This is a genomic window from Arthrobacter sp. 01T425 (assembly GCF_056398725.1).
The window spans coordinates 1-56,358 of record NZ_JBFTPY010000020.1; the positions used below are offsets into that span (position 1 = coordinate 1).

The 56,358-nt window shown below is 68.1% G+C and carries 52 protein-coding genes and 1 rRNA gene (1 of these 53 only partly in view); 15 read left to right on the forward strand and 38 right to left on the reverse strand.

All coding sequences use genetic code 11. From position 1 onward, the window contains the following. Positions 1-27 precede the first annotated feature (27 nt). The 4 genes from AC1DNG_RS18390 to AC1DNG_RS18405 form a co-directional block, all read right to left on the reverse strand. Positions 28-1,554: ribosomal RNA gene (locus AC1DNG_RS18390) — 16S ribosomal RNA — on the reverse strand. A gap of 361 nt (positions 1,555-1,915) precedes the next feature. Further along, complete coding sequence (gene tyrS, locus AC1DNG_RS18395) at positions 1,916-3,229, reverse strand: tyrosine--tRNA ligase (RefSeq protein WP_476887949.1); 1,314 nt, start codon at positions 3,227-3,229, stop codon at positions 1,916-1,918. Between the two features lie 60 nt (positions 3,230-3,289). Then, positions 3,290-5,518, reverse strand: coding sequence for a HelD family protein (locus AC1DNG_RS18400; protein WP_476849486.1), 2,229 nt, complete (start codon positions 5,516-5,518; stop codon positions 3,290-3,292). Positions 5,519-5,665: 147 nt separating this feature from the next. Further along, a complete protein-coding gene (locus AC1DNG_RS18405) occupies positions 5,666-6,187 on the reverse strand; it encodes an adenine phosphoribosyltransferase (RefSeq protein ID WP_243181808.1) in 522 nt (173 codons plus the stop codon). Between the two features lie 187 nt (positions 6,188-6,374). Here AC1DNG_RS18405 and AC1DNG_RS18410 point away from each other — a divergent pair, with 187 nt between their 5' ends. Then, entirely contained in the window at positions 6,375-7,001 is a 627-nt protein-coding gene (locus AC1DNG_RS18410) for a GNAT family N-acetyltransferase (RefSeq protein ID WP_476887950.1), read from the forward strand. Here the strand turns inward: AC1DNG_RS18410 and AC1DNG_RS18415 are convergent. Beyond that, positions 6,998-7,660, reverse strand: a complete 663-nt coding sequence (locus AC1DNG_RS18415) for a hypothetical protein (RefSeq protein WP_476887951.1) — start codon at positions 7,658-7,660, stop codon at positions 6,998-7,000. The two genes, AC1DNG_RS18410 and AC1DNG_RS18415, sit on opposite strands and share 4 nt — an antisense overlap. Positions 7,661-7,733: 73 nt before the next feature. After that, positions 7,734-8,435: a DNA-3-methyladenine glycosylase gene (locus AC1DNG_RS18420; RefSeq protein WP_476887952.1), complete on the reverse strand. Its 702-nt coding sequence runs from the start codon at positions 8,433-8,435 to the stop codon at positions 7,734-7,736. 90 nt (positions 8,436-8,525) lie between these two features. Between AC1DNG_RS18420 and AC1DNG_RS18425 the strand changes: the two genes are divergently transcribed. Together AC1DNG_RS18425 and AC1DNG_RS18430 are read left to right on the forward strand one after the other, a co-directional pair. Beyond that, entirely contained in the window at positions 8,526-10,073 is a 1,548-nt protein-coding gene (locus AC1DNG_RS18425) for an AlkA N-terminal domain-containing protein (RefSeq protein WP_476887953.1), read from the forward strand. Then, the gene (locus AC1DNG_RS18430) at positions 10,070-10,588 is read left to right on the forward strand and encodes a methylated-DNA--[protein]-cysteine S-methyltransferase (protein WP_223917255.1); all 519 of its coding nucleotides are present in this window, start codon (positions 10,070-10,072) and stop codon (positions 10,586-10,588) included. Before AC1DNG_RS18425 ends, AC1DNG_RS18430 begins: the two co-directional genes overlap by 4 nt. Before the next feature lie 91 nt (positions 10,589-10,679). Here AC1DNG_RS18430 and AC1DNG_RS18435 read toward each other — a convergent pair whose 3' ends face one another. The 10 genes from AC1DNG_RS18435 to argC form a co-directional block, all read right to left on the reverse strand. Further along, a complete protein-coding gene (locus tag AC1DNG_RS18435; RefSeq protein WP_476887954.1) occupies positions 10,680-11,417 on the reverse strand; it encodes a maleylpyruvate isomerase family mycothiol-dependent enzyme in 738 nt (245 codons plus the stop codon). 57 nt (positions 11,418-11,474) lie between these two features. Beyond that, positions 11,475-12,011, reverse strand: a complete 537-nt coding sequence (locus AC1DNG_RS18440; protein WP_476887955.1) for a pyridoxine/pyridoxamine 5'-phosphate oxidase — start codon at positions 12,009-12,011, stop codon at positions 11,475-11,477. A gap of 193 nt (positions 12,012-12,204) precedes the next feature. Further along, positions 12,205-13,632 carry an argininosuccinate lyase gene (argH, locus tag AC1DNG_RS18445; RefSeq protein ID WP_476887956.1) on the reverse strand — a complete coding sequence of 476 codons (1,428 nt, stop codon included), beginning with the start codon at positions 13,630-13,632 and terminating at the stop codon, positions 12,205-12,207. A gap of 5 nt (positions 13,633-13,637) precedes the next feature. Further along, a complete protein-coding gene (locus AC1DNG_RS18450; protein WP_028277269.1) occupies positions 13,638-14,843 on the reverse strand; it encodes an argininosuccinate synthase in 1,206 nt (401 codons plus the stop codon). 107 nt (positions 14,844-14,950) lie between these two features. Beyond that, positions 14,951-15,481: an arginine repressor gene (locus tag AC1DNG_RS18455; protein WP_079551248.1), complete on the reverse strand. Its 531-nt coding sequence runs from the start codon at positions 15,479-15,481 to the stop codon at positions 14,951-14,953. After that, positions 15,481-16,524 carry an ornithine carbamoyltransferase gene (gene argF, locus AC1DNG_RS18460; protein ID WP_476872817.1) on the reverse strand — a complete coding sequence of 348 codons (1,044 nt, stop codon included), beginning with the start codon at positions 16,522-16,524 and terminating at the stop codon, positions 15,481-15,483. Before argF ends, AC1DNG_RS18455 begins: the two co-directional genes overlap by 1 nt. Beyond that, entirely contained in the window at positions 16,521-17,816 is a 1,296-nt protein-coding gene (locus tag AC1DNG_RS18465; RefSeq protein ID WP_476887981.1) for an acetylornithine transaminase, read from the reverse strand. Before AC1DNG_RS18465 ends, argF begins: the two co-directional genes overlap by 4 nt. 92 nt (positions 17,817-17,908) lie before the next feature. Then, complete coding sequence (gene argB, locus AC1DNG_RS18470; protein WP_223917243.1) at positions 17,909-18,841, reverse strand: acetylglutamate kinase; 933 nt, start codon at positions 18,839-18,841, stop codon at positions 17,909-17,911. A gap of 72 nt (positions 18,842-18,913) precedes the next feature. Further along, positions 18,914-20,080 (reverse strand): bifunctional glutamate N-acetyltransferase/amino-acid acetyltransferase ArgJ, encoded by a 1,167-nt coding sequence (gene argJ, locus AC1DNG_RS18475; RefSeq protein ID WP_476887957.1) that lies wholly within the window; start codon positions 20,078-20,080, stop codon positions 18,914-18,916. Beyond that, positions 20,077-21,120, reverse strand: coding sequence for an N-acetyl-gamma-glutamyl-phosphate reductase (gene argC / locus AC1DNG_RS18480; protein ID WP_476887958.1), 1,044 nt, complete (start codon positions 21,118-21,120; stop codon positions 20,077-20,079). Before argC ends, argJ begins: the two co-directional genes overlap by 4 nt. Before the next feature lie 186 nt (positions 21,121-21,306). Here argC and AC1DNG_RS18485 point away from each other — a divergent pair, with 186 nt between their 5' ends. The 4 genes from AC1DNG_RS18485 to AC1DNG_RS18500 all read left to right on the forward strand — a co-directional run bounded on the left by AC1DNG_RS18485 (position 21,307) and on the right by AC1DNG_RS18500 (position 29,060). Beyond that, entirely contained in the window at positions 21,307-22,410 is a 1,104-nt protein-coding gene (locus AC1DNG_RS18485) for a fatty acid desaturase family protein (RefSeq protein ID WP_028277262.1), read from the forward strand. 164 nt (positions 22,411-22,574) lie between these two features. After that, positions 22,575-23,540 carry a quinone oxidoreductase family protein gene (locus AC1DNG_RS18490; protein ID WP_476849474.1) on the forward strand — a complete coding sequence of 322 codons (966 nt, stop codon included), beginning with the start codon at positions 22,575-22,577 and terminating at the stop codon, positions 23,538-23,540. 113 nt (positions 23,541-23,653) lie between these two features. Continuing rightward, positions 23,654-27,586, forward strand: coding sequence for a Pls/PosA family non-ribosomal peptide synthetase (locus tag AC1DNG_RS18495; protein WP_476887982.1), 3,933 nt, complete (start codon positions 23,654-23,656; stop codon positions 27,584-27,586). Between the two features lie 49 nt (positions 27,587-27,635). After that, entirely contained in the window at positions 27,636-29,060 is a 1,425-nt protein-coding gene (locus AC1DNG_RS18500; RefSeq protein ID WP_476872004.1) for a M1 family metallopeptidase, read from the forward strand. Between the two features lie 19 nt (positions 29,061-29,079). On the opposite strand, the gene AC1DNG_RS18505 is transcribed toward AC1DNG_RS18500, so the two are convergent. From AC1DNG_RS18505 to pheS, 3 genes are read right to left on the reverse strand one after another with little or no spacing between them, the layout of a single operon-like run. Further along, positions 29,080-29,826, reverse strand: coding sequence for a 4'-phosphopantetheinyl transferase family protein (locus AC1DNG_RS18505; protein ID WP_476887959.1), 747 nt, complete (start codon positions 29,824-29,826; stop codon positions 29,080-29,082). 45 nt (positions 29,827-29,871) lie between these two features. Continuing rightward, entirely contained in the window at positions 29,872-32,415 is a 2,544-nt protein-coding gene (gene pheT, locus AC1DNG_RS18510) for a phenylalanine--tRNA ligase subunit beta (RefSeq protein WP_476856413.1), read from the reverse strand. 2 nt (positions 32,416-32,417) lie between these two features. After that, positions 32,418-33,479, reverse strand: coding sequence for a phenylalanine--tRNA ligase subunit alpha (gene pheS, locus AC1DNG_RS18515; protein ID WP_476887960.1), 1,062 nt, complete (start codon positions 33,477-33,479; stop codon positions 32,418-32,420). Between the two features lie 253 nt (positions 33,480-33,732). Between pheS and AC1DNG_RS18520 the strand changes: the two genes are divergently transcribed. Continuing rightward, entirely contained in the window at positions 33,733-34,200 is a 468-nt protein-coding gene (locus AC1DNG_RS18520) for a hypothetical protein (protein ID WP_476887961.1), read from the forward strand. Position 34,201: 1 nt separating this feature from the next. Further along, positions 34,202-34,840: an SIMPL domain-containing protein gene (locus AC1DNG_RS18525; protein WP_476887962.1), complete on the forward strand. Its 639-nt coding sequence runs from the start codon at positions 34,202-34,204 to the stop codon at positions 34,838-34,840. Positions 34,841-34,922: 82 nt separating this feature from the next. Here the strand turns inward: AC1DNG_RS18525 and pcp are convergent, their stop codons facing one another. Continuing rightward, the gene (gene pcp / locus AC1DNG_RS18530; protein ID WP_476887963.1) at positions 34,923-35,564 is read right to left on the reverse strand and encodes a pyroglutamyl-peptidase I; all 642 of its coding nucleotides are present in this window, start codon (positions 35,562-35,564) and stop codon (positions 34,923-34,925) included. Positions 35,565-35,673: 109 nt separating this feature from the next. Continuing rightward, the gene (gene map / locus AC1DNG_RS18535; protein ID WP_476887964.1) at positions 35,674-36,456 is read right to left on the reverse strand and encodes a type I methionyl aminopeptidase; all 783 of its coding nucleotides are present in this window, start codon (positions 36,454-36,456) and stop codon (positions 35,674-35,676) included. Positions 36,457-36,519: 63 nt separating this feature from the next. Between map and AC1DNG_RS18540 the strand changes: the two genes are divergently transcribed. Both AC1DNG_RS18540 and AC1DNG_RS18545 read left to right on the forward strand, forming a co-directional pair. Beyond that, complete coding sequence (locus AC1DNG_RS18540; RefSeq protein WP_476859029.1) at positions 36,520-36,822, forward strand: helix-turn-helix domain-containing protein; 303 nt, start codon at positions 36,520-36,522, stop codon at positions 36,820-36,822. 104 nt (positions 36,823-36,926) lie between these two features. Next, the gene (locus tag AC1DNG_RS18545; RefSeq protein ID WP_476887965.1) at positions 36,927-38,054 is read left to right on the forward strand and encodes an Rv2578c family radical SAM protein; all 1,128 of its coding nucleotides are present in this window, start codon (positions 36,927-36,929) and stop codon (positions 38,052-38,054) included. Between the two features lie 91 nt (positions 38,055-38,145). On the opposite strand, the gene AC1DNG_RS18550 is transcribed toward AC1DNG_RS18545, so the two are convergent. From AC1DNG_RS18550 to AC1DNG_RS18565, 4 genes are all read right to left on the reverse strand, one after another. Beyond that, on the reverse strand, positions 38,146-39,519 hold the full coding sequence (locus AC1DNG_RS18550) for an NAD(P)(+) transhydrogenase (Re/Si-specific) subunit beta (protein ID WP_223917215.1): 1,374 nt from the start codon (positions 39,517-39,519) through the stop codon (positions 38,146-38,148). Next, positions 39,516-39,899 (reverse strand): NAD(P) transhydrogenase subunit alpha part 2, encoded by a 384-nt coding sequence (locus AC1DNG_RS18555; RefSeq protein WP_230008096.1) that lies wholly within the window; start codon positions 39,897-39,899, stop codon positions 39,516-39,518. Before AC1DNG_RS18555 ends, AC1DNG_RS18550 begins: the two co-directional genes overlap by 4 nt. After that, positions 39,899-41,041 carry a Re/Si-specific NAD(P)(+) transhydrogenase subunit alpha gene (locus tag AC1DNG_RS18560; protein ID WP_476859031.1) on the reverse strand — a complete coding sequence of 381 codons (1,143 nt, stop codon included), beginning with the start codon at positions 41,039-41,041 and terminating at the stop codon, positions 39,899-39,901. The genes AC1DNG_RS18555 and AC1DNG_RS18560 overlap by 1 nt, the downstream gene beginning before the upstream one ends. A gap of 88 nt (positions 41,042-41,129) precedes the next feature. Continuing rightward, positions 41,130-41,594, reverse strand: coding sequence for a (deoxy)nucleoside triphosphate pyrophosphohydrolase (locus tag AC1DNG_RS18565; protein ID WP_476887966.1), 465 nt, complete (start codon positions 41,592-41,594; stop codon positions 41,130-41,132). A gap of 194 nt (positions 41,595-41,788) precedes the next feature. On the opposite strand from AC1DNG_RS18565, the gene AC1DNG_RS18570 reads away from it, so the two are divergent. After that, positions 41,789-42,997: an MFS transporter gene (locus AC1DNG_RS18570; RefSeq protein WP_476849463.1), complete on the forward strand. Its 1,209-nt coding sequence runs from the start codon at positions 41,789-41,791 to the stop codon at positions 42,995-42,997. 235 nt (positions 42,998-43,232) lie between these two features. On the opposite strand, the gene AC1DNG_RS18575 is transcribed toward AC1DNG_RS18570, so the two are convergent. After that, positions 43,233-44,153, reverse strand: a complete 921-nt coding sequence (locus tag AC1DNG_RS18575) for a cation diffusion facilitator family transporter (protein WP_079551287.1) — start codon at positions 44,151-44,153, stop codon at positions 43,233-43,235. 230 nt (positions 44,154-44,383) lie between these two features. Here AC1DNG_RS18575 and AC1DNG_RS18580 point away from each other — a divergent pair, with 230 nt between their 5' ends. Continuing rightward, positions 44,384-44,653 carry a GlsB/YeaQ/YmgE family stress response membrane protein gene (locus AC1DNG_RS18580; RefSeq protein WP_230010760.1) on the forward strand — a complete coding sequence of 90 codons (270 nt, stop codon included), beginning with the start codon at positions 44,384-44,386 and terminating at the stop codon, positions 44,651-44,653. Positions 44,654-44,802: 149 nt separating this feature from the next. Here the strand turns inward: AC1DNG_RS18580 and AC1DNG_RS18585 are convergent, their stop codons facing one another. The 4 genes from AC1DNG_RS18585 to infC form a co-directional block, all read right to left on the reverse strand. Further along, the gene (locus AC1DNG_RS18585; RefSeq protein WP_223917207.1) at positions 44,803-45,699 is read right to left on the reverse strand and encodes a TrmH family RNA methyltransferase; all 897 of its coding nucleotides are present in this window, start codon (positions 45,697-45,699) and stop codon (positions 44,803-44,805) included. A gap of 65 nt (positions 45,700-45,764) precedes the next feature. Then, complete coding sequence (gene rplT, locus AC1DNG_RS18590) at positions 45,765-46,235, reverse strand: 50S ribosomal protein L20 (protein ID WP_028277244.1); 471 nt, start codon at positions 46,233-46,235, stop codon at positions 45,765-45,767. A 122-nt stretch (positions 46,236-46,357) separates the two neighbouring features. Beyond that, positions 46,358-46,552, reverse strand: a complete 195-nt coding sequence (rpmI, locus tag AC1DNG_RS18595; RefSeq protein WP_003798720.1) for a 50S ribosomal protein L35 — start codon at positions 46,550-46,552, stop codon at positions 46,358-46,360. A 115-nt stretch (positions 46,553-46,667) separates the two neighbouring features. After that, positions 46,668-47,783: a translation initiation factor IF-3 gene (infC, locus tag AC1DNG_RS18600; RefSeq protein ID WP_476887967.1), complete on the reverse strand. Its 1,116-nt coding sequence runs from the start codon at positions 47,781-47,783 to the stop codon at positions 46,668-46,670. Between the two features lie 437 nt (positions 47,784-48,220). Between infC and AC1DNG_RS18605 the strand changes: the two genes are divergently transcribed. Continuing rightward, positions 48,221-48,607 carry a DUF1844 domain-containing protein gene (locus AC1DNG_RS18605; protein ID WP_476887968.1) on the forward strand — a complete coding sequence of 129 codons (387 nt, stop codon included), beginning with the start codon at positions 48,221-48,223 and terminating at the stop codon, positions 48,605-48,607. Positions 48,608-48,763: 156 nt separating this feature from the next. On the opposite strand, the gene AC1DNG_RS18610 is transcribed toward AC1DNG_RS18605, so the two are convergent. The 8 genes from AC1DNG_RS18610 to AC1DNG_RS18645 all read right to left on the reverse strand — a co-directional run bounded on the left by AC1DNG_RS18610 (position 48,764) and on the right by AC1DNG_RS18645 (position 55,078). After that, positions 48,764-50,077, reverse strand: a complete 1,314-nt coding sequence (locus AC1DNG_RS18610; RefSeq protein WP_476887969.1) for an MFS transporter — start codon at positions 50,075-50,077, stop codon at positions 48,764-48,766. Positions 50,078-50,139: 62 nt separating this feature from the next. After that, positions 50,140-51,033 (reverse strand): SseB family protein, encoded by an 894-nt coding sequence (locus tag AC1DNG_RS18615; RefSeq protein ID WP_476887983.1) that lies wholly within the window; start codon positions 51,031-51,033, stop codon positions 50,140-50,142. 62 nt (positions 51,034-51,095) lie between these two features. Further along, entirely contained in the window at positions 51,096-51,842 is a 747-nt protein-coding gene (priA, locus tag AC1DNG_RS18620; protein ID WP_079551296.1) for a bifunctional 1-(5-phosphoribosyl)-5-((5-phosphoribosylamino)methylideneamino)imidazole-4-carboxamide isomerase/phosphoribosylanthranilate isomerase PriA, read from the reverse strand. Positions 51,843-51,883: 41 nt separating this feature from the next. Beyond that, positions 51,884-52,042 carry a hypothetical protein gene (locus AC1DNG_RS18625; RefSeq protein WP_164468561.1) on the reverse strand — a complete coding sequence of 53 codons (159 nt, stop codon included), beginning with the start codon at positions 52,040-52,042 and terminating at the stop codon, positions 51,884-51,886. Then, positions 52,043-52,792, reverse strand: a complete 750-nt coding sequence (gene hisH / locus AC1DNG_RS18630) for an imidazole glycerol phosphate synthase subunit HisH (RefSeq protein ID WP_476887970.1) — start codon at positions 52,790-52,792, stop codon at positions 52,043-52,045. It abuts the gene before it with no gap. Further along, positions 52,789-53,415, reverse strand: coding sequence for an imidazoleglycerol-phosphate dehydratase HisB (gene hisB, locus AC1DNG_RS18635; protein WP_476849457.1), 627 nt, complete (start codon positions 53,413-53,415; stop codon positions 52,789-52,791). Before hisB ends, hisH begins: the two co-directional genes overlap by 4 nt. Before the next feature lie 71 nt (positions 53,416-53,486). Next, a complete protein-coding gene (locus AC1DNG_RS18640) occupies positions 53,487-54,605 on the reverse strand; it encodes a histidinol-phosphate transaminase (protein ID WP_476887971.1) in 1,119 nt (372 codons plus the stop codon). A 68-nt stretch (positions 54,606-54,673) separates the two neighbouring features. Continuing rightward, positions 54,674-55,078: a LysM peptidoglycan-binding domain-containing protein gene (locus tag AC1DNG_RS18645; RefSeq protein ID WP_374208258.1), complete on the reverse strand. Its 405-nt coding sequence runs from the start codon at positions 55,076-55,078 to the stop codon at positions 54,674-54,676. A gap of 532 nt (positions 55,079-55,610) precedes the next feature. Between AC1DNG_RS18645 and lexA the strand changes: the two genes are divergently transcribed. Then, positions 55,611-56,358: the 5' portion of a transcriptional repressor LexA gene (gene lexA, locus AC1DNG_RS18650; protein WP_230008558.1), read on the forward strand. Its footprint extends 2 nt past the window's final position; only the first 748 of its 750 coding nucleotides appear in the window; it begins with the start codon at positions 55,611-55,613; its stop codon straddles the right edge of the window (only 1 of its three bases is visible, at position 56,358).

Genomic DNA, 56,358 nt, shown 5'->3' on the forward strand with positions numbered 1-56,358 from the left:
GGCAGGGTGGTTGTAGGTGCTCCTTAGAAAGGAGGTGATCCAGCCGCACCTTCCGGTACGGCTACCTTGTTACGACTTAGTCCCAATCGCCAGTCCCACCTTCGACAGCTCCCTCCCACAAGGGGTTAGGCCACCGGCTTCGGGTGTTACCAACTTTCGTGACTTGACGGGCGGTGTGTACAAGGCCCGGGAACGTATTCACCGCAGCGTTGCTGATCTGCGATTACTAGCGACTCCGACTTCATGGGGTCGAGTTGCAGACCCCAATCCGAACTGAGACCGGCTTTTTGGGATTAGCTCCACCTCACAGTATCGCAACCCTTTGTACCGGCCATTGTAGCATGCGTGAAGCCCAAGACATAAGGGGCATGATGATTTGACGTCGTCCCCACCTTCCTCCGAGTTGACCCCGGCAGTCTCCCATGAGTCCCCGCCATTACGCGCTGGCAACATGGAACGAGGGTTGCGCTCGTTGCGGGACTTAACCCAACATCTCACGACACGAGCTGACGACAACCATGCACCACCTGTGAACCGGCCCCAAAGGGGAAGGACTGTTTCCAGCCCGGTCCGGCCCATGTCAAGCCTTGGTAAGGTTCTTCGCGTTGCATCGAATTAATCCGCATGCTCCGCCGCTTGTGCGGGCCCCCGTCAATTCCTTTGAGTTTTAGCCTTGCGGCCGTACTCCCCAGGCGGGGCACTTAATGCGTTAGCTACGGCGCGGAAAACGTGGAATGTCCCCCACACCTAGTGCCCAACGTTTACGGCATGGACTACCAGGGTATCTAATCCTGTTCGCTCCCCATGCTTTCGCTCCTCAGCGTCAGTTAATGCCCAGAGACCTGCCTTCGCCATCGGTGTTCCTCCTGATATCTGCGCATTTCACCGCTACACCAGGAATTCCAGTCTCCCCTACATCACTCTAGTCTGCCCGTACCCACCGCAGATCCGGAGTTGAGCCCCGGACTTTCACGGCAGACGCGACAAACCGCCTACGAGCTCTTTACGCCCAATAATTCCGGATAACGCTTGCGCCCTACGTATTACCGCGGCTGCTGGCACGTAGTTAGCCGGCGCTTCTTCTGCAGGTACCGTCACTTTCGCTTCTTCCCTACTGAAAGAGGTTTACAACCCGAAGGCCGTCATCCCTCACGCGGCGTCGCTGCATCAGGCTTGCGCCCATTGTGCAATATTCCCCACTGCTGCCTCCCGTAGGAGTCTGGGCCGTGTCTCAGTCCCAGTGTGGCCGGTCACCCTCTCAGGCCGGCTACCCGTCGTCGCCTTGGTGAGCCATTACCTCACCAACAAGCTGATAGGCCGCGAGTCCATCCAAAACCACAATAAAGCTTTCCACCCCCCACCATGCGATGAGGAGTCATATCCGGTATTAGACCCAGTTTCCCAGGCTTATCCCAGAGTTAAGGGCAGGTTACTCACGTGTTACTCACCCGTTCGCCACTAATCCCCGGTGCAAGCACCGGATCATCGTTCGACTTGCATGTGTTAAGCACGCCGCCAGCGTTCATCCTGAGCCAGGATCAAACTCTCCGTTGAAGTAAAACAGACACAACATGCGCCCCCGGGAAAACGGGATCCATGAATTCATTATTCCGTTTTTTCTTCGCTGCGATGTTTACAGCTTATTTCATTCATTTCCACTTTGCAAATTCGCGATTTTCATCGGAATTTCGCTTTGCGGAGCGAATCCGCCCAGCAGAATTGAAGCAATTTTCATTATGTGCGCCTGACGCATGAAGAATTGCTTCTCATTTGTGGGGGTTTGTCACCACTCAACGGCGGCAACTCAGAAAACAATACACGCTCCTTCCCGGCCGTGCAAATCGGCCGGGAAGGAGCGTGCAGGTGCGTTTTCGGTACCAGTCAGGATCCGGTACCAGTCAGGATCCCGTGCTGGTCAGGGCGCGGCGACTTCCACCGTTGCCAGGTTCTTCTTGCCCCGGCGCAGAAGCAGGTAGCGCCCGTGCAGCAACTCGCTGGCCGCAATAACGGCGTCGGGGTCAGATACCTTCGCATTGTTGACGTAGGCGCCGCCCTCCCCCACAGTGCGGCGTGCGGCGGACTTGCTCTCAGACAGACCGGAGGCGACCAGCAGCTCGATGATGCCCAGGGCGTCGGCGTCAACCGTGGCGGAGGGCAGCTCGGAGGTCGCCGCCTTCAGTGTCGCTTCGTCCAGTACGGAGAGGTCGCCGTTGCCGAACACCGCGGCGGAAGCCGCAATGACCTTCTCGGTGGCGTCCACGCCATGGACGAGCGAAGTCACCTCGTAGGCCAGCTTTCGCTGGCCCTCGCGGGCGAAGGGCCGTTCGGCGATCGCGAGCTCCAGTTCCTCAATCTCGGCGCGGCTCAGGAAGGTGAACACTTTGAGTCGGTCCGCGACGTCGGCGTCCGCCGTGTTGAGCCAGAACTGGTAGAACGCGTACGGGCTGCACATGGTTGGATCCAGCCAGATCGCGTTGCCCTCGCTCTTGCCGAACTTGGTGCCGTCAGAGTTGGTGATGAGCGGCGTTCCCAGGGCGTGGACGTGCTTGCCCTCAACCTTGCGGATGAGCTCGGTGCCACTGGTGAGGTTGCCCCACTGATCCGAGCCGCCGGTCTGCAGCATGCAACCGTAGTCGCGGAACAACTGAAGGTAGTCCATGCCCTGCAGGATCTGGTAGCTGAACTCCGTGTAGCTGATGCCTTCGTCGGAACTGAGGCGGGAGGCAACGGCGTCCTTGCGGAGCATGGTGCCGACACGGTAGTGCTTGCCGATCTCGCGCAGGAAGTCGATGGCGCTCAGGGGCGCCGTCCAGTCAAGGTTGTTGACCATCCGGGCCGCGTTGTCGCCCTCGAAGCTCAGGAACCGACGGACCTGGGCCTGAAGGTAGCCCACCCACTCGGACACGGTGTCCTTGGTGTTCAGGGTGCGTTCCGCCGTCGGACGCGGATCACCGATCAAGCCCGTGGAGCCGCCCACGAGTCCGAGCGGCTTGTGGCCGGCCAGCTGGATCCGGCGCATGAGCAGCAGCTGGACCAGGTTGCCCAGGTGCAGGCTCGGCGCGGTCGGATCGAAGCCGCAGTAATACGTCACGGGGTCGCCGGCGAGGAGCTTTTCGAGCTCCGCCTCATCCGTGGAGACGTGGACAAGGCCGCGCCATTTCAGCTCCTGCCAGATATTGGCAAAGCTGGGATCGTTCTGCTGGGCATCGAGAATATTTAGCTGGGACACGGAATCTAAGTTAGCAGGATCAACCGGGCCGCAGCGCAGGTGACGCCTGCCGGCCCGGGCCTACTCCTCGATGCCTGCCGGGACTCCGGCGGCGGCGATGAGCCGCAGGCGCTGGGTGGGCCGGGTCATGGCCACGTACAGGTCACCCACCCGGCCGTGCTCGTGGTTGAGCATGTCGGTCGGTTCCAGGACCACGACGCCGTCGAATTCCAGCCCCTTCGCCTCGCGGGGACTGATCACCACGATGTCTTGCGCGTAACTCCCGGCGCCCGTCCCGACCCGGTGGCCGTACACGGCCCGCAGTGCCGCGCTGGCCTCGGGGAGAAGGCCGCCGTCGGCGATGACTGCCAGCAGGCCGCCCTCGATGGCGTCCAGTTCCTCCGGAAGCACCTCGACGAGCTTGTTGACGATCTGGCCCTGGCCGACTTTGTCGATGACCGGGGACCAGCGCCCTTCCCGCACGGCCTTGGGCGCCGAAACCACCAGTCCGGCCGCGGTCGCCATGCGGGCTGCGGCCTCGGCGATCTGGGACGGGGTGCGGTAGTTGACGGTCAGCTCCTCGAGCTGCCAGCGGTCGCCGAACATGGGGCCCAGGGCGCTGTGCCAGGAGTTGGCGCCGGCAACAGAACTGGTCTGCGCGATGTCGCCCACGATCGTGAAGGACTTCAGCGGGCAGCGGCGGACCAGCAGCCGCCACTGCATGGGTGACAGCTCCTGCGCTTCGTCCACGACAATGTGCCCGAAGGCCCAGGAACGGTCCGTGGTGGCACGCTCTGCCGCGGTCAGCCGCGTCTCACGCTCCTGGTTCTGGTCCACCAGGTCTTCGGCCGTGACAAGGACGTCCACACCGGCGGTTTCCATGTTGACCAGGGTCTGCTTGGCGTTGGCCAGGTCGCGGGCCCGGTCTTGTTCCTGCTGCGCCAGGCCGCGCCCGGCGGCGGCATCAAGCTCGCCGAGCAATTCGGCAGCCTCGTCCAGCAGCGGAACGTCGGACTCGGTCCAGGGCGAATCGGCCGGGCGGAGCAGCAGCGCGCGTTCTTCCGGGCTGAGGTTCGGGGTACATGCCTCGAGGATGGCCGGCTTGCTGAGCAGCTCCCCCACGAGTTTCTCCGGGGTCATCGGCATCCAGCACAGGTTCAGGGCGATCCGGACATCCCGGGCCGAGCGGACATCCTCCGCCAGGTACGAGCGGTCGGCGTTGTTGCCGATGTTGCCTGCCTCCACCAGCTCCGTCATCTGCTCGGTCAATTCGCGGAGCAGGATCTTGACGAAGGAGACGCGGGCCTCGTTGTGCGGTTTGCCCGTGGCGCGCGCCCTCTCCTTGGCGCGGCGGACCTGCCTGGGTGTGAGGACCAGTTTGCGGCCGTCCACCTCAAGGGTCCGGTTTCCGGCCGGAATGCGCTGCCGGTTGGCCACGGCGTTGGCGACCACCTCGGCCATGTCGAGCCGGCCCTTGATGGCGGCGACGGCGGAGTCCGGCTCGGCCACGGCGGTGATGCCGGGCATCAGCCGGCCCAGGCTCGCCATGACGACGCCGGTCTCGCCGAGCGAGGGCAGCACGCGTTCGATGTACTTCATGAAGGACGACGTCGGCCCCACCAGCAGGACGCCGGCGCTCTTGAGCCGGTCCCGGTGCGTGTAGAGCAGGTACGCGGCGCGGTGCAGGGCGACAGCGGTCTTGCCCGTGCCCGGGCCACCCTGGACCACGAGGGCGCCGGAGATGGAGGAACGGATGATCCGGTCCTGCTCGGACTGGATGGTGCCGACGATGTCTGACATCCGGCCCGTCCGCTTGGAGTTCAGGGCAGCCAGCAGGGCACCCTCGCCCTGGAGCGAATCGTTGTCGGCGAGCATGCCGGCGTCGAGCACGTCATCCTCGATTGCCTTGACCTCGCGGCCCTGCAGGATCAGGTGGCGGCGGCGGCGGACGCCCTGCCGGTCGAATGCCGTGGCCTGGTAGAAATGGCCGGCCTCGGGCGCACGCCAGTCCACCATGAGCCGCTGCAGGTCCTCGGTGGTCAGGCCGATGCGGCCGATGTACTGGGCCTCCCCGGAGTCCAGGTCCAGGCGGCCGAACACAAGCCGGTCATCGACGGCGTCGAGCTGGGCGAGGCGGTCCTCGTAGAGGGCGGCGAAGGCATCACGTTCGGAAACGTTCTGCATGGTGCCCACGGCACCGGCCCGGCGCACCTGGGCCAGCTGGGTGCGCTTCTCCGCCCGCAACTCATCGAGCCGGGCGTAAAGTCCGGCCACATAGTCGCGTTCATGGGCCAAATCAGCGTCGTGCATCGAACGTTCCCCTATCGAAAAAGACAGACCCACCATTCTACAGCCATTTCGGCGGCACGGCTGTTGCATGTCGCCGAACAATGCCAAGGCAGTCTTCGTCAGGGAATTCTACCGACACGTCCCGGATGGTCCAGCCCGGCAGGCCCGCTAGATCCGCAACAGGGACCGGACGTTGTGGCCGGTCAGGGCCGTGCGGCCGCCAAGATCGTCGAGTTCCATGACCACACCGATGCCGGCCACGTGGATCCCGCACCGCTCGAACAGCCGCGCCGCGGCGCCGAGCGTGCCGCCCGTGGCGAGCACGTCGTCGAGGATCAGCACCCGGCTCCCCGGCGCCAGGTCCGTGGTGTGCAGCTCAAGGGTGGCGGTGCCGTACTCCAGGGCGTAGTCCTCGGAGAACACCTCGCGCGGAAGCTTGCCGGCCTTGCGGACCGTGATGACCCCGGTCCCGGTGGCGTAGGCGGCGGCCGCCGCGAGCAGGAAGCCGCGGGCCTCCACTCCGGCGACGGCGTCGAACTGGCCCTGGAAAGGTCCCACCAGGGCATCGACGACGGCCCCGAAGGCGGCGCCGTCGGCGAACACCGGGGTCAGGTCCTTGAAGCTGACCCCTGGTTTGGGATAGTCCGGGATGGTGGCGCACAGGCTCTTGATCAGCTCATCCACCGGCATTGCAGTCGTCGTCTGGTTCGGGTCGCTTTGATTCACCCATCCACCTTACTGGCTGGTAGCGGGAAGCCTCCCGGGCCCCGGCCTCCCGGCCCGCCAGCTCCGCGGCAACCCGCCGGCCATCGAATGTTCACGCTGTCGGTGCCGGATTCGCCGCTCCTGTCCATCCCGCCGGTGATTGAATGCTCGAATGCGACACGAAATCGTCCTCTCCGGCCATGGGATTCGGCTGGTTCCGCTGGCCCCGCACCATGCGGCAGGCCTCTTCGATTTTGTGGACGCCGGCATGTGGGCAGGCATGGCGGCGCCGATGCCGGGGACTGCCCGCGAGCTGGCGGAGCTGTTCCGGTCACGGCTGGAGGATCCCGCCACCATCCCGTTCGCCGTGACGGACGGGCGCACAGGGGCCCTGCTGGGCACGACGTCCCTCCGCGACTACGTTCCGGACCAGCAACGCCTGGAAATCGGCGGAACATTCTACGGGCGGCAGTTCTGGGGCAGCCACGTCAATCCGGCGAGCAAGCACATGCTCCTCGCCTACGCCTATGAGGTACTGGAAGTGGACCGGGTGGCTTTCCGCTGCGACGCCCGCAACACCCGGAGCGCGACGGCGATCGAACGGCTCGGCGCACAATTCGAGGGGGTCCTCCGCGGCCACCGCGCGGCGCCGGGCGGGGGACGCGCGGACACCGCCGTCTTCTCGATCCTCTCGCAGGAGTGGCCGCACGTGCGCGAGGACCTGCGGCGCCGGCTCGCCCCCTTCGCCGTCGGCGCCGGCTACTCGCTGGGCAGCTTCGCAGCAACCTGGAACCCCTAATCCCCTGCCGCCGGAGGCAAGGCGTCCGGATGAACGGGAGGCACGGAGTCTGGAGGCACTGCATCTGGAGGCCCGGCATCTGGAGGCACGGAGTCCGGTTCCGGCGGGCGCAGGAGTTCGTTGGCAAGCCCGTAGGAGACGATGTCCAGCGCTTTTCGGAGCGCGCGTTCGGCGTCGAACCGACCGGCTGCCACGCGGCTCAGCCGGGCGTAGTCCCCGGCCCATCCGGACCGGCGGAACCTGTCGGCGTCACCGTGAAGGAGCCGTCCATAGAGGACGTCCTCGAACAAGTCATGGTCGGCCAGGGCGATTTCGGCCATCAGCGCCTCGCGGTCACGGATCATCCCGTTGGTGAACATCCCGGCCGCTTCCGCTGCGCCTTGGGCTAGCCGGGAGTCCGCCGAGTAGTTGCACAGGCGCAGCGCCCGCACCACGAGTTTGAGCGAAACGTGTTCTTCGGGAACGATGAATTTGCGCAGCAGGGCCGCGCGGAAGAGCTCAATCCAGTGCCGGCGCTCTGCTTCGACGGAGTCCGCCGCGACCTGCCCGCAGTCGGGGGTGAACAGTTCCACCATGCGGAAGTACTCGGTGGCCAGCTCCGCGAAGATCTGGAGCCGCTCCAGCTCACTGCCCGGTTTTCCGCGCTTTCCCTCGCCCATACTGCTCCATCATCCCCCACCACACGTGCCGGCATCAGGGCGCGGGAACGGGGCGCACACAGTGCCCGCTACCTCACGCGCCGCGGGCGCTTGGCGCCTTTGCCGGCTTTGCTGCCTTGTAGCGGGAGACGGTCGGGTCGCCGCTGAGCCAGAACCGCCAGGGGTACTCGTGGCTGCCGCCGTCGCCGGAGACGCCGACGCGCGGACCGGAGCTGATGCCCGCGGCGACCCCCTCCGGCGGGTACGCGGCCGGTTCCAGCCGGAACGGCGGCGCGAGGGCATCCCGCCCGCTGTCCGCCGTCGTCAGTCCCAGCGCGGTGGCCAGCCGGGCAGGCCCGCTCGCGAGGTCGACATCCGATTTCGACGTCGGCCGCCTGGCCCTCGCCAGCTCATGTCCCGCGACCACTTCGCCGGCCCGCAGCAGGAGCGCCGATGCCACGCCCTCGGGCCCGCACACGATATTGGCGCAATGGTGCATCCCGTACGTGAAATACACGTAGAGGTGGCCGGCCGGGCCGAACATCGGGGCGTTGCGGGCCGTTTGGCCGCGAAAGGTGTGGGACCCGGGGTCAGGGTGGTGCGAATCATGCGGGCCCAGGTATGCCTCCACTTCGGTAATCCGAACCGAGACGGATCCGCCGGGCCCGTCGTGCGTCAGCACCGCGCCGAGGATCAGCGGCGCCACGTGCCGGGCATCGGCCGAGAGCAGCTCGCGGACGGACTCGGCCGCGCCGGACTCCGTGCCGGACTCGGCAGGAAGCGGGCTGGAAGTCATGCTCAGACTTTAACAAACACCCCCGAAGGAGAGGACGGCCGTGTCCGAATTCCGCTAGCAGCTGCTCCGCGAAGCTGGCAGGATGGGGTGATGGACTTCTGGCAGCGCTACCGGGCAATCGATGCCCGGGACACCCGATTCGACGGGCAGTTCTACACAGCTGTCCGGACCACCGGCATCTATTGCCGGCCCTCGTGCCCCGCGCGGACGCCCAAGGCGGACAATGTCACGTTCTATGAAACGTCCGCCGCGGCGCACGACGCCGGCTACCGTGCGTGCAAACGCTGCCTGCCCGAGGCCGTGCCGGGTACGCCGGCCTGGAACGTGCGCTCCGATATCGCCGGCCGGGCCATGCGGCTCATCAATGACGGCGTGATCAACCGCGACGGCGTCGAGGGGCTCGCGGCCCGGCTCGGATACTCCTCGCGCCAGCTCAACCGGATCCTCAGCCACGAACTCGGCGCCGGCCCATTGTCCCTGGCACGGGCGAGCCGCGCCCAGACCGCCCGCACCCTGCTGGTCTCCACCGCCATGAAAGTCTCGGACATCGCCTTCGCCGCCGGATTCAGCAGCGTGCGCCAGTTCAACGAGACCATCGGCGAGGTCTTTGCGATGACGCCTTCCGCGCTCCGGGCCACAGCCAGGCATCACCGCTCCCCCGCGGCGACCACAGCGCTCACACTCAACCTTCCGTACCGCGAACCGTTCGACCCGGGCGTCTTTGATTTTTTGGCAGTCCGCGCCATCCCCGGGATCGAGGAAGGTACCTCCACTTCCTACGCCCGGACCCTGCGGCTGACGCACGGCGATGCCCGCTTCCGCGTGGATTACGACGCCGGCGCGCCCGGGCGTCCGCTCGTGCTGACCATCGGCGCCGTCGACCTCCGGGATCTGGCCGCCCTGCTGAGCAGGGTCCGCCGGCTGCTGGACCTGGACGCCGATCCGGTCGCCATCGATGCCGCCCTCGAGGCCGACTCCCGGCTGGCCGCCGTGGTGGCGCGCACGCCGGGCATGCGGATGCCCGGCGCCGTTGATCCGCAGGAGCTGCTGATCCGGGCGATGATCGGCCAACAGATCACCGTGGCCGCCGCGCGGACCGCCCTGGTCCAGCTTTCCGCGGTCGGAAGCGCGAGCCTGGTGCCCGACGACGGCCTCCACCGGCTTTTCCCGACGGCCGAGCAGATCGCCGGGACCGGCTTCGAACTGCTCCGAGGCCCGCAGCGGCGGATCGATGCTGTCCGGGGCGCCGCGGCGGCGATGGCCTCGGGCGACCTCGACTTCGGCTACGGCGATGACGTGCAGGGGCTGGAGGCCAAACTCCTGCCCCTGGCCGGCGTCGGGCCGTGGACCGTGGGATACGTCGCGATGCGGGTCATCGGCGCGCCGGATGTGTTCCTGGCCAACGACGCCGCGGTCCGCAACGGCATCCGTTCACTCGCCGAGACCCCCGACGGCGCCACACTTACCCCGGATTTCCGTGAGGTCAGCCCCTGGCGCTCCTACGCCACCATGCACCTGTGGCGCGCAGCAGCGGCTGCCCAGGCCGCGGCGCGCAAGCCGTTCCCGCCGCCGAGGCAGGCTCCAACGCAGAACCACAAGCAGACTCCGAAGCAGACTCCGAAGGAAGCGAAACCATGAAAGCCCAGCTGTTGACCATGTCCACCCCGGACGGTCCGTTCACCATCATTGCCCGGGACGGGGCTGTCTTGTCGTCGGGCTGGACCGCCGTTCCCGGCGAGCTGACCGGCCAGATCCACGCTGACCTGCTTCCGGCCGAATTCGAGACCGTCACCGGGCTCGGCGGGATCTCCGAAGCCGTGGAGGCGTTCTATGCCGGCGATCCGGAGCCGGCCATGGGGGTGCCGGTGCTGCAGAAGTCCGGTCCGTTCCGCAGTCATGCCTGGGACGTGCTGCGCACGGTCGCGCCGGGGCGCCCGGTGACCTACACGGAGTACGCGGAGCTGTCCGGCAACGCCAAGGCCGTCCGGGCGGCGGCCAGTGCCTGTGCCTTCAACGCGGCGGCACTGTTTGTTCCCTGCCACCGCGTCATCCGCACCGACGGGACCCTGGGCGGCTTCCGCTGGGGGCTGGCCGTCAAGGGCAGCCTGTTGGACCGGGAGCGCGAAGCAGCCCTCGCGACGGCACGGCCCTAGGCCTTATTCCATAGGCCTGCCGGACCCGGGCGTGCTCAATTGTTGACGGGCGCACCGTGTGCGAGGGACGGCCTGCCGGACCCGGGCGGGCTCAGTTGTTGACCGGAACGCCGGCAGGCCAGGGCAGCAGCTTCGGAAGGTCGACGCCGTCGGCCGCGGCGGTCGCGCGCAGGCTGCCGAGGGTGGGGTTGCGGCCGGCGAGCCACGCGGCGATGTCCGTGAGCATGCCGTTGATCACGGTCGATGTTCCGCCGCTCCCGATGGCTACCGCCGGCAGGCCGAGTGGCTGCAGCACGAAGCGCTGGCCCTCGGGTACCCGCGCGGAGAGGAAATCGAAAAGGTGCCCGCAGAACGGGCGACTCCAGGTTTCCGGTCCGTGGCCGGTGCCGAGGTCGGCGGCATGGATGACGAGTTCGCGCCACAGTGCCAGGCCGCCGTCGAACACGACTCCTCCGCGGTAGGTGATGGGCTCACGCCAGCCGGCCGCGTCGAGGGAGTCGAAGGCGCGCAGGGCCCGGTCCAACGCCGCGTCGAGGTCGGCCCGGTGCTGCGCGAGGCTGTGGCCGGCCGCCATCTCGATGGCGCGGTTGCGCCCCTCGAAGCCGCAGTCATAGAGTTCGACGCCCTCGCCGCGGGCGGCATATTCGAGCTGCCGGCCCATCGCGTTGGCAATCCCGCAGATGTGGGCCAGCACGTGCCCGCGGCTCCAGCCGGGCAGTTCCGACGGCGCTTTGATGTCCTGTTCCGTAAGTTTCGCGGCGATTCCGGCCACGACTCCGGCGGCGCGGTGCAGTTCTGCCCGAAGGTTCTCTGGTGTGATTGAGGTCATGGCGCCCATCCTAAACCGAGCCACCCGATTAAGTCGGATTAACTGAGCGATGCCCGGTCAGCGGGGCGCGTAGCGGTGCCGGATGTGCCGGCGGTCGTGCCGGGCCTGCCAGAATTCGATTTCGCGCGGCCGGAGGGCGTAGAGCTGCCAGTCTGTGTTTTCATTGTTTGCATTTTCGCTGCCGTCGGCGCCGGGCCGGGCCCGCCAGTCGGCGGCCGAGGCTTCCGCGGACAGCTCCACGACGTCCCCGGCCACGCGGACCTGGCGGCCCTGCTGTTGCCAGAAGAAGTTCAGCGCCGCATGCGGGTTGGCCGTGAGTTCCTTGCCCTTGCGGGATTCCCTGGAGGTTGCGAAGTGCCAGCCGTCGGCGTCGATGTACTTCAGGATCAGCATCCGCGACGACGGCCGGCCGTGCTCATCGGCGGTGGCCAGGCTGCACGCGTTGGGCTGGGGCACCCCGGCCGCCAGGGCCTCGTCCAGCCACAGCCGGAACAGCTCCGCGGGGTCCGCGGGCGCCGCCGCAGGGTCGAAGTCCGGGAGCACTTCCGGGAAGTCGGGCAGGGCACGCAGCAGTTGGCGGAACGATTCGCTCATGTCGCAATGCTAGCGGGGAGTTTTCGGCGGCAAACGCACAACGCTCCCTCACTTTTGGCAAGAAATCCGCCGACGCTCCTGCAGGCAACGCAGGAGCGTCGGCCGAGACGCTGCCGGAACTCCCCACCGGCACCCTAGCCTCGCAAGCTCGGCCAGGGAACCCTGCCCGCGTGGCCCCTCTCGCGTGTGCTAACTAGCCCGCGTACTCGCGCGCACCGGCGAGCTCGCCCTCGAGGGCCAGCAGCTGGCGTTCGACGGCGGCCGGGGCGGTGCCGCCCTGCGAGTTCCGGCTGTTGAGCGAACCCTCGGTGGACAGGACCGTGCGGACCTCCGGCGTCAGGTGTTCCGAGATGGCGGCGTATTCCTCGTCCGTGAGGTCCCAGAGCTCGACGCCGCGGCTTTCGGCCTCCTTGACCGCGGCGCCGGAGAGCTCGTGCGCCTCGCGGAACGGCACACCCTGGCGGACCAGCCATTCGGCGATGTCCGTCGCCAGCGCGAAACCCTGGGGAGCCAGCGCTTCCATCCGTTCGGTGTTGAACTTCAGCGTCGCGATCATCCCGGAGACTGCCGGGAGCAGGACCTCCAGGGTGTCGGCGGCGTCGAAGACCGGTTCCTTGTCCTCCTGCAGGTCGCGGTTGTACGCGAGCGGCAGGCCCTTCAGGGTGGCCAGCAGCCCGGTCAGGTTGCCGATCAGCCGGCCGGCCTTGCCGCGGGCGAGTTCGGCCACGTCCGGGTTCTTCTTCTGCGGCATGATCGAGGAGCCTGTGGAGTAGGAATCGTGCAGGGTGACGAAGGAGAATTCCTTCGTGGCCCACAGGATCACTTCCTCCGAGACACGGGACAGGTCCACGCCGATCATGGCCGTGATCCAGGCGAACTCGGCGAAGACGTCGCGGGAGGCGGTGCCGTCGATCGAGTTGTGCGTCGCCGAGAAGAAGCCCAGGTCCGCGGCGACGGCCTCGGGGTCCAAGCCGAGCGAGGAGCCCGCCAGGGCACCGGAGCCGTAGGGCGAAACCCCGGCGCGCTTATCCCAGTCGGCCAGCCGCTGCACATCGCGCAGCAGCGCCCAGGCGTGGGCCAGCAGGTGGTGGCTGAGCAGGACCGGCTGGGCGTGCTGCAGGTGGGTGCGGCCGGGCATGGCCACGCCCTGGTGCGCCTTGGCCTGGTCCACGAGAGCGTCAATCGTGGCGAGCACGCCGCGGGCGATGATCCGGGCGTGGTCGCGCAGGAACATCCGTCCCAGGGTGGCCACCTGGTCGTTGCGGGACCGGCCAGCGCGGAGCTTGCCGCCAAGCTGGGTACCGGCGCGCTCGATCAGGCCACGCTCGAGCGAACCGTGCACGTCCTCATCGGACTCGGCCGGCAGGTAGGCTCCGGAGGCGACGTCCTCATCCAGCTGCGTCAGGGCGGCCAGCATGCCGTCCAGTTCGGCGTCGTCCAGCAGCCCGGCCTTGTGCAGCACGCGGGCGTGCGCCTTGGACCCGGCGATGTCGTAGCGGGCCAGCCGCCAGTCGAAGTGCGTGGACTTGCTCAGCGCGGCGAGGGCGTCCGCTGGGCCGCCGGCGAACCGGCCGCCCCACAGCGCTCCCGTATTCGTAGCCTCAGACTTTTGCTCAGCCACAGGGGCTACTCTCCTGCGACGCGGATGTCGCGGCCGGAGGCAACCTTGGCGGACATGCCCCACAGCTCGATGAAGCCGCGCGCCATCGACTGGTCGAACGTGTCGCCGGTGTCGTACGTGGCAAGGTCGAAGTCGTAGAGCGAGGTCTCGGAGCGGCGTCCGTTGACGATCGCCTGGCCGCCGTGCAGCACCATGCGGATGTCGCCGGAGACGTATTTCTGGGTGTCCTCGATGAAGGCGTCGAGGGAGCGCTTGAGCGGCGAGAACCACTGGCCGTCGTAGACCAGCTCGGCCCAGCGCTGGCCGACGGTCGCCTTGAAGCGGGCCTGCTCGCGCTCGATCGTGATGTCTTCGAGGTGCTTGTGCGCGGTGATGAGCGCCATGGCGCCCGGTGCCTCGTAGATCTCGCGGGACTTGATGCCCACGAGGCGGTCCTCGACGACGTCGATCCGGCCCACGCCCTGGGCACCGGCGCGGCGGTTGAGTTCCTTGATGGCCTGCAGCGGGGTGACCTTGACGCCGTCGATCGCGACCGGCACGCCGGCTTCGAAGGAGATGGTGACCTCATCCGGTGCCGGCGGGAATTCCGGGGTGGCGGTGTAGTCGTAGATGTCCTTGGTGGGGGCGTTCCAGATGTCCTCGAGGTAGCCGGTTTCGACGGCGCGGCCCCAGACGTTCTGGTCGATCGAGTACGGGTTCTTCTTGGTGGTCTCGATCGGCAGTCCCTTTTCCTCGGCGAAGGCGATGGCCTTGTCGCGGGTCAGGGCGAGATCACGGACCGGGGCGATGCACTTCAGGTCCGGGCCCAGGGTCTGGATGCCGACTTCGAAGCGGACCTGGTCGTTGCCCTTGCCGGTGCAGCCGTGGGCGACGGTGGTGGCGCCGAATTCGCGGGCGGCCTTGACCAGGTGCTTGACGATCACCGGACGGGAGATGGCGGAGACCAGCGGGTAGTGGCCCTGGTAGAGGGCGTTGGCCTTCAGCGTGGGCACGCAGTACTCGTTGGCGAACTCGTCGCTGGCGTCGGCGACGTAGGCCTCGACGGCGCCGCAGCCCAGCGCGCGCTGGCGGATGGTCTCCAGCGATTCGCCGCCCTGTCCGACGTCGACCGCCACGGCGATGACCTCGGCGCCGGTGGCTTCACCGATCCAGCCGATGGCTACGGAAGTATCCAGGCCACCGGAGTAGGCCAGAACAATACGCTCAGTCACGGAAATGCTCCTTAGTTGTTTGGTGATGCATTAAGTCTGGGAAAAGCTCTGTTGCAAGCCTGTCACACACCCGGGTGCCCGGTCCTGTGAAGGGCTCATGGTGTTGCTTATTGGCCGGCTTCCTCGGCGAACTGCAGGAAGCGTGCGGCGATGTCCGCGCCGCCCAGGGGGTCCCGGGTGACAAGAAGGACGGTGTCGTCCCCAGCGATGGTGCCCAGAATCGAGGGCATTACGGAGTGGTCGATGGCGAGGGCCAGGAAGTTCGCGGCGCCCGGCGGGGTCCGAAGCACCACGAGGTTGGCGGAGGCCTCGGCGGTGACGAGCAGTTCCCCGCACAACCGGGTCAGCCGGGCGTCGAGGATTTCCTGCGTGACGCCGCTCTTGGCCGCCCGTTCGCCGCCCTCCCCCGGGACGGCGTAGACCAGCACGCCGTCCTTGCCGCGGACCCGGACGGCGCCGAGTTCCACGAGGTCTCGTGACAGCGTGGCCTGGGTGACCTGGACGCCGTCGTCCGCGAGTAGCGCCGCGAGCTCGGCCTGGGAACGGACAGATTCGCCCGTGAGAATCGCCGTGATCCGCGCCTGCCGGGCTGTCTTGGTGGCCGGGCTGGCCCCAGGAGAGGCTGGCTGGACGGACATCAGGCCGGTCCGCCCACCGGTGCCGGCCCATCGAGTGGCGCGAGCCCACCGACTGGCGCCAGACCGTCAACCACTGCCAGACCGGAGCGGTGCATGAGCCAGGCCATGAGCGCCTTCTGCGCGTGCAGCCGGTTTTCGGCCTCGTCCCAGACCACCGACTGCGGGCCGTCAATGACGTCCGCGGCGATCTCGTAGCCCCGGTAGGCCGGGAGGCAGTGCAGCACGACGGCGTCCGGCGCCGCGAGCTTCATCGCGTCGGCATCCACGGAATAGGCACGGAACAGCTTCATCCGCGCTTCCTTCTCCGCCTCCTGGCCCATGGACACCCACGTGTCGGTCGCGACGACGTCGGCGCCCAGGAGCGCTTCGGCGGGGTCAACCGTCACCAGCACCGAGCCGCCGGTCTCCGCGGCACGGTCCTCGGCGGCGGCGATGATCTCCGGCGACGGCAGGTAGCCCTCCGGTCCGGCGATACGGACGTTCATGCCCGCCGTCACGCCGGCCAGCAGGTAGGAGTTGGCCATGTTGTTGGCCGAGTCGCCCAGGTAGGCCATGGTCAGGCCCTGGAGCGAGCCTTTGTGTTCCTTGACGGTCAGCAGATCGGCTAGGAGCTGGCATGGGTGGTAGTCATCGCACAGGGCGTTGATGACCGGAACGCGGGAGTTCTCGGCCATGGCGACGAGCCCGGCGTGCGCGCCGGTGCGCCACACAATGGTGGAGACCATGCGTTCGAGCACCTTGGCAGTGTCTTCGACCGATTCTTTGTGCCCGATCTGCGCCTCGCCGGGGTTGATGATGAGCGCGTTGCCGCCCATGTCCGCGATGCCGGTGGCGAAGGAGACCCTGGTCCGGGTGGAGGTCTTGTCGAAGATGACGGCCACCGTCCGGCGGCCGTTGCCGTCTGCGGCGAAGGGCTGCACGCTGTAGGGCGCGGCCTTCATCCGGACGGCGAGCTCGAGGACCTCGGCCTGCTCGGCCGGGCTGAGGTCCGTGTCCTTGAGGAAATGGCGGGTGGGCACTGAGGCGGTCACAGCGGCGGTCACTTGGCGTCCTTTGCAGCGTTGGTCTTGGCGGTCTCGAGCAATGCGGGCAGGGCGGCCAGGAAAAGGTCTGCCTGCTCGGTGGTCAGGATCAGCGGCGGCGCCAGCCGGATGGTGCGCGGGCCCGGGCTGTTGACGATGAACCCGGCGTCGAGGCCGGCGGCCACGACGCCCGGGGCGACGTCGGCGTCAAGGTCGAAGCCGATCAGCAGCCCCTCGCCGCGGACCTCGGTCACGCCGGCGATTCCGGCGAGGCCGGCGCGCAGATGCTCCCCCAGGTTCCGGACGTGGGCCAGGATGTCCTGGTTTTCCAGGACGTGCAGGGTGGCGAGGGCGGCGGCGGTGGCCACCGGGTTGCCGCCGAAGGTCGTCCCGTGCTGGCCGGCGGTCAGCAGAGCAGACGTTTCCGGGCCGAACGTGACGAGCGCGCCGACCGGGAAGCCGCCGCCCAGGCCCTTGGCGAGGGTCACGGCGTCGGGCACGATCCCGGCGTCCTCGCTGGCCAGCCACTTGCCGGTGCGGCCGATGCCGGTCTGGACCTCGTCGAGGATCAGCAGGGCGCCGGCCGCGCTCGTGGCCTCGCGGGCCGCCTTGAGGTAGCCGGCAGGCAGCGGCCGGACGCCGGCCTCTCCTTGGATCGGTTCGAGGAAGACGGCGGCAGTGGTCTCATCAATGGCGGCGCGGAGCGCCTCGATGTCACCGAACGGGACATGCACGACGCCGCCGGGCAGCGGCGCGAATGGCGCCCGGTAGGCCTCCTTGGAGGTCAGCGCGAGGGCGCCCATGGTGCGCCCGTGGAAGGCGCCTTCGAGCGCGATGATCTTGGTGCGCGGCTTCGCTGTTTTTTCCGCGACAGTATTCTCCGCGGCCGCGGACTGGCTGGCGCCACTGTTACGGCGCGCCAGCTTGAAGGCCGCCTCGACGGCTTCGGTGCCGGAGTTGGCGAAGAACACCTTGGAGCCGGCCGGGGCCTTGGACAGTTCCAGCAGCTTCTCGGCCAGGGCGATCTGGGTGGGGCTCGTGAAGAAGTTCGAGACATGGCCCAGGGTGGCCAGCTGGCTGGAGATCACCGAGGTCACGAACGGGTGGGCGTGGCCGAGGGCGTTCACCGCGATGCCGCCGAGCAGGTCCAGGTATTCCTTGCCGTCGGCGTCCCACACGAGGCAGCCGGCGCCGCGGACCAGGACCCGCTGCGGGGTGCCGAAGACGCCCAGCAGGGAGGAGGAGTAGCGGGACAGCCACTCGGCTCCGCTGCGGCTGGAAACGATTGTGGTTGCGGCGGTCTCCGCAGCGATGGGGGCCCCGCCCGCTCCGCGGTGCCCGACCACACCCGGCCCCCCACCGCTGCTGCGGCCTTCAGCGGAATGGCTCAGTTCAGTGCTGCTCACTATGCGTTCACTTCCTCGTCGGGGACGACCTGGGTGCCGATGCCGGCGGTCGTAAAGGTTTCCAAGAGCATCGAGTGCGGCAGGCGGCCGTCCACGATGTGGGCGCGCTCGACGCCGTCGTCAATGGCTTTCAGGCACGCCGCCATCTTCGGGATCATGCCGGACTCAAGGCGCGGCAGCATCTCGCGCAGCTCCGACGCCGTCAGCGACGAAATGAGCGATGACCTGTCCGGCCAGTTGGCGTAGAGGCCTTCGACATCGGTCAGGATGACCAGCTTGGAGGCGCCCAGGGCCGACGCGACCGCGGCCGCCGCCGTGTCCGCGTTCACATTAAGTACCTGACCGGTGGTGGATCCGTCGTCGTGGATTTCCGGGGCGACGGTGGAGATCACAGGAATCCGGCCGGCCGCGAGGATGTCCACAATGCCTTCCGGGTTCACGCCGACCACCTCGCCCACCAGGCCCAGGTCCACCTCTTCGCCGTCCACCACGGTGCCGGTGCGGACGGCGCGGAGCAGGCCGCCGTCTTCGCCGGACATCCCGACGGCGTACGGGCCGTGGGAGTTGATCAGGCCCACGAGTTCGCGTCCCACCTGGCCGGTGAGGACCATCCGGACCACGTCCATGGCCTCGGGCGTGGTGACACGCAGCCCGCCCTTGAATTCGGATTCGATCCCGAGCCGGCTGAGCATGGCGTTGATCTGCGGGCCGCCGCCATGCACCACCACGGGGTGGATGCCGACGTGGTGCAGGAACACGACGTCCTCGGCGAAGGCGCGGCGGAGCTCGTCGTTGACCATGGCATTGCCGCCGTACTTGATCACCATGGTGCTGCCGGCAAAGCGCTGGATCCAGGGCAGCGCCTCGATCAGCGTGGCGGCTTTGTCCCGGGCGTCGGACTGGGAGGTGGTCTCGCGTGTCTGGGTGTTCAAGCTGTTCGTCCTCTGTTCATCCCTGCTGTTCATCCCTACTGTTCATCCCTGCTGTTCATCCCTCCGGGGACGTCAGCTGGAGTAGGCGCTGTTTTCGTGGACGTAGTCGTGGGTGAGGTCGTTGGTGAGGATCGTGGCCTCGGCTGTACCGGCCTGCAGGTCGATTTCGACCAGGACCTCGCGCGGTTCGAGGTCCACGAGGTTCCGGTCATCGCCGATGCTGCCGTTGCGGCAGATCTCCACACCGTTCATGGACACGTTCAGCTGGTCCGGTTCGAAGGCCGCGTCGGTGGTGCCGACGGCGGACAGCACGCGGCCCCAGTTGGGGTCCTTGCCGAAGATCGCGGTCTTGAACAGGTTGGAGCGGGCGACGGCGCGGCTGACGATTTCGGCGTCCCGCTCGCTCGCGGCGTTGAACGTCCGGATCGCGATGTCGTGGCTGGCGCCCTCGGCGTCGCCGATCAGTTTCCGGGCCAGCTCGGCGCAGACCTGGGTCAGGCCGGCGCCGAAGTCGGCGGCGGACGGCGCGGCACCGGAGGCGCCGGAGGCGAGCAGCACCACGGTGTCGTTGGTGGACATGCAGCCGTCCGAGTCCGCCCGGTCAAAGGTGAGCCGCGTGGCGTTGCGGAGTTCGGCGTCGAGCACGTCCGGCGGGACGTCGGCGTCCGTGGTGAGGACCACCAGCATGGTGGCCAGGCCCGGGGCCAGCATGCCGGCGCCCTTGGCCATGCCGCCGATGGTGAACTGCGTGCCCTCCGCGGCCGTGCCGGTGAAGACGGACTGCTTGGACACCGAATCCGTGGTCATGATCGCGGTGGCCGCCGCGGAGCCGCCGTCCGCGGCCAGGGCTGCGGTGGCGGAACCGATCCCGGCCAGGATTTTCTCCATGGGGAGCTGCTCGCCAATCAGTCCGGTGGAGCAGACCACGACGTCGGTGGCGGAGACGCCGAGGGCTTCGGCGGTCTTCTCCGCGGTGGTGTGCGTGTTCTGGAACCCCTGGGGCCCGGTGCAGGCGTTGGCCCCGCCGGAGTTGAGGATCACGGCATCCACGCGGCCGTCCTTGACCACTTCGCGGGACCAGTGCACGGGGGCCGCGGCGACGCGGTTGGACGTGAAGACCGCCGCGGCGGCCTTGGACGGGCCGTCGTTGACCACGAGGGCCACATCCGGCTTGCCGGAAGCCTTGAGCCCGGCCGTCACGCCGGCGGCGCGGAATCCCTGCGGTGCGGTGATGCTCACGGTGCGACTCCCTGGAGGTTGAGGCCGGCGGTTTCCGCCAGGCCGAGGGCTAGGTTCATGGACTGCACGGCCCCGCCGGCGGTCCCCTTGGTGAGGTTGTCGATGGCGCAGCACACGATCACGCGGCCGGTGTGCTCATCGAAGGCGAGCTGCATGACCGTGTGGTTCGATCCCTGGACCGATTTCGTGGAGGGCCAATGCCCCTCGGGGAGCAGGTGCACGAACGGTTCGTCGTCGTAGGCTTCGGCCCAGGCGGCACGCAGGTCTGCGGCAGTGACTCTGCGGCCTGGCTGCTGCCGCACCCTGGCGGTCGCCGTGGTGAGGATGCCGCGGCTCATCGGCGCCAGCGTGGGCGTGAAGGAGACAGTGACCGGGGCCCCCAGCGCCTTGGAGAGTCCCTGTTCGATCTCGGGGGTGTGCCGGTGTCCCCCGCCGACCCCGTAGGGGCTCATGGAGCCCATGACTTCGGCGCCGATCAGGTTGACCTTGGCAGCTTTGCCGGCCCCTGAGGTGCCGGAGGCGGAGACGATCACGACGTCCTCGCCCTCCAGCAGCTGGTTGCTGAAGCCGGGAGTGAGGGCCAGCAGGGCCGAGGTCGGGTAGCAGCCGGGGACGGCGATCCGGGTGGCGCCGCGGAGGGCATCGCGCTGGCCGGGCAGTTCCGGGAGGCCGTAGGGCCAGGTTCCGGCGTGGGCCGACCCGTAGAACTTCTCCCAGGCCGCCGGGTCCTCGAGGCGGTGGTCCGCGCCGGCGTCGATGACCAGGGTCCCGGCGGGCAGCTGCGCCGCGATCTCCGCGGATGCCCCGTGCGGAAGCGCCAGGAAAACGACGTCGTGCCCGGCCAGGTTATCCACGGTGGTGTCTTCGAGAATCCGGTCCGCGAGGCCATGGAGATGCGGCTGCAATTCCCCTAGTCTGGAACCGGCGTTGCTGTGGGCCGTGATGGCGCCGATGGTGACGTCGGGATGACCGGCGAGGAGCCGCAGGACCTCGCCGCCGGCATAGCCGCTGGCCCCGGAAACGGCAACAGAAATAGTCATAAGCACGACTATACAGCAAGAGTATGCATAGATGCCGATATTTATGCATCGATGGGCGTGTGTCCAAGGCTCCCGAACGGCGCCGCGGAAACCCGGGGGCGTATGCTTGGTAAAGGGTGATCCAGACCGTGCAGCTGCGAATGTCAGCTGCAGCGTTGCCCGTAACCGTGACGAGGCAAGCGCCCTATGACCGCCACTTCCACCCTTCCCGCCGAAACGCCGGCGCGGCCGCCATCGCGGGTCCGGCAGCCCAACGCCGTGGTCCTGAGCTATTCGGAACTCCTCAAGAGCGTGAAGACGGCCGGCCTCCTCGAACGGCGCGTTGGGTTCTACATCACGGTGTTCGCCAGCCTGGTGCTCCTGATGGCCGCCACCTGGTTCGGGTTCGCGCTGATCGGTGACAGCTGGTTCCAGCTCCTGATCGCGGCCGCCCTGGGCATCATCTGCACGCAGTTGAGTTTCCTGGCCCACGAGGCCGGGCACCGGCAGATCTTCGCGTCCCGCCGCGCCAACGACTGGGCAGCACGCCTGCTCGCCACCTCCGTGGCCGGGATCAGCTACTCCTGGTGGGAGCAGAAGCACGGCGCGCACCACAACCACCCGAACGTCATCTCCAAGGACCCGGACATCGCGCCCGGCCCCATCGCCTTCCACCCCGAAGCCGTAGCCGACCGCCAGGGACGCCTCGCGTTCCTGACCCGCAAGCAGGGCTGGTTCTTCTTCCCGCTCCTGTTCCTGGTGGGCCTGGGACTGCAGATCGATTCCGTGAAATTCATCGTCCGCCGGGCCAAGGTCACGCACCGCTGGGTCGAAATCCCGATCCTCGCGGTCCGGCTCAGCCTCCTGCCGGTCCTCGCGTTCACCTTCCTGCCGCTGGGCATGGCGTTCGCCTTCATCGGCGTCCAGCTGGCCGTGTTCGGCTTCTACATGGGCGCGTCCTTCGCGCCGAACCACAAGGGCATGCCGGTGCTGCCGGCGGACAGCCGGGTGGACTTCTTCAGCCGCCAGGTCCTGACGTCCCGGAACATCTCGGGCGGCCGCTTCATGGACATCCTGCTCGGCGGCCTCAACCGCCAGGCCGAACACCACCTCTTCCCGGACATGGCCCGCCCGCAGCTGCACCAGGCCGCCAAGATCGTCCGCGAGTACTGCGCCAAGCACCAGGTCCCGTACACGGAAACCACGCTGATGCAGTCGTACGCCATCATTGTCCGCTACCTCAACGACGTCGGACTCGCCGCCGGCCGCCACTTCGAATGCCCGATGGCAACGGTAACCCGCCGCTACTAAAGGACGGACCGCCGGCGGCCGCGCAGGACCTGCCACCTCCTGGCAACGTCGGCCCAAACATCACGTGACGGCTGGTTACGGAAGGCCCCTTCATGGTTACCCCCGGTGTCCCTAGGATGGACCCAGGGACCGGGACAGAATTCCCCGCCCGGAAAAGGAGCCACATGATGCACGCAATCGTCGCCCGCCAGGCCGGCGGCCCCGAGGTCCTCGAACTCGACAAGACAGCCCGGCCCGTTCCCGGGCCCGGCCAGCTGCTGGTCAAGGTCGCGGCCGCGGGCGTGAACTTCATTGACACCTACAAGCGCAGCGGCGTCTACAAGGTCAGCTACCCCTTCACGCCCGGCTCCGAGGCCGCGGGCACCGTGGAGGAGGTCGGCGACGCCGTCACCGGGTTTGCTCCCGGTGACCGGGTGGCCACGGCCGAGGGCGCTGACTGCTACGCCGGCTACGCACTCGTCGATGAGGACAAGGCCCTCCCGGTTCCCGACGGCCTGGATGATTTCACCGCCGCGGCGCTGCCGTTGCAGGGCGTGACGGCCCACTACCTGATCAACTCCACCTTCAAGGTCGAGTCCGGCCACACCGTGCTGCTCCACGCCGGCGCCGGCGGTGTGGGGCTCCTGATGATCCAGTTGCTCAAGGCCAGGGGCGCCAACGTCATCACCACCGTTTCGACTGACGCGAAAGAGCAGCTGGCCCGCGAAGCCGGCGCCGACCACGTGCTGCGCTACGACGGTTTGGCCGACCGGGTCCGGGATCTGACCAACGGCACGGGCGCGGATGTGGTGTACGACGGCGTCGGAAAAGACACTTTCGACGCCTCCCTGGCGTCCCTGCGCATCCGGGGCATGCTGGTCCTCTTCGGCGCAGCGTCCGGCCCGGTCCCGCCGTTCGACCCGCAGCGGCTCAACGCCGGCGGCTCGCTGTACCTCACGCGGCCCACCATGGGCCACTACCTGCGCGACGCCCGGGAACGCCGCTGGCGCTCCGACGAAGTCTTTGCCGCCGCTGCCGACGGCAGCCTCAAGGTCAGGATCGGCGCACGCTATCCTCTCGGCGAGGCAGCCCGTGCCCACGAGGACCTTGAACAGCGCCGCACCACCGGCAAAGTCATCCTCGTCCCCTAAGCTGCACGGTCCCCCAAGCCGTACGGCAACACCATCCGTTCATCTCCTGCAGGGACAATGCGCCAGTGACCGAGCAACGACTGACCCCCAGTGAAGCCCCCGACGCCGGTGCGGTGCAGAGTCTTCCCGCTCCCCGTCCCACCGTCCACGAGCCCCAGCTGCCGGGCGCCCTCTCCGCCCCGCCGGAGCGCACGCTGATAGACATCGTCCGGGATACTGCGGCCCGGTACCCGGACGCTTCGGCGCTCGACGACGGCCACCGTTCGCTCAGTTACGCCCAGCTCATGGACGAGGTCCGGGCCACCGCCCGGAAACTGCACCTCGCCGGGCTGGGTGCCGGCGACAAGATCGGCGTCCGGATCCCGTCGGGCACCAACGAACTCTACGTCTCGATCCTGGCGGTGCTGCTGGTCGGTGCGGCCTATGTCCCCGTAGACGCCGACGATCCCGACGAACGGGCCAAACTGGTCTTCGGGGAGGCGAGGGTGGCCGGCATCCTCCGCGCCGGCGGGAAGATTGTCACGGACAGCAACCGCCCCCGCCCGTTCCCCGACGCGAGGCCGCCGGGCCCCGACGACGACGCGTGGGTCATTTTCACCTCCGGCTCCACCGGCACCCCCAAGGGCGTCGCGGTCCGGCACCGCTCGGCCGCCGCGTTCGTGGACGCCGAGGCCCGCATCTTCCTGCAGGCCGATCCGGTGGGCCCGCAGGACCGGGTGCTGGCCGGCCTGTCCGTTGCCTTCGATGCCTCCTGCGAGGAAATGTGGCTCGCGTGGCGCCACGGCGCCTGCCTGGTTCCGGCACCCCGGGCGCTGGTACGGACCGGGATGGACCTCGGCCCCTGGCTCATCAGCCACGGCATCACCGTGGTCTCCACTGTCCCCACACTGGCCGCTCTCTGGCCCGTGGAGTCGCTGGAAAGTGTCCGGCTGCTGATCTTCGGCGGGGAGGCGTGCCCGCCCGACCTTGCCGAACGGCTCGCCGTCGAAGGACGCGAAGTATGGAACACCTACGGGCCCACCGAGGCTACCGTGGTCGCGTGCGCCGCGCAGCTCGGCGCGCCCGGCCCCATCCGGATCGGCCTGCCGCTGGACGGCTGGGACCTCGCCGTCGTCGACGCCGATTCGCTGCCCGTCGCCGAAGGCGCGGTGGGCGAACTGATCATCGGCGGCGTCGGGCTGGCCCGGTACCTTGACCCGGTCAAGGACGCGGAAAAATATGCCCCCATGCCGTCCCTGGGCTGGCCGCGCGCCTACCGCTCCGGCGACCTCGTCAGGTACGAAGCAGAAGGCCTCATTTTCCAGGGCCGCGCCGATGAGCAGGTCAAGCTCGGCGGCCGCCGGATCGAGCTCGGCGAAATCGACGCCGCCCTGCAGTCCCTGCCGGATATCGCCGGCGCCGCCGCCGCCGTGCAGACCACCGCGGCCGGCAACCAGATCCTGGTCGGCTACCTTGCCGCCGTCGCGGGCCGGGACATCGACCTCGCGGCCGCCCGTGAACTGCTGGGCGAACGCCTGCCCGCGCCCCTCATTCCGCTGCTGACGCTCGTCGATTCGCTGCCGACCAAGACCAGCGGCAAAGTGGACCGCCACGCCCTGCCCTGGCCGCTCAGTGGAACCGGAGCGGCGGAGGCCGAAGGTGCCCCGCTGAACCTGCCGGAGGACGCGCAGTGGATCGTGGAGCAGTGGAGCGCCGTGCTGGGAAGCGCGGTCACCAGCCTCGATGCCGACTTCTTCGCCTACGGCGGCGGCTCGCTGGCCGCCGCGCAGCTCGTGTCCGCCCTCCGCGTCCGCTATCCCACCATCACGGTGGCCGATATCTACGCGACACCCCGGGTGGGCGCCCTGGTGGACGAGGCCCGGCAGTCGCTGCCGGAGGGTGGTGCCGTCGCCGCCCAGGAGCGCACCGTCCGGCCCACCGCGCGGAAGTCACAGGCCTTCCAGACGCTCCTGGGCGTTCCCTTGCACATCCTGGTCGGCATGCGCTGGCTGACCTACCTGATGGCAGCCAACAACCTGCTGGCCGCCGTCGCCGGATTCAGCGCCGCGCCAACGATCTCATGGTGGTGGGTGGGAGCTTCCTGGCTGGTCTTCGTCAGTCCCGCCGGGCGGATGCTGCTCTCCGTCGCCGCCGCCCGCATCCTGCTGCGCAACGTGGTGCCTGGCACCTATCCCCGGTCCGGGCGGGTGCACCTCCGGCTCTGGCTCGCGGAACAGATCCAGGACCTGGCCGGCGCCATCAGCCTCGCCAGCGCGCCCTGGGTGCCCTACTACGCGAAAGCGCTCGGGGCGAAGATCGGCGAGAACGTCCAGCTGCACTCGCTGCCGCCCGTCACCGGGATGCTGACCCTCGGCACAGGGTCCAATATCGAGCCCGAAGTCGATCTGTCCGGCTGGTGGATCGACGGCGACCGTGTCCACATCGGCGCCATCCGGATTGGCCCCGGCGCAAGCGTGGGGGCCCGCAGCACGCTGATGCCGGGAGCCACGGTGGGTGCCGGGGCGCAGGTGGAGCCGGGTTCCGCTGTGATCGGCAAGGTCAAGGCGGGACAGCTCGTGGCCGGGTCGCCGGCCGAGCGCCGTGGCAAGGCCCGGCACTCGTGGCCGGACTCCCCGGACGAGCACCGGCTGATGGGCCGGTTGTGGTTCGCCGGTTTCGCCGCCGCCTCCGCCATGCTGGCGCTCATCCCCTACGTCTCCGCCGCCGTCGCGGGCTTGGTGATCTTCGCGTTCATCCAGGGCAGCTCCTCACTGCCCGCGGCCCTGCCCGGCATAGCGCTCTCGATCCCGCTGGCGGCGCTGGCATGGTTCCTGACCAACCTGCTGCTGATCCTGGCCACGACGAGGCTCCTCAGCGTCGGCCTCGCTGAAGGCTACTACCGGGTCCGGAGCCGGATCGGGTGGCAGGTCTGGGCGACCGAGCGGGTACTGGATCTGGCCCGGGATCTGCTGTTCCCGATCTACGCCAGCCTCTTTACGCCGGTCTGGCTGCGGCTTCTCGGTGCGAAGGTCGGCCGCAACGTGGAGGCCTCGACAGTGCTGCTGATCCCGCGCATGACCACCGTGGGCGAGGGCGCGTTCCTGGCCGACGACACGATGGTGGCGTCCTACGAACTCGACGGCGGCTGGATGCACATAGCCCCGGCCAAGATCGGCAAGCGGTCTTTCCTGGGCAACTCGGGCATGACGGCGGCCGGGCGCAGCGTGCCCAAGAACTCCCTCGTGGCGGTCTTGTCCGCGACGCCGGCCAAGGCGAAGTCCGGCACCTCGTGGCTCGGCAGCCCGCCGGTGCGGCTGCGGCGCACCGCCATCGCCTCGGACGACACACGGACCTACCAGCCGCCCCGGAAGCTGAAGGTCGCGCGCGCCCTGTGGGAGCTGTGCCGGTTCGTCCCGGTCATGCTGACGGTCGTCATCGCCGTCGGTGTCATGCTCGCGTTCGACGCGATGGCGGCCCTGTTCAACTACGGAGTCGCCGCTCTCCTGAGCGGGGTGGTGATCCTGCTCGCCGGGGCCACGGCCGCGGGCAGCGCCGTCGTGGCCAAGTGGCTGCTGGTGGGCCGCATCCGCCCCGGCGAGCACCCGCTGTGGAGCTCCTTCATTTGGCGGAACGAGGTAGTGGACACGTTCATTGAGATGGTCAGCGCCCCGTGGTTCGCGCGCGCCGCCACGGGGACACCGGCTCTCGTGTGGTGGCTGCGGGCACTCGGCGCGAAAATCGGTGCCGGGACCTGGTGCGAAAGCTACTGGCTGCCGGAGGCGGACCTCGTCACCCTCGGCAGGAATTCGACCGTCAACCGCGGGTGCGTGGTCCAGACCCATCTGTTCCATGACCGTGTCATGAGCATCGACACTGTTACGCTCGATGACGGAGCCACCATGGGCCCGCACGGCGTCATCCTGCCGCAGGCCAGGATCGGCAGCGGCGGCACGGTGGGGCCGGCGTCCCTCGTCATGCGGGGCGAAACCGTCCCTGCCGGGACGTACTGGATGGGCAATCCGGTCAGCCCCTGGGACGGGCCGGCACCGCCCGCAGGGCCCCGTTAGGCCCGGCGCCTGCGCACGTCAACCAGCACCACAACCGAAGGTCCGTCCATTGAGCACCAGCGCACCAAGCAGCAGCGGCGCCGCCGCCCGCGGGGACATCAGCGGGGAAATCAGCCGCGAAATCAGCCGGGCCACGAGCCCGGAGGCCGGCGCCCCGGACCCCTATATGCCCGGCCACGGGACCAATGCCTACCGCGTCACCCGGTATGAACTCGATCTGGACTACCGGGTCAGCAGCAACCGCCTTGCCGGGCACGCCGTCCTGCACGCCATCACGCAGCTCCCGACGTCGGCGATCGTCCTGGACCTGGCCGGCTTGCGGGCCACGAAGATCCAGCTCAACGGGCGCAGGGTACGCCGGTTCACGCAGCGGGCCGAGCAGCTCGTTGTCTACCCCGACAACCCGCTGCTCGCCACCGAGGCCTTCACGCTGGACATCCGCTATGAGGGGTACCCCGCGCCGCGCCGCGGCGTGTGGGGCGAAGTGGGCTGGGAGGAGCTCTCCGATGGGGTGCTGGTCGCCGGGCAGCCCAACGGGGCAGCCTCCTGGTTTCCGTGCAATGACCACCCGCGGGACAAAGCGAGTTACCTCATCACCGTGACCACCGACGCGAACTACCGGGCCGTGTGCAACGGGGTGCTGCTCTCCCGCACCAGCAGGGCCAGCCGCGAGACCTGGGTCTTTGAGCAGGCCGAACCCATGGCCACCTACCTGGCCACGGTCCAGATCGGCCGCTACGGGCTCCTGACGCTCAATGCCGACCGGCCCTCAGGGCACGTTCCGCAGTATGTGGCCGTGCCGGCGTCGCTGCAGGCGGGCGCCCGGGCCGCCCTGGCCCGCCAGCCCGACATGATGCGGACCTTCACGAACTGCTTTGGGCCATACCCGTTCCCGGAGTACACGGTGGTGGTCACCGACGACGTCCTGGAAATCCCGCTGGAAGCGCAGACACTGTCCATCCTGGGGCCCAACCATCTGCGGCAGGACTGGGAATCACAGCGGATGATCGCCCACGAACTCGCCCACCAGTGGTTCGGGAACTCCCTGACTACTGCGACCTGGAAGGACATCTGGCTGCACGAGGGCTTTGCCTGCTACGCGGAATGGATCTGGTCTGAAGAGGCCGGCATCATGTCGGCGGCTGCCCGCGCGCGCGCCGCCTGGCGCAAGCTCGCCGCTGCCCCGCAGGACCTGATGGTGGGCGACCCCGGCCCCGAACTGATGTTTGACGACCGGGTCTACAAACGCGGCGCCCTGGCCCTGCACGCCCTGCGGGTACGCTGCGGCGACCTGGCGTTCTTCGCTCTGCTGCACGACTGGACGGACCGCTTCCGGCACGGCACCGTGACCACCGCCGACTTCATCGTCGCGGCCGCCCACACGACGGGCCTGGACGCAGAGGCCCTGTTGCACCCCTGGCTGTTCGCCGACGCCCTGCCGCCGCTCCCGCAGGCAACGCCGCCCAAGATCTGATCAGGGGCCGGAGCCCTGACTAGGGAAGGACCGCCAGGGCGACGGCTGCCACGAGGTCAGCGGGCAGGCCCGTCTCTGCCGGCGGCAGGTCCCGGAGCCCTGCGCGGCCGTTCACTGTTGGCGCCAGCACATCGAGGGTGTCCGGGGCCGTCTGCAGCCCGGTGCCCAGCATTTTGAGCCAGGCCTCCTTGCGCGCCCACAGGCGCGCCCTGCCCTGCAGCAGCGCGATGCCGCCCAGCCCGGCGAGGTGCCGTTGTTCCGCCGGGGTCAAGACGACGTCGTCGAACCCGTCGAAGTCCGCCCGGGCAGGATTCTCGACGTCGATGCCCAGGTGCTCGCCCGGGTCCGGGTCCACGACCCCGGCCAGAAGCGTCCAGCCGGCCGCACGGGACAGGCTCAGCAGCAGCGGCGCCGCCTGGCCCCGGAGCAGGTAGCCGGGCCGGCCGTGTGAGATGTCCGCGCCGGTGCCGCACCGAGGGCAGCTGTACCACGCGGTGAGGTCCGACGCCGGAACGCCGAGCAGGCCGGCGGCGAACCGGCGCTGCGCGAGCCGCCCGTGCAGGAAGTCCTCCCGGGTCCGCCGGGTCATGGCCCGGGCCCGGACGAGTTCGGCCCCGTCCAGCAGGGAGCGGGAGTCGCGTTCCAGCTCCGGTTCCGGGTAAAGGGCTGGTGCCGCGTCCACTGTCGCCCCCAGGTCCCTGGGAACACGGGGGTCGCCCGGAACGCGAAAGGGCGGGCAGGCACCCACAACAAGGTGTGATGCCATGACCCGCCCCTTTCAGAAACGTCTGCGCTGTGACCAGCGCAGTCCTCAGCGCTGCACCGCTCCGAATCGTTCGTGGGCGGCGGCCACGGCACCTTCACGGGCCTCCGAGGCCTCGTCCGCCGTCAGGGTGCGGTCGTCGGCGCGGAAGCGCAGGCTGAACGCCAGCGACTTCTTGCCTTCCTCGATGCCCTTGCCCGCGTAGACATCGAACAACGCGACGTCCTCGAGCAGTTCGCCGGCGCCTTCACGCAGCGCAGCCAGCACCTCCCCGGCCGGGACGTCCTGCGCCACCACCAGGGCCACGTCCTGCGTGGCCACCGGGTACGTCGAGATGTGCCGGGCCACGATCACGTCGGCGGCTGCCTCGAAGAGGGCGTCGGCGTTCAGTTCCAGTGCCACGGAACGGGCCGGCATGTCGTGCGCCGCCAGCAGCTTCGGGTGCAGCTCGCCGGCGTAGCCCACCACTTCGCCGGTGCGCAGTTCAAGCTGCGCCGCCCGGCCCGGGTGGAAGGCCTGATGCCGGCCCTGCGTGACCAGGAGCTCGACGCCGATCACGTCGCCGGCGATCCGGGCGATGTCCACCGCATCCGCCCAGTCCCAGGCCCGCGGGGCGTGGCCCGGGGCAGCGGGAGAGTCGTGCCCCGTGAGCACGGCGGCGAGGTGCAGCGGCTGGTCCGGGACGCCGTCGTACAGGGCATCGAGCACGTCGTCGCCGGGCTTGACGCCGAGCGGCGGAATCGCGGAGGTGCCAAGCTTCTCGCCCGGCAGGAACACGAGCCCGGCCTCGAAAAGGGCGAGGTCGCGGAAGCCGCGGGAGTGGTTGCGCTTGGCAACCTCGATCAGGCCCGGCAGGACGGAGGTCCGCAGGAAGCCGTGCTCCTCGCTGATCGGGTTGGCCAGCTTGAGGGCCTTGCGCTCCGCACCTTCGGCGGGGACGCCAAAGGTGTCATTGGCGGCCTTCGAGACGAACGGATACGCCAGCACCTCGGTGAGTCCGGCGTCGGCGAGGGCCTGGATCAGGCGGCGGCGCTGCTGCTGGACGCGGGTCAGGCCACGGCCCGGGGGCGCCACAGGCAGGGTCGCCGGGATCTTGTCGTAGCCAACCAGCCGGGCGATTTCCTCGGTGAGGTCGTCCTTGGTCTCGAGGTCCTGGCGCCAGCTCGGGGCGGTCACCGTGTAGCCGTTGCCGGTCTTGGCAACGACGGCGCCGAGGTCCTCGAGCGAGGTCAGGATCTGTTCCTCGGTGAAGTCGATCCCGATCCGGGCTGCCGCGTACTCTGCCGGCAGTTCGATGGTGACGGCGTCCGGCGCGGTCCCGACGTCGGTCCCGGCCTCGTCGGCCGTTCCGCCGGCGAGTTCGACCAGCAAGTCCACCACACGCTGGGCGGCCACGTCGGCCACCTGCCAGTCCACGCCGCGTTCGAAGCGCTTGGACGCCTCGGAGGGCAGCTTGTGCCGGCGGCGGGCACGGGCGATCGAGACCTCGTCGAAGTGCGCGGCCTCGACCAGGACGTTCGTGGTGGTGTCCGAGACTTCGGTGTGGGCACCGCCCATGACACCGGCGATTCCGATGGGCCCGGATTCGTCCGTGATCAGCAGATCCTCGACGTCGAGCGTGCGCTCCTTGTCGTCCAGGGTGGTGATCTTCTCCCCCGCAGTGGCCCGCCGGACCACGATGTCGCCGGCCAGCTTGTCCAGGTCATAGCAGTGGTTCGGCTGCCCGAGCTCGAGCATGACGTAGTTGGAGATGTCCACCGGCAGGGAGATGGACCGGATGCCGGCGAGCCGGAGACGGGAGGTCATCCACGGCGGGGTGGGCCGGGTGGCATCGACACCGCGCACGGTGCGTGCCACGAAACGGTCGCAGCCGGGCTTGCCGTAGATGGGGGCGTCGTCGTTGAGCTTGACGCCGTAGCCGCCGGAGAGCGACTGCGGAACCTGGACCTTGGAGACCGGGTCCGTGAACACGGTGCCGGTGGCGTGCGCGTATTCACGGGCCGCACCGCGGATGGAGAAGCAGTAGCTGCGGTCAGGGGTGACGTTGATTTCGGCGGCCTGGTCGTAGAGGCCGAGCAGTTCCATCGCGTCGGTGCCCAGTTCCGGGTCGAGGCCGATCCGGGACAGCACCAGGATGCCGTCGTGGTCCTCCCCGATGCCGAGTTCGCGGACGGAGGCGATCATGCCGGCAGAGAGGTGCCCGTAGGTCTTGCGCGCGGAGATCCGGAAGTCGCCCGGCAGCACGGCGCCTGGGAGGGTGACCACCACCTTGTCGCCTTCCACGAAGTTGTGGGCGCCGCAGATGATGCCCTGCACGCCGGAGGGATCGATGCCGGCGCCGGTGAGGGTCTGCTCACTGCCCTCGGGGACGACCCGGACCTGGCACCAGTTGATGGTCTTGCCGTTGGACTGGGGTTCCTTGACGATGCTGAGCACCTGGCCCACCACGATCGGACCCTGGACGGCGTCCGTGGGCCGGTGGACTGCTTCTTCTTCGAGCCCGACCTTGACGAGCTCGGCCATGACGTCTTCGGCCGTCGCTTCGGCCGGTACCTGCGCGAATTCGCGCAGCCATGAAAGTGGGATACGCACTGTTAGATCTCCATCCCGAAGTGCTCGCTGAAACGTACGTCGCCTTCAATCATGTCGCGCATGTCGCCAACCTCGTTGCGGAACATGAGGGTGCGTTCGATGCCCATGCCGAAGGCAAAGCCTGAATAGATGTCCGGGTCGATCCCGGCCGCGCGCAGGACATTGGCGTTGACCATGCCGCAACCGCCCCACTCGATCCAGCTGGGGCCGCCCTTGGCGCCCGGGTGCCAGATGTCCAGCTCCGCGGAGGGCTCGGTGAACGGAAAGTAGTTGGGCCGCAGCCGGATCTGGGCTTCCGCGCCGAACATCTGGCGTGCGAAGTGCTCCAGGGTGCCGCGGAGGTCCGCCATGCTCAGGTTCTTGTCGATGGCCAGGCCCTCGAACTGGTGGAACACGGGGGTGTGCGTCGCGTCGAGCTCGTCCGTGCGGAACACCTTGCCCGGGCACAGCACATAGATGGGCAGCTCCCGTTCCAGCATGGAGCGGACCTGCACCGGCGAGGTGTGCGTGCGCATGAGCAGGTGGGCCTCGGGCGGCTCGACGAAGAACGTGTCCTGCATGTCGCGGGCGGGGTGGTCCGGCTTGAAGTTCAGGGCATCGAAGTTAAACCATTCGGACTCGACCTCGGGCCCTTCGGCGATTTCCCAACCCATGCCGACAAAGATGTCCGCCACGCGGTCCTGCAGCGTGGACAGCGGGTGCCGTGCACCGGCCGTGCGCCGGCGCGGCGCTGCCGTGACATCCACGGTCTCTTCGACGAGGATCCGCGCGTCGTTCTCGGCCTCGAGCGCGACCGTGCGGTCCGCGAGCGCCTTGTTGACCCGTCCCCTCGAGGCGCCCATGAGCTTGCCGGCGGCGGCCTTCTGGTCCTTGGGCAGCGCGCCGATCTCACGGTTGGCGAGGCTCAGGGCGGACTTCTCGCCCGTGTGGGCGAGGCGCACGGTCTTGAGTTCATCGAGGGTCGCGGCGGCGGCGATGGCGGCAACGGCCTGGTCTACGGCGGCGGTAATGGCGGCTTCATCCAGAGGATTCGGGACGGCTGCGTCCGGCAAAGTTTCAGTCATCTACTGTTCTTAGCTACGAGTCGGATCATGCCAACAGCGTGCGCCGGGCACAGGGCGCGGCGCAGGTTCTCGGCAAGGCTTGTGGTCACTGTCCCCAGTCTAGTAGACGGCCGTCGGCGGCATGGCACGGCCGCCCCGCACGTGACGCAGCGGTGCCGGCTGCCCCTGGGCACGCCAACGCCGGGATTCCAAGGGCACGGGACATCCCGGCGGACCCCTGACTGCCGGGCACACCCCCGGTTACCATGGCCTCATGACGCCCGGACAACGGCTTCGCCAGATCGCCAACTTGCTCAACGGCTCCACCCTGCTGGGCCTGCTGCTGGCAGCCTGTGCGCGGACAACCGTCAGCTCCGGTCCGCGCGGATTGCTGATCGCTGGCCGCTACCGCTGGCGGTTGCCGTTTGCTGCGGCCTTCACGGTGGGCAACGTGATCCTCTTCCGGGCCGGACCGGAATCCGCCCGCGCCAATCCAGTGCTGCTGGGCCACGAGGAGCGCCACAGCACCCAATACGCCTGGTGCCTCGGGCTGCCCTTCCTTCCGCTGTACTTCATGGCCGCCGGCTGGTCCCTCTGGCGCACGGGCAACCCGGGCAGCGCCAACATCTTCGAGCGCCATGCCGGCCTGGAAGCGGGCGGCTACCCCCGGCCCGGCCTGCCCGGAACCAGACCACGCACGCACCGCAGAATGGGCGCCGCCCCCGAACGTTACGAGGCCTGACATGACAGACAGCCCCCGAAGCATCTCCGTTGCAGGAACCGGCAGCGCCGAGGCGGTGCCGGACCTGCTGACCGTGTCGATCGGCGTTGAATGCCGCCGCGAGACCGTGGCCGAGGCCTACGGCGAGGCCGGAACGCGGTCGGCCGCCATCACGTCGGAGCTCCGGCAGCACGGCGTGGACAGCGCGGACTTATCCACCTCGGGGCTGAACGTCCGGGCCGAGCTGAACTGGCAGGATGGCCGGGGCCAGACCGTGACCGGCTATCTGGCCTCCAGCACGCTCACCGTCAGGATCCGCGAGTTGTCCGCGTCCTCGCAGATCCTTGCCGCGGCGGTTGCTGCCGGCGGCGACGCCGTCCGGCTGAACGGGCTGACCCTCGGCTTCGCCGACCCCTCGGCCGTGGAAGCCCGGGCCCGGGAGGCCGCCTGGCAGGACGCCCGCACCACCGCCGAGCATTACGCCGCCCTCGCAGGAACCGGGCTTGGCAGGGTCCTGTCCCTCACTCAGCACACCGGCTTCCAGGCGCCGATCCCCGTGGCGAAGATGCAGCGGGAAGCGGCGGTGGCCTCACTCACCGTCGAGGCCGGTGAGTCGGGCGTCACCGCCACCATCGGCGTCGTCTGGGAACTGCTGGAATGATTGTCCAGTAATTGTGGAAGCAGTTGTTTCGCGTCGCCGACGGCGGCCGCCACCGCTTCGGGCGGCGGATGACCGGCTTGGGCTAGTGGGTTGCGCCGGCAGCGAGCTTGAGATCCGCCGTCGTCGCCAGCGCAGTGCGCACGACGACGGCGAGTGCCGCCGCCATCTGGGCGGCCGGCAGCGAGGGGGCACTGCTTCCGGCCGGAAGCTGCGTGTCCTGGTAGGGGACGTGGACAAAGCCTCCCCTGGTGCCCGGGCGTAGCCGCAGGGCGTGCATGAGCGTGTAGAAGACGTGGTTGCAGACATAGGTCCCGGCACTTTGGGACACTTCGGCCGGGATCTGCTCTGCGGTCAACGCCGCGAGCGCCGCCTTGACGGGCAGCGACGTGAAATAGGCTGCCGGTCCGCCCGGGACTACGGGTTCGTCCACGGGCTGATTGCCGGCATTGTCCGGAATCCGGGCGTCGTCACAATTGATGGCCACCCGTTCCAGCGAGATGCGCGCCCTCCCGCCGGCCTGGCCGGCGCACAGCACAAGCTCCGGCGTGAAACGCTCGAGGGCCTCCGCCAGCACCTTGGCCGACTCGCCGAAGACGCATGGCAATTCCACCGCCTGGACATCCAGCCCTTCGGATTGGAGCAGCCGTGCCGCCGCACGGGCCGCTGCCCACGACGGATTGGCCGTATCGCCGCCAAATGGCTCGAACCCGGTCAGGAGAATCATCGCCCCAGCCTAACAACGCCCTTCCACTGCCCGGCAAGGCGCCACCCCCGCGGCACCCTTAACCCGGCCCCGTCCACACTTGGCCGCCGGGGCAGGTGTCGCTCCGGCCTCACGCGTCTGTCCGCGTCGGCAGGGTGAGGATTTCGGCCCCGTCGTTGGTGATGGCGATCGTGTGCTCACTGTGTGCTGTCCGGCAGCCGGTCGCACTTCGGAGCGTCCACCCGTCGGCGTCGGTGATGAGTTCAGCGGTGTCGGCCATGACCCATGGCTCCAGGGCGAGCAGCAGCCCGGGGCGCAGCTTGTAGCCACGGCCTGGCCGTCCGGTGTTGGGAATGTGCGGGTCCTGGTGCATGGTCGATCCGATGCCATGGCCCCCGAACTCGGTGTTGATCGGGTACCCCGCCTCGCCAAGGACTGAGCCGATGGCATGGGAGATGTCGCCGATCCTGGCTCCGGGCCGGGCAGCGGCTATCCCTGCGCTCAACGCGCGCTCGGTCGCGTTAATCATCGCGACGCTTTCCGGGGGCTTTGAGCCGCCCACGATGAAGCTGATGGCGGAGTCTGCTGCGACTCCCCGCTTGGAGACTGCGAGGTCGAGTGTCAGCAGGTCCCCGTCGGCCAGCGTGTAGTCGCGTGGGAGTCCGTGGAGCACGGCGTCGTTGACGGCCGTGCAGATGTAGTGTCCGAACGGCCCGCGGCCGAAGGACGGCTCGTAGTCGGCGTAACAGGACTGCGCACCAGCCTCGGCGATCATGGCCTGCGCCCATCGGTCGAGGTCCAGGAGGTTCGCGCCGACCGTGCTGCGGTTCTTCAGCGTCTGCAGGATGTCAGCGACAAGGGCGCCTGTGTCTTTTGCCCGGGCAAGTTCGGTGGGATTCAGGATCTCGATCATGCGGCGCCTTTCTCGCGCGTCCAATAACTATACCGGTCATATTATCCCGGTATAATCGAAGCCATGGTCAGGTTGCCCCTCACATTCGCAGAGATCGAGCGCGGACAGCGCCTCGGCGCCCTGTTGCGCCGCGCCAGGGGGGAACGCTCGATGCTCGACATCGCGCTCGATGCACGCGTCTCACCGGAAACCCTCCGGAAGATCGAGACGGGCCGCGTAGCGACCCCCGCCTTCCCGACCATCGCCGCTATCGCCGGCGTCCTCGGACTCTCCCTCGATGCTGTGTGGGCCGAGGTCAACCAGACCAAACGCGGCAATGAACCGACCGGCCCTGATCACAACGCCCGTGAGCGGCTGGCTTCGTAAGCCCCATCCCCGCAGCTGCGCAGGCCGCCCGATGCCGCAACTGGCACCCGCGTGGTTCCGTCAGCATCCTTGACATTCAGTCGAACATACATTCGAATATAGGCATGAGATGGGACGCACAAGCACTCGAGCGCGGCGATTCCCCGGCCGCCGCTTCGCCCACGGCTGCCCTGCTGCCCCTGGCCGGACTCGTGCGGACGGTTTCCACCCCGGAGTTTGCCGGGATCACCTTCCATGAGGTCACCGCCAAATCGGTGCTCAACAAGGTGGTCGCCGGTTCGCGGATGCCGTTCGACTGGACCGTCAACCCCTACCGCGGCTGCAGCCACGCCTGCGTCTACTGCTTCGCGCGCAAGAGCCACACCTATCTGGACTTCGACGCCGGACTGGACTTCGACAGCCAGGTGGTGGTCAAGATCAACGCCGCCGAGATCCTGCGCAAGGAGCTGGCCAAGCCCTCCTGGCGGCACGAGCACGTGGCCCTCGGCACCAACACGGACCCGTACCAGCGCGCCGAGGGCCGCTACCAGCTCATGCCCGGCATCATCGGTGCCCTCGCCGATTCCGGCACTCCCCTGTCCATCCTCACCAAGGGCACGCTCCTTGCCCGGGACATCCCGCTGCTGAAGCATGCCGCGGCCCAGGTGCCGGTGGGCGTGGGCATCTCGCTGGCCATGACCAACGAGCAGCTGTCCGAAGCCGTGGAACCGGGCACGCCTGGGCCACGGGCCCGGCTGAAGCTCATCTCCCGTCTGCGGGAAGCGGGCCTGCCCTGCGGCGTCATGGCCATGCCCATCCTGCCGTGGCTCTCCGACAGCGACGACGCCCTCGACTCCCTCTTCGGGGCCCTCGCGGCGGCCGGCGCCACAGGGGTCACGGCCGGTGCGCTGTACCTGAAGCCGGGCACCCGTGAATGGTTCATGCAGTGGATCGCCCGCGAACATCCCCAACTGGCCGGCAAGTACCGCCGGCTGTACGGCAGCGGGTCGTACGCATCCAAGGAATACCGCGCGTGGCTGGCAGGACGGGTCCGGTATTTCAAGGACCTGCACGGCTTCTCCGGATCTCAGGGCTTCAGCCACCGGGACCTTGACGGGGGCAGCGAACATGACAACGCCCGGGAGGAAGAAGCCCAGTACCCGGCCGGGAGCATCCCGGACACCGCGGGGCACGCAAGCCCACGCCATTCCGGCGCTGCCCGTTCCGGCGCGGCCCAGCCCACACTGTTTTGAAGCCAGCTCCACCTCAAGCACACAGAGCCATGTGCTCCCCTGCGCAGTCAGCCGGAGCGGAAAGTGCCCTGAGCCGCCGGGCGCAGGATGCCTAGAGCGCCTTGACTGCGCCGAGCACCCTGGCCAGCGAATCCTTGGCGTCCCCGAACAGGAGCGTGGTCTTGGGATCGTGCAGGAGCTCATTCTCGATGCCGGCAAACCCCGGGCGCATGGACCGCTTCAGGAACACGACCTGCTGGGCCTGCACCACTTCCAGGATCGGCATCCCGTAAATCGGCGAACCCGGCGAAGACTTGGCCGCCGGGTTGACGACGTCATTGGCCCCGACTACCAGGACGATGTCCGTGGTCGCGAATTCGGGATTGACTTCCGCGAGCTCCCGCAGTGACTCGTACGGCACGTTGGCCTCGGCCAGCAGCACGTTCATGTGGCCCGGCATGCGTCCCGCCACGGGATGGATGGCGAACACGACGTCCACGCCGCGCGCGCCCAGGGCCGTGGCAAGCTCCGCCACTGTGTGCTGGCCCTGGGCCACGGCGAGCCCATAACCGGGAACGATCACCACCCGCTGGGCGTAGCCGAGCTGGACGGCAATGTCCTCCGGGGACGAGGAACGCACTGGCCGGTCGCTCAGGGCGGTGGAACCCGCCGTCGAGCCGCCCTTGAACGCCCCGAACATGATTCCGCCGACTCCGCGCCCCATGGCCGAGGCCATGACCTTGGTCAGGATGGTGCCGCTCGCGCCCACGAGCGTCCCGGCGACCAGCAGCAGGACATTGCCCAGGACCACGCCCGACGCTGCCACCGCCAGCCCCGTGAAGGCATTCAGCAGGGAGATCACGATCGGCACGTCCGCCCCGCCCACGGGCAGCACCAGGAGCAGCCCTGCGGCGAGGCCCAGGCCCAGCAATGCGAGCGACCAGCCCAGCGACCCGGTCAGGACCACCAGAGCTCCTGAGATGACCGCCCCCAGCAGGACGGCCCCCATCACCCAGGGCATCCCGGGAAACAGCAGCGGACGGGTGCTGATGAGCTCCTGCAGCTTGCCCACGGTCACCGCGGAGCCGGCGAAGGATACGGCGCCCACCAGCATGGTGAAGACGACGGCCAGGCGGACCCAGGGATCTTCCTGGTGGCCAAGTTCCAGTACGGCGACGAGCGCCGCGGCCCCGCCTCCGACGCCGTTGAAGAGCGCCACGAGTTGGGGCATCTGGGTCATCTGCACCCGGCGCGCCACGGGGAAGGCAATCGCGGAGCCCACGGCGATGGCCGCGAGGATGAGTGGAACATTTTCCAGCCGCGCGGAGAGGAAGACGGTGACGACGGCGAGCAGCGCCCCGGCCGCGCCGATGGCGTTGCCGCGGCGGGCAGTTCGTGGCGAGCTGAGGCCCTTGAGCGCCAGGATGAAGCAGACGGCGGCCACAAGGTAGAGCAGGGCTGTCCATTCGGGGCTCAGGAGGCTCATTTGGACTCCCCCGCCGCGTCGGCGGAGCTCCCCTCACCGGGGTGTCCTTCGCCCGCGGTTCCGCCAGCCTTGGCGGCGCCGCTTGGGGCGGGGATGCGTGTCCGTTTGTGGGCGCTGAACATCTCCAGCATCCGGTCCGTGACCACAAAGCCGCCCACCAGGTTGACGGTGGCCAGGACGACGGCCAGGAGCGCGACGCCGAGGACCCACGGGTCACTGGCCTGTCCGGCGACGATGATGGCGCCGACCAGGATGATGCCGTGGATGGCGTTGGCGCCGGACATGAGCGGTGTGTGCAGTTTGCTGGTGACCTTGGAGACGACTTCGAAGCCAACGAACACCGCGAGCACCACCACGGTCAGCAACACGACGGGGCCCATCACGCCTCCCTTTCCAATGCTTCCGCGGTGGGGGCGTGCCGCACCGTGCCGCCGTGGGTCAGGCACGTTCCGGCGACCACGTCGTCGTCGAAGTCCGGGGCCACCGAGCCGCAGTCGGTCATGAGCGCGAGGAAGTTGCTGACGTTCCGGGCGAAAAGCCGGGACGCGTCCGAGGGCATGGCGGATGCCGCGTCCTGCAAACCCACGAGCGTGACCGATCCGCCGTCGACCGGCACCTGCACGTCCTGGCCGGCGATCACGCCTTCGACGTTGCCTCCGGACTCCGCGGCGAGGTCGACGACGACGGATCCTGCCCGCATGCCGGCCACCATGGCGGTGGTCACCAGCAAGGGAGCGGCCCGGCCGGGGATGGCCGCCGTCGTGATCAGGACGTCCGCCGCCGCGACATGCGGGGCCAGGAGGCTGCGCTGGCGTTGCGCCCGGTCCTCACCGAGGGCACGGGCGTAGCCTCCGGTTCCGTCTGCCGCCGCATCGATGTCCAGGTTGATGAACGTGCCGCCCATCGAGGCGACTTCCTCGGCGGAGGCGGCCCGGATGTCGTTGGCCGAGACCCGGGCGCCGAGCCGCTTTGCCGTGCCGATCGCCTGCAGCCCGGCGACGCCGGCCCCAAGGACGAGCACCCTCGCCGGCGGGATGGTACCGGCGGCGGTCATGTAGAGCGGGAAGAACCGCGGGTAGCGGACGGCGGCTTCCAGCACGGCGCGGTAGCCCGTGACCAGGGACTGGGAGCTGAGCGCATCCATGGACTGCGCCCGGGAGATCCGCGGAAGCAGCTCCAGGGCGAACGAGGTGATCCCGGCAGCGGCGAGTGTCCGGACGGTCGGCAGCTCCGAGGACGGCGATGCCAGCCCGATGGTGACGGTGCCGGGCCGCAGCCGGGCCGCGGCCTCCGGGGTGAGCGCGCGGACATGCAGCAGGACGTCCAGGGCCTCCAACGGGAGCTCGGAGATGACCGTCGCGCCGGCCTCCTTGAAGGCGGCGTCGGCGAACCCTGCTTCGGTGCCGGCACCGCTCTCGACCAGAAGATGGAGCCCGAGCGCCGTCAGCTGCCGGGCCGTCTCCGGTGTGGCCGCGACGCGGCGTTCTCCGGCTCGCTGCTCTCGTCCGACACCGACCTGCACGGGCCACTCCTCTCGGTTGGGATCAGAGTAGGCACATGCCTGACCGTTTGGCGAGAGGCGGGCTCCCGAAGCGCGGCGGCGGGTCCGGTCAGCGGCCCAGGCCCGCTTCCACTCCGCGCGGCCCGGTGGCCTGCACAGCCGCCAGGAGGGCCTCGACGATGGGGAGGTCCGCCGGGATCCACGGCAGGTCCAGGACCCCTGCCGGATTGCTGAGGTCGAGCCAGCGCAATTCGTCATGGTCCTCCAGCGGCCGGGGTTCTCCCTGCGCGAGCTCCGCGAACCAGACCCTCATCGCCGCCTTCGCGTTGAGCGGCCAGCCCGCGGCGGTTTCCGCGGGCAGCTCCGCCCCGAGCCGCACCAGCACGCCCAGTTCTTCCCGGAGCTCGCGGTGCAGGGCGTCCTCGGCGGCCTCGCCTGGTTCGACTTTTCCGCCCGGGAACTCCCACATTCCGGCAAACTGCGGCGGCGCCGTGCGCCGGGCCACAAGGAGCATGCCCGGGTCGGCCAGGGAGTCCACTACTGCGCCGCCAACGACGCCTATGAGTCCAGTCACGCCCTCAAGTCTAAGGCGGGCGCAGGGTCCGGCGCCCGGGGGCCGGGGCCGGGGCCGGCCCCGGTAGGGGACAATGGTGGAGGCGGCCGCCACGACACCTTCCGGAATATTCGGCGTCCCCTCCCGGTTCTTAAAAGCATATTTATCTGTCCGATCCATCCGGCCTCTCCCGGAAAATCTCTCCGAAAAGACGAATGACAACCACCACACACGCCCCGGCGCCGACCAAGTCCGGCACCCGTCACGTTGCCATGGCAATCATTGCCCTCGCGATGGGCGGCTTTGGCATCGGCACCACGGAATTCACCATGATGGGCCTGCTCAAGGAGATCGAACAGGGCCTGAACATCAGCACGCCCGAGGCAGGTCACCTGATTTCGGCCTACGCCCTCGGCGTCGTGATTGGCGCGCCGGTGCTGGCCGCGGTCGGGGCCAAACTCCCGCGGAAGTATCTGGCCCTCGGGCTCATGCTCTTCTTCAGCATCGCCAACCTCAGTTCCTTCCTCGCCCCGGACTACGGCTCCATGCTGGTGTCCCGGTTCGCCGCGGGACTCCCCCACGGCGCCTTCTTCGGGGTTGCGGCCGTGATTGCCGCCTCCCTGGTGGCGCCGACCAAGCGGGGCTGGGCCATTTCGATGGTCATGGCCGGGCTGACGGTGTCCAACGTCATTGGCGTCCCCTTCGCCACCTGGCTGGGCCAGAGCTACGGGTGGCGGCTGCTGTTCCTGCTGGTGGGCCTGATCGGCATCATTACGCTGTTCATGCTGTGGAAGTTCGTCCCGTTCCAGAAACCGCACGCCGATGCCAGCTTCCGCAGGGAGCTCGGCGCGCTCAAGCGGCTGCAGGTGTGGCTTGCCATCCTGGTCGGCATCGTCGGCTTCGGCGGGTTCTTCGCGACCTACACCTACATTTCGCACACCATGACCTCCGTCGCCGGCCTCCCGGCGGCCTGGCTGCCGCTGGTCGTGGCCCTGTACGGCGTGGGCATGGTGGTGGGCAACATCGTTGGCGGCCGGATCGCCGACAAATCCGTCATGGGCACGATTTACTGGGTCCTGCCCGGCACGGCGGTGGCACTCGTGGTTTATGCCGTGGGCGTCCACTGGGCCTGGTCCGCGCTGGTCATGGTGTTCGTCGTTGGCGCCGCCGGGTCCATGCTCGTTCCCGCCCTGCAGACCAGGCTGCTCGATGCGTCCCCTGATGCACCGTCGCTGGCCTCCTCGCTGAACCATGCTGCGCTCAACGTCGCCAACGCCCTCGGTGCCTTCCTGGGCGGCCTGGTGATCGCCTGGGGCTGGGGCTACGTCGCCCCCGCGCTCGTGGGCGCCGTCCTGGCCGTGCTGGGTCTCGGGGTCGCCGCCTTCAGCGGCGCCGTGGAACGCCGGCGGCCGCTGGCCTCCTAGCCACCCCGCCACCCGCCACCCGCCACCCGCCACCCGCCAGAACAGCCTCGGCCGCGGTACCCCGCCAACGGCAGAGGAAGAGGCCGAGGCAGCAGGGTGCAGATGCTCCAAAAAGAACAGCAGTCCTGTCCAGTGATGCACTGGGCAGGACTGCTGTTCTGTTGAGGGGCTGCCGTTCCATCTGGCGGCTGCCGTTCTCCCTATGGGCTTCCGTTCTCCCTGTGGGCTGGGCGGCTCAGGGGGCGCTGACGCGCTGCACATCCGGTTCCAGATAGATGACCCGGGCAATCGGGACGGCTTCCCGGACCCGGACCTCCGCGTCATCAATCGCCTTCGCAATGTCCTGGCCCGAGTCCGAACGGCCGATGCTGATCTTGGCCGCCACCAGCAGCTCCTCGGGGCCAAGGTGCATGGTCTTGAGGTGAATGATGCTGGTGCCGCCGGCCTCGATCGCGCTGCGGATCTTGGCGACGTCATCGCGGGTGGCCGACTCGCCCAGCAGCAGGGACTTGGTTTCCATGGCCAGCACCACGGCGATCGCCACGAGCAGCAGACCGATCATCGCGGTGCCGAGGGCGTCCCAGATGCCGTTCCCGGTCAGGAGCGTCAGGCCCACGCCGAAGAGCGCGAACACCAGGCCCACGAGGGCGCCGAAGTCCTCGAGCAGGATCACCGGGAGTTCCGGCTGCTTGGCGTTGCGGATGAACTTAACCCAGCTCTGCTTCCCACGCAGGGGGTTGGATTCGATGATCGCTGTCCGGAACGAGAACGACTCGGCAATGATCGCGCCGATCAGGACGGCCAGCGGCACCCACCAGAAGTCACCTTCGATGGCGTGCGGGTGCTGGATTTTTCCCCAGGCCTCGTACAGTGCGAACAGGCCGCCGACGCTGAAAAGCACAATCGAAACGATGAAGGCGTAGATGTAACGCTCGCGGCCGTAGCCGAAGGGGTGCTCGGGGCTGGCTTCCCGCTTTGCGCGTTTGCCGCCGAGCAGGAGCAGCAGCTGGTTGCCGGAGTCTGCGAGGGAGTGAATCGCCTCGGCCAGCATGGACGAGGACAGCGTCAGAAAGTAGGCGACGAACTTCAAAACGGCGATGGTCAGGTTTGCGGCCAGCGCCGCGAGAATCGCCTTGGTACCGCCATTTGCAGCCACGTGAGCTTCTCCTTATGGGGTTCTTCCGGGGTGTATGCGAACACCGGAAGAACCCAGCGCCCACAAGGAATACCGTACCGGTTTCCGGGCCGGCGCCGAACCGCGGCGGGGACCAACGCTGCCACGTAACGATTGGGTAGTCCCCTGCTGACAAGCAATCCGCCCTATGTTAGCTTGAAGCCATATTCGGTATTCACAATTTGGATGCCGAAAAATATGTAGGAGGAGACATGGGCTTTCTTGGCTGGATCATTCTCGGACTCATAGTGGGTGCAATCGTCAAGGCACTCTTGCCCGGCAGGGTCGGTGGCGGCTGGGTTACCAGCCTCGTGCTCGGCGTCGTCGGCGCGATTGTTGGCGGCTGGATCGGGGACCTGCTGTTCGGCGGCGGCAAGATGGAATTCTGGAATCTCGGTTCCTGGCTCCTGGCCATCGTCGGTGGCCTCGCGGCCGCGTTCATCTACGGCGCCATCACAGGGCGCAACAAGACCACCACCTAATTCTTCAAGGCACTGGCCGCACACTTTGTGCGGGGGCGGCAGTGACACTACGACGGCGGGGCTCACCATTCGGTGGGCCCCGCCTTTCGTTTGGCCTGCGTTTTTCGGACAGGAATTCCTGCCGGACCCGCTGGTTTCCTGCTGGGCGGCTAGGGGGTTTGCTGGGAGCGGGCGCTGGCGTACAGGCAGACAGTGGCTGCGGTGCCGAGGTTCAGGCTTTCCGCTTCCCCGTACACCGGCACGGCCACCCGGTGGTCGGCCAGCGCGATCTCGTCCTCGGACAGGCCTTGGGCCTCGTTGCCGAAGAGCCAGGCGGTCGGCTGTTCCAACGCGTACACCGATTCGGCGGCGGATGCCCCCAGGCGGCGGGCCGCGTTCTCGTCCTGGAGACGGTCCAGGTCCAGTTGTCCCTTGCCGTCCGCGGCCAGCACGCCGACGCCACGCTCCCGGCAGCGGGCCACGACTTCCTCGACCTCCGCGCCGAGGACAACGGGCAGATGGAACAGGGAACCCGCCGTCGACCGCACGGCCTTGGGGTTGTAGATATCCACGCTCGAGCCGGTCAGGATGACGGCGTCGGCGCCGGCGGCGTCGGCCGCCCGCAACACGGTGCCTGCGTTGCCGGGGTCCCGGACCTGGCACAGGACGGCAATCAGCCGCGGGCCGGTGTCGAGCACGTGCTCAAGGCTCACGTCCAGGAAGCCGCAGACGGCAATGATGCCCTGTGGGGTGACGGTGTCCGCCATCGCAGCGATCACTTCGTCGGTTGCGAGGTGCGCGTGGGTTCCCTCGGCCAGCTGCTCCAGCTCCGGGTGGCGGTCCAGGCAGGCCTCGGTGGCGTACACCTCATAGACGATGCCGGGCTCCCCCGCAGCGATCCTCTTCCGGTGCAGGACCAAAGCCTCACGGACCGCCTGCGGGCCTTCGGCCAGGAACTCGCGACGCTTTAAACGGGCCGGGCGCCCGGCAAGCTGTGCCACCTTCCTCATCCGATCAGCTCGGGGGTTGGAGAGTGGAAAGTCTTGCGGGCGCCCGGTTTCGTTCATATAAGAACCTTAGTGGCTATTCCAGCCGGCTCTTGAACGAGACAGTCTTTCAACTGCGGGAGGAACTACTTTGCAGCCTCGTCGGCGGCCTTCTTGGCAGCAGGCTTCTTCGCGGGAGCCTTCTTGGCAGCCTTGGGAGCCGGAGCAGCCTCAGCCTGGACGGCCGGAGCGGACGTGTCGGCAGGCAGCGAGTCCTTGGCGACCTTGACCAGCGCGGCGAAGGCGTTGGCGTCGGAAACGGCCAGCTCGGCCAGCATACGGCGGTCAACCTCAACCTCAGCGGCCTTCAGGCCCTGGATCAGGCGGTTGTAGGTCAGGCCGTTGGCGCGGGATGCAGCGTTGATGCGCTGGATCCAAAGACGGCGGAAGTCGCCCTTCTTCTTCTTACGGTCACCATAGCTGTACACAAACGAGTGCAGCAGCTGCTCTTTTGCCTTGCGGTACAGGCGTGAACGCTGTCCGCGGTAACCCTTTGCGCGTTCGAGGATAACCCGGCGCTTCTTGTGGGCGTTAACCGCCCTCTTCACACGTGCCACGTGCGTACTCCTTAGAAAATTTCTGATCCCAAGCGTCTACTGCCGGAACGGTCCGGCTGGCCTGAGAAGCCTTTTTGGTAGTTGACTGCTGCCAGGTGGCGAACAGTCAGAGAACTTGGAACTTAGATGCCGAGCATCTTCCGGATGACCTTGGCGTCGCCCTTGAAGACGATCTTGTCGCCGGCAAGGCGACGGGTCAGCCGGGAGGACTTGTGCTCGAGGTAGTGGCGGCGGTTGGCCTGCTGGCGGCGCAGCTTGCCGGTACCGGTCAGCTTGAAGCGCTTCTTAGCACCGCTGTGGGTCTTCATCTTCGGCATGGGAACCGATCTCCTTACGTATCCGCAGAAAAGTCTGCAGCTCTTTCGTGCAGCCACCCCTGCGGGCGGCGTGCTGGTTGCCTGCTGCCGGACATTGCTGTCCGGCAGCCGTGAACTAGTTGGTCTTCTTGGTGCCAGGCTTGGCGGCTGCCCGGGGGGCGGCCGGCCGTGCGGCGGGCTTCGGCGCTGCGGGCCTGGGTACCGGCTTCGGAGCAGCAACCGGCTTCGGTGCTGCTGCCGGAGCGGCTGCCTTTTCCTCGGGAGCCTTCGCTGCTGCCGGGGCCGGAGCGGCCTTCGGAGTCGCAGGAGCCTTGGCTGCTGCCGGCTTCTCGGCCGCCTTCGGAGCCGCCGGAGCCTTCGCTGCTGCCGGCTTCTCGGCCGCCTTCGGAGCCGCCGGAGCCTTCGCTGCTGCCGGCTCCTCGGCTGCCTTCGGTGCGGCTTCCGCCGGCACGTCCTGGGCGGGGGCCTCGTCGGCCTTGGTCTCTTCGACCGGAGCCGCTTCAACCTTGATCTCTTCAACCTTGGCCTCTTCGACCTTGGCTTCTTCGACCTTGGTCTCTTCAACCTTGGCTTCTTCGACGGGGGCCTCCGCTGCGGGTGCCTCCGGCGATACGACGTAGCCTTCCGGCAGGAGGTCCGACAGCGTCTGGGTCAGCGGGGCGTTGCCACCGGAGACATCGACGCGTCCCGAAGCCTTGGCTTCGTTCTCAGCCTTGGCTTCTGCGCGCTGCGTTGCGCGGCGGGCCTCCGCCTTTGCTTCGGCCTTGTTCTTCAGCGGGCCAACCACCATGACCATGTTGCGGCCATCGATGCGCGGGCTGGACTCCACCACACCAACTTCGGCGACGTCGTCGGCGAAGCGCTGGAGCAGGCGGATGCCCATCTCGGGGCGCTGCTGCTCGCGGCCGCGGAACTGGATCATGGCCTTGACCTTGTCGCCGGCACCGAGGAAGCGGAGCGCGTGTCCGCGCTTCGTTTCGTAGTCGTGGGTGTCGATCTTCAGGCGGAAACGGATTTCCTTCAGGACCGTGTTGGTCTGGTTCTTCCGGGCCTCGCGTGCCTTGACAGCGGCTTCGTACTTGTACTTGCCGAAGTCCATCAGCTTGCACACCGGAGGCTTCGCCTGCGGTGCAACTTCAACGAGATCAAGATCGGACTCGGCAGCCAAACGCAGGGCATCCTCAATACGGACAATTCCTACTTGTTCGCCTGCAGGGCCGACCAGCCGCACCTCGGGGACGCGGATACGCTCATTGATTCTTGGCTCGCTAATGTTAAAGCTCCTGTGTTCGTGAGGGGTATTCCACCGGCAAAAAGAGAAGGCCCCCAATTGCCGGAGCAATCGAAGGCCTCGAGATCGGAACTGCCGCCCTCAATGGGGCAACATGCACTTCCTGCGGACCGGAGTCCGAGGTAGTGCCCGACCAGGTACCCGGCAACCTTGACTCCTGGACAGGAGGGGCTTCCCGAAGGAAGTTTCGCGGCTGACGCGGGTGGGAGAGAACTCCGCTTGCAAACTAAAGCCAACTCTACAGAAAGACACCCGTTCAACGCACGTATGCATCGCCGGGCGCCAACTTCAGTGACAAGCACTGCCAGTCAGAACACTGCATTCTATAAAAGCTTGAGAATAACGACATTTAGTCGGTCTGTGACAAGCTTACCAGCATGAGCACTTCAGATAGTAATTCCCACGTCTTCGAGCCCGCGGCAGCCCAGGCGGACGTCTCGCAGCAGATCCGCGACATCTCGGAAGTCCCCTCCATCGAGGTCATCACCACGGCCGCCGTGCACCTGATGAGCGCCGCCGCGGTAAAGCTCGGCCTCGCCGCCGAGGAAAATGCCCAGGACCTCAAGGACCTGGACGAGGCCCGCAAGCTGATCACCGCCCTCGCCGGTCTGGTGACCGCGGCGGCGCCCGAAATCGGCTCACAGCACGCTGGACCGTTGCGCGACGGACTCCGTTCGCTCCAGCTGGCCTTCCGCGAAGAATCGATCATCCCGGACGAGCCGGGCAAGGGCCCGGGCGAGAAGTACACCGGCCCCGTCAACTAAGCACCCGTCAGCCAGGACAACGCCGGCGTGCGGACCACCCAGGTCCGCCCGCCGGCGTCGTTATTTTCCGTCCGCACCATTTTTCCGTCCGCAGGATTTGCCGTTCACAAAGCCCGGGCGCGTGCCCGGAGTGGCGCAATGGCGGCAGGCCCGCATTCAGACGCGGGTCAGGCGGCTGCGCCGGACCTGTTGCAGGGCCAGTCCCACCAGGCAGAGGGCCACGCCCGCCAACCCCACTGAGACGAAGCCGGCCGACGGGCCGATGAGGTCAATGAACAGCCCGGCAAGCGGCGCGCCCAGGGCCACCCCGCCGGTGAGCGATGACCCGTACCAGCCCATCGCCTCGCCACGCCGGCTTTCATCCACCAGTTCGGCCACCTTTTCCGAGGCCGCGGACAACACCGGCGCGCACAGCAGACCCGGCAGCAACGCGAGCAGGCTGAGCGTCCAGACGTCGGTCGCGAAGGCCATCGGGACCGTCAGCGCTGACATCCCCAGCAACAGGAGGATCGGGGAAACGGCCCGGTGCATGGCACCGTAGAGGACGCCGCCCACCACCGAGGCCGCGCACCAGAAGAGGAACACGATGCCGATTTCGGCCTGGTGGCCGCCGGTCTGGAGCGCCGCGACGATGCCGACGTCGGTGCCGCTGAGGACCATGCCGGCACCTGCGCCGACGGCAAACACGGCGGCTACGGCGGCGGTGAACCAGCTGAAGTTGTGGATGACCCTGTGGCGCAGGCCGGATCCCCGCCGGCGGCGCTCCTCGGCGGCGGCCGCCAGGGGTGCCAGTTCGGCTGCTGCCTCCTGCAGGTGGGCCGGCGCGGCGGCGACCACTGCGGCTTCCGCGCACTCCAGCTCCTGCGCCTCAAGCCCGGCGTCCGGGGAAGCACTCCGGGTGGGCGGGTTGAACCACATGAGGAAGAGCCCGGAGACGGATGTGGCCACTCCCACGACTGTCAGGCCCAGGACGGACTGGCCGCTGGTGGCGACGACGGCTCCGACGGCCGGGCCGATCATGAAGACCAGCTCGGTGGCGATGGCGTCGAGCGCAAAGGCAGTCCGGCGCTGTTCCCCGGGGGCCAGAACGCCCAGCGACTGCCGCACCACGCTGAAGATGGGCAGGGTCAGCAGGCCCCCGATGAAGACCAGGGGCAACAGGGCCTCGTAGGACACGTGCGGCACGATCGACCAGATCACGGCCTCGGAGACCACAGACGGAATCAGCGCCTTTCGCAGCCCCACGGTGTCGACCCGGCGTCCGCGCCAGGGCGCGCCGACGGCGATACCGATCGTCATCACGGCGGCGGCCGCTCCGGCGGCGGCGTAGCCCTGGCCGAGGGTCAGGACGATGTGCAGGGTCAGCAGGACGCCGGCCGCCGAGTGCGGTATGCGGGCGATCATGCCGACCAACAGGAGGCGCCTGATGGGCCGGATCGCCAGCAGCTGACGGTAAAGCGCGAAATTCACGGACTATATCCTTCTGGTACTGCCCACGGCAGCACCGGGAGGTCCCCCCGTTGGGCCGTCAGCTATGGTGCTGCGCGCTGCAGCTTGACCTCGATCGAATCAACCCGCTCGGCAAAGATTTCATTCCGGGCCCAGGCGTTATTGAGACCGGCGACGATCGACTGCACGCCGGCGGCGTCGAGACCGTCTTCAAGGTAGAGGACCACACGGAGTTCCGGGCCGGCTCCCCCACCGGGGAGCCGCCTGCCATCGGCCGTGGCCGAGGCAACTCCACCCCCCGGATGAATTTCAACACGGCGGACCGCCGGAAAGCCAACCGCGCCTTCCCCGAGTGCCCCCGCGAGATCGGGATCGGCGTATGACGGCGTCCATGGCTGCTGCTGGGCGAGGGCCCAGACTGCCGGCCGGCGGACCACGAACGTCACTTCCGAGCCGGGATCGAGCACGAGCAGCTCCGCGCCTTCCGCGACCGCTGACAAGGCGGCCCGGGCCGCGTACACGGCGACCGGCCTGGCCTCCGGGTGCCACGCCGTCAGTGACGCCGCCGAGGTGAACACCGGCATGGCCGTCCGCCCGTCCGGCGCCCTGAGCGTCACCAGGGCCATGTCGGCCTGCTTGTCCGAGTGCAGCGGATCCCCGCTGGGCCCGGCCGCGGCCTCGCCCTCTTCGGCGAGCTGGGCGAGGATTGGCACGAACACCCGGGCGGTGGCCAGCGCGGCCACCACGGCCGCCTCGTCGCCAGTGCCCGCGGCGAGGTCGGACAAAGCCGCCAGATAGCCGGCGTCGGCGGTGCCGTCGTCGTCGTCGAAATTATGGATCTTGGCGTCATCGCCGGACAGGCTGCGCCCTGCCCAGGGTTGGCCGGCGGAGTCGGTGGCCCCGCCGGCGCCGGCAAGGGCCGCCGCGATGTGCCCGGGCAGATGCCGGACGGGACCGGCCCCGGTCCCTGCCTGCATTGTCTCGTGGCGGTTATTGGGGTCGTGGGTGTCGTGGGAGTGCGTCATGGGCGCCTTCGCCGCTAGCGGCGGCCGGCGACGTCGAGGGCCTCGGGCAGGGTGAAGTTGCCGTTGTAGAGGGCCTTGCCGACGATGGCGCCTTCGACGCCGAGCGGCACCAGGGAGCGCAGGACCTTGAGATCCTCGAGGCTGGAAATGCCGCCGGAGGCGACCACCGGCTTGCCCGTTTTCTCGACCATCTGGCGCAGGAGTTCGACGTTGGGGCCCTGGAGCGTGCCGTCCTTGGTCACATCGGTCACGACGTACCGGGCGCAGCCGGCGTCCTCGAGGCGGCCGAGCACGTCCCAGAGGTCCCCGCCTTCCTTGGTCCAGCCCCGGCCGGCGAGGGTGGTGCCGCGGACATCCAGGCCGACGGCAATCTTGTCGCCGAAGCGCTCGATCACCCGGGCCGTCCATTCCGGGTTTTCCAGTGCCGCCGTGCCCAGGTTGACGCGTGCGACGCCGAGGTCGAGGGCCTTCTCAAGGGATTCGTCGTCCCGAAGGCCGCCGGAGAGCTCCACCTTGATATCGAGCCGGCCGACGACCTCGCGCAGGAGCTCGGCGTTGGAGCCGCGCCCGAACGCGGCGTCCAGGTCGACCAGATGCACCCACTCGGCCCCCTGCTGCTGCCAGTTGAGGGCGGCCTCCAGCGGGGTGCCGTAGCTCGTCTCGCTGCCGGCTTCGCCCTGTACGAGCCGGACGGCCTGTCCGTTGACGACGTCGACGGCGGGCAGGAGCTCGAGTACGGGCAGCGGGGTTTCGGTGGTCATCGTGGAGTCCTCAGCTTGGGGATGGTGGTGGGGAGGGGCGGTCAGGACGCCGGCAGGGTCAGGAGGTAGGCGGCCAGCAGTGACATGCCGGCGAGGATGTAGAAAACGATCTGCACCCAGAGCGGACTCTTCTGCTGGCGGAAGGAGATCCCGCCGCCAACCAGCAGGCCGGCCACGCCCATGAGCACCAGGGACCACATCTAGGCGGTCCCTTCCGGGGCTGCGGTAAGGTCCGGGGCTGCGGGGCGCAGGCTCTGGACCCAGTTGCGCAGCAGCCGGGCGCCGGCGTCGCCGGACTTCTCCGGGTGGAACTGGGTGGCACACAGCGGGCCGTTTTCCACGGCCGCGATGAACGGGGCACCGTGGTCGGACCAGGTCACCAGCGGCGCAGCCATCCGCGGCTGGATGACGTCGAAGTCCCACTTCTGGACACCGTAGGAGTGCACGAAGTAGAAGCGCTCGCCCTCAACCCCGGCGAAGAGCCTGGACCCTTCGGGGACGGCGACGGTGTTCCAGCCCATGTGGGGCACGACGTCGGCAGGCAACAGTTCCACCTTGCCGGGCCATTCCCCCATGCCCTCGGCTTCGGTGCCGTGTTCGACGCCGGCCTCGAACAGCACTTGGAGCCCGACGCAAATGGCCAGCACGGGGCGGCCTCCGGCGACACGGCGGCCGATCATGCGGATGGCGTCAACGGCCTTGAGTTCGCGCATGACGGTTTCGAAGGCGCCGACACCGGGGACGACGAGGCCGTCGGCATTGAGGACATCCTCAGGCTTGGAGCTGAGGATGACTTCGGCGCCGGCCCGCTCCAGCGCGCGGACGGCGGACCGGACATTCCCGGAGCCGTAGTCCAGCACCGTAACTGTGGGCTTTCCCTGCGGGGAGACCGGCTTGGCCGCGGCGGCGGGGTCGATGATGGCCCCGTCGCGGAGCACAGGGCCGGTCACAAAGCACCCTTTGTCGACGGGATGCCCTCGACGCGGGGATCCGGCTCGACGGCTGCGCGCAGGGCACGGGCAAAGGCCTTGAACTGGGCCTCGACGATGTGGTGGGGGTCACGCCCGGCAGTGACGTTCATGTGCAGGCAGATCCCCGCGTGAAGGGTGATCGCCTCGAAGACGTGGCGGGTCAGGGAGCCCGTAAAGTGGCCGCCGATCAGGTGGTATTCCTGTCCTGCCGGCTCGCCGGCGTGGACCAGGTAGGGACGGCCGGAGACGTCCACGACAGCTTGCGCGAGGGCCTCATCGAGGGGAACGGTCGCCTCGCCAAAACGGCGGATCCCGGCTTTGTTGCCCAGGGCGGTCCGCAGAACCTCGCCGAAAGTGATGGCCACGTCCTCGACAGTGTGGTGGACATCGATGTGGGTGTCGCCGGTGGCCTTGACGGTCATGTCGATCAAGGAGTGCTTGCTGAGGGCCGTCAGCATGTGGTCGTAGAACGGGACCGACGTGCTGATGTCTGAAACGCCGGTGCCGTCCAGGTTGATCTCGACCAGGACCGAGGACTCGCTGGTGGTCCGTTCCATGCGTGCGGTCCGGCCCTCGGCGGCGGTGGATCCGGTGGTGCTCATGTAGACGTGTCCTTTGGAAGAAGGCAGGGTGTTGGGCAATCTGGCGGGGACGATTGGGCTCCCTACCAAGTCTAGGCCTGCGGCTTTGCGGAGCCGGCCAGGATGAGTTCAAGTGCCTCCAGGAAGGCTGTGGTTTCTGTCTCAGTGCCGGCGGTGACGCGCAGGTGCCCCGGAATACCGACGTCGCGGATGAGGACACCGGCGTCCAGCATGCGCTGCCAAACCTCATGGGGGTTCTCGAGGCCGCCGAAGAACACGTAGTTGGAATCAGACGCGGCCGGGGTCAAGCCCAACCGCGTCAGTTCCGACACGATCCGGTCGCGCTGGCGCTTGATGTCCTCGACGTCCGCCATGAGCGCCTCCCGGTGGCGCAGGGCAGCCAGGGCCGCAGCCTGGGTGATAGCGGAGAGGTGGTAAGGGAGACGGACCAGGCGCAGGGCGTCAGCGACCTCCGGGGCCGCGGCCATGTAGCCGAGCCGCGCACCCGCGAGGGCGAAGGCCTTGCTCATGGTGCGCGAGACGATGAGCCGCTCCCGGCCAGGCAGCAGGGTGAGGGCACTGGGCGTGCCGTCGTGGGCGAACTCGTGATAGGCCTCGTCAACGATCACGATGGTCTGGCTGGCCTCGCCGGCGTCATAGACTGCCTCGACCACATCAAGGCCCAGCCCCGTGCCGGTGGGGTTGTTTGGGGAGCAGAGGAAGACAATGTTGGGCTGAAGCTCGCGGACTTGCTGTGCCGCCGATTCCGCGCTGAGCCCATAGTCGGACGCGCGGACCCCGACGACGTACTCCGTGTCCGTGCCGGAGGCCAGCAGCGGGTACATCGAATACGTGGGAGGGAACCCGAGGGCCGTCCGGCCAGGGCCTCCGAAGGCCTGGAGGATTTGCTGAAGGACTTCGTTGGAACCATTCGCGGCCCAGATGTTCTCCGCGTCCAGTCCATGGCCAAGGTATTCGGCGAGGGCTTCGCGCAATTCGGTGAATTCGCGGTCCGGATAGCGGTTCAGCCCGGCAGCGGCGGCGCTCACGGCCTCGGTAATCGCGGCGCGGACATCGGCCGGGACCCCATGGGTGTTCTCGTTGACGTTGAGCAGGATGGGGACGTCCAGCTGCGGCGCGCCATACGGTCGCAGGCCACGCAGATTGGTTCGGAGGGGCAGTCGGTTGAGGCGCTCAAGCTGGTCAGTCACGTGACCAGTTTAAGTGGTAGCGGGACGGGCGCTGAAACTGTGACGCCCGCGACGGCACCCGGGGGTGGCTACTTGGACGGGACAAACAGTTGCTGGCCCGGCATCACACGCGCGGCGTCCAGATTGTTCAACTGCACGATATCGGCCACAACATCGCGGGGATCGCGCTCCGGGGCCACCGACCCGGCAATGGCCCAGAGGGACTCCCCCGGTTGGACTGTGACGGATACGGTCGGCGTCACCGAGAGCTGGTCTGCGGAATCTGCCGCTTTCGCGGGAGCGTTGAGGAATCCGCTGAAGGACAGGATGAACGCCGCCAGCAGAATCAGGGGGACGCCGAAAAAGACGAAGCGTCCGCGCCGGGTGAGCCGAAGCGGCGGCTGCTTGGTCCGGCCGCCGGAAACCGCGGCGGCGGCTCCTTGCTGCGCCCGCGACGGCGCGGAGCCGCGGCGCCTGGCGTTGAGCGGGTACACGTTGCCGTGACTGGAACCGCTTTGGGCGAGGCCGCCGTGTCCGATGCTGCCGTGTCCGATGCTGCGGCGATCCGCTGCGCCACCCGGACCAACACCACGGTGGCGGGTCGTGACGCCCTGAATGTTAGTGCCGTCAAACGCGCTTGAAACTGACATGAACTGAGCCCTCCTGGACCATAAGTTGCCGCCCGGCGTACTCACGTACTCGCCGCCAACCGGCCGAACCTTCGAACATAGAACCGAACATTGCCTGCGAACCCAGATCGTCGGAATCGAACACATATTCGAATCTTACTTGTTCTGTTTTAGCACTTACTAACGAACGATGTCGAGACTCGCTAGAACAAATGTTTGAAAAAGGTCTGCGGCTGGCCTATTTTTGAGGGACAGGACAACCACTTTCGAACGCCCACTTTCGAACTACCAGTGGGAATTCATTCGTAGTTGATCAGCAGGGTCTGACATTTCAGGCCGGAAGTTCCCGGTGACAGCAGCCACGGCAGCCGGGCGGAACGGAAAGGCGTTGGCGAACATGGCAGCACAAGCCACCGGCGGCAGGGCCACCCCACGGAGCCCGCAGCCCGCCCGGGCCCCCAAGAGCCTCACCGTCCGGCAAAAGAAAATCCTGGAGACCATCCAGCGGTCCGTCACGGACAAGGGCTACCCGCCGTCCATGCGCGAAATCGGCGACACCGTCGGTCTCGCCAGCCTGTCGAGCGTGACCCACCAGCTCTCCCAACTGGAAAAGCTCGGCTACCTGCGGCGTGATCCGAAGCGGCCCCGGGCCATGGAAGTGCTCATGCCGCTGACCCTGGACGAGGGGGCCACGCCGATATCTGGTATCGAGAAGTCCAGCCCCTTGCGGGCCGTCGGCGGCCTGTCGGTAACCGAGCTCGCCAGCGCCACTGACACGGCAATGGTGCCGTTCGTCGGACGCATCGCCGCCGGCGGGCCGATCCTCGCGGACCAGGTGGTGGAGGACGTCATGCCGCTGCCCCGCCAACTCGTGGGCCATGGCGAACTCTTCATGCTCAAGGTGGCCGGCGACTCGATGATCGACGCCGCCATCTGCGACGGCGACTGGGTGGTTGTCCGCCGCCAGGGTGATGCCGTGAACGGCGATATCGTCGCCGCCCTGCTGGACGACGAAGCCACGGTCAAGACCTTCCGCCAGCGGGACGGCCACACGTGGCTGTTGCCGCAAAACACCCAGTACGAGCCCATCCTGGGCGACCACGCCGTCATCATGGGCAAGGTCGTATCGGTACTGCGCTCCCTCT

What these genes read in the sequence shown, in the direction of transcription:
- AC1DNG_RS18405 (WP_243181808.1), bottom strand. Translation starts at nt 6,187, where the DNA reads ATGCCGGTGGATGAGCTGATCAAGAGCCTGTGCGCCACCATCCCGGAC.
- AC1DNG_RS18550 (WP_223917215.1), bottom strand. Translation starts at nt 39,519, where the DNA reads ATGAGCCTCCTGAGCCCCGAATGGACAGCCCTGCTCTACCTTGTGGCC.
- AC1DNG_RS18520 (WP_476887961.1), top strand. Translation starts at nt 33,733, where the DNA reads ATGACGCCCGGACAACGGCTTCGCCAGATCGCCAACTTGCTCAACGGC.
- AC1DNG_RS18420 (WP_476887952.1), bottom strand. Translation starts at nt 8,435, where the DNA reads ATGACTTCCAGCCCGCTTCCTGCCGAGTCCGGCACGGAGTCCGGCGCG.
- AC1DNG_RS18430 (WP_223917255.1), top strand. Translation starts at nt 10,070, where the DNA reads ATGAAAGCCCAGCTGTTGACCATGTCCACCCCGGACGGTCCGTTCACC.
- AC1DNG_RS18440 (WP_476887955.1), bottom strand. Translation starts at nt 12,011, where the DNA reads ATGAGCGAATCGTTCCGCCAACTGCTGCGTGCCCTGCCCGACTTCCCG.
- AC1DNG_RS18425 (WP_476887953.1), top strand. Translation starts at nt 8,526, where the DNA reads ATGGACTTCTGGCAGCGCTACCGGGCAATCGATGCCCGGGACACCCGA.
- AC1DNG_RS18435 (WP_476887954.1), bottom strand. Translation starts at nt 11,417, where the DNA reads ATGACCTCAATCACACCAGAGAACCTTCGGGCAGAACTGCACCGCGCC.
- priA (WP_079551296.1), bottom strand. Translation starts at nt 51,842, where the DNA reads ATGACCACCGAAACCCCGCTGCCCGTACTCGAGCTCCTGCCCGCCGTC.
- argC (WP_476887958.1), bottom strand. Translation starts at nt 21,120, where the DNA reads ATGACTATTTCTGTTGCCGTTTCCGGGGCCAGCGGCTATGCCGGCGGC.
- AC1DNG_RS18615 (WP_476887983.1), bottom strand. Translation starts at nt 51,033, where the DNA reads ATGCAGGCAGGGACCGGGGCCGGTCCCGTCCGGCATCTGCCCGGGCAC.
- AC1DNG_RS18400 (WP_476849486.1), bottom strand. Translation starts at nt 5,518, where the DNA reads ATGCACGACGCTGATTTGGCCCATGAACGCGACTATGTGGCCGGACTT.
- pheS (WP_476887960.1), bottom strand. Translation starts at nt 33,479, where the DNA reads ATGACTGAAACTTTGCCGGACGCAGCCGTCCCGAATCCTCTGGATGAA.
- AC1DNG_RS18605 (WP_476887968.1), top strand. Translation starts at nt 48,221, where the DNA reads ATGAGCACTTCAGATAGTAATTCCCACGTCTTCGAGCCCGCGGCAGCC.
- AC1DNG_RS18585 (WP_223917207.1), bottom strand. Translation starts at nt 45,699, where the DNA reads ATGAACGAAACCGGGCGCCCGCAAGACTTTCCACTCTCCAACCCCCGA.
- AC1DNG_RS18540 (WP_476859029.1), top strand. Translation starts at nt 36,520, where the DNA reads ATGGTCAGGTTGCCCCTCACATTCGCAGAGATCGAGCGCGGACAGCGC.
- AC1DNG_RS18555 (WP_230008096.1), bottom strand. Translation starts at nt 39,899, where the DNA reads ATGGGCCCCGTCGTGTTGCTGACCGTGGTGGTGCTCGCGGTGTTCGTT.
- AC1DNG_RS18525 (WP_476887962.1), top strand. Translation starts at nt 34,202, where the DNA reads ATGACAGACAGCCCCCGAAGCATCTCCGTTGCAGGAACCGGCAGCGCC.
- AC1DNG_RS18505 (WP_476887959.1), bottom strand. Translation starts at nt 29,826, where the DNA reads ATGGCATCACACCTTGTTGTGGGTGCCTGCCCGCCCTTTCGCGTTCCG.
- AC1DNG_RS18485 (WP_028277262.1), top strand. Translation starts at nt 21,307, where the DNA reads ATGACCGCCACTTCCACCCTTCCCGCCGAAACGCCGGCGCGGCCGCCA.
- AC1DNG_RS18415 (WP_476887951.1), bottom strand. Translation starts at nt 7,660, where the DNA reads ATGGGCGAGGGAAAGCGCGGAAAACCGGGCAGTGAGCTGGAGCGGCTC.
- AC1DNG_RS18625 (WP_164468561.1), bottom strand. Translation starts at nt 52,042, where the DNA reads ATGTGGTCCCTGGTGCTCATGGGCGTGGCCGGCCTGCTGGTTGGCGGC.
- AC1DNG_RS18490 (WP_476849474.1), top strand. Translation starts at nt 22,575, where the DNA reads ATGATGCACGCAATCGTCGCCCGCCAGGCCGGCGGCCCCGAGGTCCTC.
- hisB (WP_476849457.1), bottom strand. Translation starts at nt 53,415, where the DNA reads ATGAGCACCACCGGATCCACCGCCGCCGAGGGCCGGACCGCACGCATG.
- AC1DNG_RS18410 (WP_476887950.1), top strand. Translation starts at nt 6,375, where the DNA reads ATGCGACACGAAATCGTCCTCTCCGGCCATGGGATTCGGCTGGTTCCG.
- AC1DNG_RS18570 (WP_476849463.1), top strand. Translation starts at nt 41,789, where the DNA reads ATGACAACCACCACACACGCCCCGGCGCCGACCAAGTCCGGCACCCGT.
- rpmI (WP_003798720.1), bottom strand. Translation starts at nt 46,552, where the DNA reads ATGCCGAAGATGAAGACCCACAGCGGTGCTAAGAAGCGCTTCAAGCTG.
- AC1DNG_RS18580 (WP_230010760.1), top strand. Translation starts at nt 44,384, where the DNA reads ATGGGCTTTCTTGGCTGGATCATTCTCGGACTCATAGTGGGTGCAATC.
- pcp (WP_476887963.1), bottom strand. Translation starts at nt 35,564, where the DNA reads ATGATTCTCCTGACCGGGTTCGAGCCATTTGGCGGCGATACGGCCAAT.
- map (WP_476887964.1), bottom strand. Translation starts at nt 36,456, where the DNA reads ATGATCGAGATCCTGAATCCCACCGAACTTGCCCGGGCAAAAGACACA.
- AC1DNG_RS18545 (WP_476887965.1), top strand. Translation starts at nt 36,927, where the DNA reads ATGAGATGGGACGCACAAGCACTCGAGCGCGGCGATTCCCCGGCCGCC.
- AC1DNG_RS18455 (WP_079551248.1), bottom strand. Translation starts at nt 15,481, where the DNA reads ATGTCCGTCCAGCCAGCCTCTCCTGGGGCCAGCCCGGCCACCAAGACA.